The 57671-nt window shown below is 51.0% G+C and carries 46 protein-coding genes and 1 pseudogene (2 of these 47 only partly in view); 24 read left to right on the top strand and 23 right to left on the bottom strand.

Annotated elements, in window-relative coordinates:
- From FH974_RS24930 to FH974_RS24920, 3 genes are all read left to right on the top strand, one after another.
- A protein-coding gene (locus tag FH974_RS24930; RefSeq protein ID WP_242551934.1) for an efflux RND transporter periplasmic adaptor subunit crosses the window boundary here: on the top strand, nucleotides 1-466 show its end. 611 nt of this gene lie to the left of the window's left edge; the window shows 466 of its 1077 coding nt (coding positions 612-1077); its start codon lies beyond the left edge, outside the window; its stop codon occupies nucleotides 464-466.
- On the top strand, nucleotides 466-3585 hold the full coding sequence (locus FH974_RS24925; protein WP_047884989.1) for an efflux RND transporter permease subunit: 3120 nt from the start codon (nucleotides 466-468) through the stop codon (nucleotides 3583-3585). Before FH974_RS24930 ends, FH974_RS24925 begins: the two co-directional genes overlap by 1 nt.
- Nucleotides 3586-4569: 984 nt before the next feature.
- Entirely contained in the window at nucleotides 4570-5577 is a 1008-nt protein-coding gene (locus FH974_RS24920) for a substrate-binding domain-containing protein (protein ID WP_047884990.1), read from the top strand.
- A 200-nt stretch (nucleotides 5578-5777) separates the two neighbouring features.
- Here the strand turns inward: FH974_RS24920 and FH974_RS24915 are convergent, their stop codons facing one another.
- From FH974_RS24915 to FH974_RS24905, 3 genes are read right to left on the bottom strand one after another with little or no spacing between them, the layout of a single operon-like run.
- Complete coding sequence (locus FH974_RS24915; RefSeq protein WP_047884991.1) at nucleotides 5778-6419, bottom strand: bifunctional 4-hydroxy-2-oxoglutarate aldolase/2-dehydro-3-deoxy-phosphogluconate aldolase; 642 nt, start codon at nucleotides 6417-6419, stop codon at nucleotides 5778-5780.
- 12 nt (nucleotides 6420-6431) lie between these two features.
- A complete protein-coding gene (gene edd / locus FH974_RS24910; protein WP_047884992.1) occupies nucleotides 6432-8261 on the bottom strand; it encodes a phosphogluconate dehydratase in 1830 nt (609 codons plus the stop codon).
- Nucleotides 8258-8767, bottom strand: a complete 510-nt coding sequence (locus FH974_RS24905; protein ID WP_047884993.1) for a gluconokinase — start codon at nucleotides 8765-8767, stop codon at nucleotides 8258-8260. The genes edd and FH974_RS24905 overlap by 4 nt, the downstream gene beginning before the upstream one ends.
- A 163-nt stretch (nucleotides 8768-8930) precedes the next feature.
- On the opposite strand from FH974_RS24905, the gene FH974_RS24900 reads away from it, so the two are divergent.
- Entirely contained in the window at nucleotides 8931-10307 is a 1377-nt protein-coding gene (locus FH974_RS24900) for a GntP family permease (RefSeq protein ID WP_047884994.1), read from the top strand.
- A gap of 145 nt (nucleotides 10308-10452) precedes the next feature.
- On the opposite strand, the gene yieH is transcribed toward FH974_RS24900, so the two are convergent.
- Together yieH and FH974_RS24890 are read right to left on the bottom strand one after the other, a co-directional pair.
- On the bottom strand, nucleotides 10453-11118 hold the full coding sequence (gene yieH / locus FH974_RS24895; protein ID WP_047885156.1) for a 6-phosphogluconate phosphatase: 666 nt from the start codon (nucleotides 11116-11118) through the stop codon (nucleotides 10453-10455).
- A gap of 200 nt (nucleotides 11119-11318) precedes the next feature.
- Complete coding sequence (locus tag FH974_RS24890) at nucleotides 11319-11795, bottom strand: hypothetical protein (RefSeq protein ID WP_047884995.1); 477 nt, start codon at nucleotides 11793-11795, stop codon at nucleotides 11319-11321.
- Nucleotides 11796-11861: 66 nt separating this feature from the next.
- Here FH974_RS24890 and FH974_RS24885 point away from each other — a divergent pair, with 66 nt between their 5' ends.
- The gene (locus FH974_RS24885) at nucleotides 11862-12530 is read left to right on the top strand and encodes a CatB-related O-acetyltransferase (RefSeq protein ID WP_047884996.1); all 669 of its coding nucleotides are present in this window, start codon (nucleotides 11862-11864) and stop codon (nucleotides 12528-12530) included.
- A gap of 175 nt (nucleotides 12531-12705) precedes the next feature.
- On the opposite strand, the gene FH974_RS24880 is transcribed toward FH974_RS24885, so the two are convergent.
- Nucleotides 12706-13314: a CatB-related O-acetyltransferase gene (locus tag FH974_RS24880; protein WP_047885157.1), complete on the bottom strand. Its 609-nt coding sequence runs from the start codon at nucleotides 13312-13314 to the stop codon at nucleotides 12706-12708.
- A gap of 581 nt (nucleotides 13315-13895) precedes the next feature.
- Entirely contained in the window at nucleotides 13896-14819 is a 924-nt protein-coding gene (locus FH974_RS24875) for a Rossmann-fold NAD(P)-binding domain-containing protein (protein WP_047884997.1), read from the bottom strand.
- A 103-nt stretch (nucleotides 14820-14922) separates the two neighbouring features.
- Here FH974_RS24875 and FH974_RS24870 point away from each other — a divergent pair, with 103 nt between their 5' ends.
- On the top strand, nucleotides 14923-15825 hold the full coding sequence (locus FH974_RS24870) for a LysR family transcriptional regulator (protein WP_047884998.1): 903 nt from the start codon (nucleotides 14923-14925) through the stop codon (nucleotides 15823-15825).
- Between the two features lie 429 nt (nucleotides 15826-16254).
- Nucleotides 16255-17448, top strand: a complete 1194-nt coding sequence (locus tag FH974_RS24865; protein WP_047884999.1) for an acetate/propionate family kinase — start codon at nucleotides 16255-16257, stop codon at nucleotides 17446-17448.
- Nucleotides 17449-17537: 89 nt separating this feature from the next.
- Here FH974_RS24865 and alr read toward each other — a convergent pair whose 3' ends face one another.
- Complete coding sequence (gene alr, locus FH974_RS24860) at nucleotides 17538-18617, bottom strand: alanine racemase (RefSeq protein ID WP_047885000.1); 1080 nt, start codon at nucleotides 18615-18617, stop codon at nucleotides 17538-17540.
- 879 nt (nucleotides 18618-19496) lie between these two features.
- Nucleotides 19497-20255 (bottom strand): DeoR/GlpR family DNA-binding transcription regulator, encoded by a 759-nt coding sequence (locus tag FH974_RS24855; RefSeq protein ID WP_047885001.1) that lies wholly within the window; start codon nucleotides 20253-20255, stop codon nucleotides 19497-19499.
- 175 nt (nucleotides 20256-20430) lie between these two features.
- Between FH974_RS24855 and ltnD the strand changes: the two genes are divergently transcribed.
- From ltnD to FH974_RS24825, 6 genes are read left to right on the top strand one after another with little or no spacing between them, the layout of a single operon-like run.
- A complete protein-coding gene (ltnD, locus tag FH974_RS24850) occupies nucleotides 20431-21432 on the top strand; it encodes an L-threonate dehydrogenase (protein WP_340643636.1) in 1002 nt (333 codons plus the stop codon).
- Between the two features lie 5 nt (nucleotides 21433-21437).
- Nucleotides 21438-22697 (top strand): 3-oxo-tetronate kinase, encoded by a 1260-nt coding sequence (gene otnK / locus FH974_RS24845; protein WP_207103923.1) that lies wholly within the window; start codon nucleotides 21438-21440, stop codon nucleotides 22695-22697.
- Nucleotides 22690-23322, top strand: coding sequence for a 3-oxo-tetronate 4-phosphate decarboxylase (gene otnC / locus FH974_RS24840; protein WP_047885004.1), 633 nt, complete (start codon nucleotides 22690-22692; stop codon nucleotides 23320-23322). Before otnK ends, otnC begins: the two co-directional genes overlap by 8 nt.
- A complete protein-coding gene (gene otnI / locus FH974_RS24835; protein ID WP_047885005.1) occupies nucleotides 23322-24098 on the top strand; it encodes a 2-oxo-tetronate isomerase in 777 nt (258 codons plus the stop codon). The genes otnC and otnI overlap by 1 nt, the downstream gene beginning before the upstream one ends.
- Nucleotides 24099-24137: 39 nt before the next feature.
- Nucleotides 24138-25106, top strand: a complete 969-nt coding sequence (gene denD, locus FH974_RS24830; protein ID WP_047885006.1) for a D-erythronate dehydrogenase — start codon at nucleotides 24138-24140, stop codon at nucleotides 25104-25106.
- Nucleotides 25106-26599 carry a GntP family permease gene (locus FH974_RS24825; protein WP_047885007.1) on the top strand — a complete coding sequence of 498 codons (1494 nt, stop codon included), beginning with the start codon at nucleotides 25106-25108 and terminating at the stop codon, nucleotides 26597-26599. The genes denD and FH974_RS24825 overlap by 1 nt, the downstream gene beginning before the upstream one ends.
- 81 nt (nucleotides 26600-26680) lie before the next feature.
- Here the strand turns inward: FH974_RS24825 and FH974_RS24820 are convergent, their stop codons facing one another.
- The 3 genes from FH974_RS24820 to FH974_RS24810 form a co-directional block, all read right to left on the bottom strand.
- Nucleotides 26681-27853: a PDDEXK-like family protein gene (locus FH974_RS24820; protein ID WP_047885008.1), complete on the bottom strand. Its 1173-nt coding sequence runs from the start codon at nucleotides 27851-27853 to the stop codon at nucleotides 26681-26683.
- Nucleotides 27854-28100: 247 nt separating this feature from the next.
- Nucleotides 28101-28850: a class II aldolase/adducin family protein gene (locus FH974_RS24815; protein ID WP_047885009.1), complete on the bottom strand. Its 750-nt coding sequence runs from the start codon at nucleotides 28848-28850 to the stop codon at nucleotides 28101-28103.
- A gap of 117 nt (nucleotides 28851-28967) precedes the next feature.
- Nucleotides 28968-29594: an HD domain-containing protein gene (locus FH974_RS24810; RefSeq protein WP_242551932.1), complete on the bottom strand. Its 627-nt coding sequence runs from the start codon at nucleotides 29592-29594 to the stop codon at nucleotides 28968-28970.
- 104 nt (nucleotides 29595-29698) lie between these two features.
- Between FH974_RS24810 and FH974_RS24805 the strand changes: the two genes are divergently transcribed.
- Both FH974_RS24805 and FH974_RS24800 read left to right on the top strand, forming a co-directional pair.
- Nucleotides 29699-30391 carry a Crp/Fnr family transcriptional regulator gene (locus FH974_RS24805; RefSeq protein ID WP_047885011.1) on the top strand — a complete coding sequence of 231 codons (693 nt, stop codon included), beginning with the start codon at nucleotides 29699-29701 and terminating at the stop codon, nucleotides 30389-30391.
- Nucleotides 30392-30464: 73 nt separating this feature from the next.
- Complete coding sequence (locus FH974_RS24800; protein ID WP_047885012.1) at nucleotides 30465-31346, top strand: bile acid:sodium symporter family protein; 882 nt, start codon at nucleotides 30465-30467, stop codon at nucleotides 31344-31346.
- A gap of 869 nt (nucleotides 31347-32215) precedes the next feature.
- On the opposite strand, the gene FH974_RS24795 is transcribed toward FH974_RS24800, so the two are convergent.
- The 6 genes from FH974_RS24795 to FH974_RS24770 form a co-directional block, all read right to left on the bottom strand.
- Complete coding sequence (locus FH974_RS24795; RefSeq protein ID WP_047885013.1) at nucleotides 32216-32521, bottom strand: monooxygenase; 306 nt, start codon at nucleotides 32519-32521, stop codon at nucleotides 32216-32218.
- Between the two features lie 367 nt (nucleotides 32522-32888).
- A complete protein-coding gene (locus FH974_RS24790) occupies nucleotides 32889-33275 on the bottom strand; it encodes a DUF2799 domain-containing protein (protein ID WP_053061803.1) in 387 nt (128 codons plus the stop codon).
- A 137-nt stretch (nucleotides 33276-33412) separates the two neighbouring features.
- Entirely contained in the window at nucleotides 33413-34387 is a 975-nt protein-coding gene (locus tag FH974_RS24785; protein ID WP_207103922.1) for a TDT family transporter, read from the bottom strand.
- A gap of 730 nt (nucleotides 34388-35117) precedes the next feature.
- A complete protein-coding gene (locus tag FH974_RS24780; protein ID WP_047885016.1) occupies nucleotides 35118-35984 on the bottom strand; it encodes an MBL fold metallo-hydrolase in 867 nt (288 codons plus the stop codon).
- A gap of 143 nt (nucleotides 35985-36127) precedes the next feature.
- Nucleotides 36128-37498, bottom strand: coding sequence for a solute carrier family 23 protein (locus FH974_RS24775; RefSeq protein WP_047885017.1), 1371 nt, complete (start codon nucleotides 37496-37498; stop codon nucleotides 36128-36130).
- A 94-nt stretch (nucleotides 37499-37592) separates the two neighbouring features.
- Complete coding sequence (locus tag FH974_RS24770; protein WP_047885018.1) at nucleotides 37593-39212, bottom strand: acyl-CoA synthetase; 1620 nt, start codon at nucleotides 39210-39212, stop codon at nucleotides 37593-37595.
- 231 nt (nucleotides 39213-39443) lie between these two features.
- Here FH974_RS24770 and FH974_RS24765 point away from each other — a divergent pair, with 231 nt between their 5' ends.
- The 5 genes from FH974_RS24765 to FH974_RS24745 all read left to right on the top strand — a co-directional run bounded on the left by FH974_RS24765 (nucleotide 39444) and on the right by FH974_RS24745 (nucleotide 46546).
- On the top strand, nucleotides 39444-41810 hold the full coding sequence (locus tag FH974_RS24765) for a PAS domain-containing sensor histidine kinase (RefSeq protein ID WP_047885019.1): 2367 nt from the start codon (nucleotides 39444-39446) through the stop codon (nucleotides 41808-41810).
- Nucleotides 41811-41928: 118 nt separating this feature from the next.
- Nucleotides 41929-42579, top strand: a complete 651-nt coding sequence (locus FH974_RS24760; protein ID WP_047885020.1) for a response regulator transcription factor — start codon at nucleotides 41929-41931, stop codon at nucleotides 42577-42579.
- 301 nt (nucleotides 42580-42880) lie between these two features.
- On the top strand, nucleotides 42881-43354 hold the full coding sequence (locus FH974_RS24755; RefSeq protein WP_047885021.1) for a GrpB family protein: 474 nt from the start codon (nucleotides 42881-42883) through the stop codon (nucleotides 43352-43354).
- 114 nt (nucleotides 43355-43468) lie between these two features.
- Nucleotides 43469-44026 (top strand): GNAT family N-acetyltransferase, encoded by a 558-nt coding sequence (locus tag FH974_RS24750; protein ID WP_207103921.1) that lies wholly within the window; start codon nucleotides 43469-43471, stop codon nucleotides 44024-44026.
- 501 nt (nucleotides 44027-44527) lie between these two features.
- Nucleotides 44528-46546, top strand: a complete 2019-nt coding sequence (locus FH974_RS24745) for a methyl-accepting chemotaxis protein (protein WP_053061804.1) — start codon at nucleotides 44528-44530, stop codon at nucleotides 46544-46546.
- Between the two features lie 195 nt (nucleotides 46547-46741).
- Here FH974_RS24745 and FH974_RS24740 read toward each other — a convergent pair whose 3' ends face one another.
- Complete coding sequence (locus FH974_RS24740) at nucleotides 46742-47716, bottom strand: glycosyl transferase family protein (RefSeq protein WP_047885023.1); 975 nt, start codon at nucleotides 47714-47716, stop codon at nucleotides 46742-46744.
- A 238-nt stretch (nucleotides 47717-47954) separates the two neighbouring features.
- Here FH974_RS24740 and FH974_RS24735 point away from each other — a divergent pair, with 238 nt between their 5' ends.
- From FH974_RS24735 to FH974_RS24725, 3 genes are all read left to right on the top strand, one after another.
- Nucleotides 47955-48695, top strand: a complete 741-nt coding sequence (locus FH974_RS24735) for a dienelactone hydrolase family protein (protein WP_047885024.1) — start codon at nucleotides 47955-47957, stop codon at nucleotides 48693-48695.
- A gap of 88 nt (nucleotides 48696-48783) precedes the next feature.
- The gene (locus FH974_RS24730; RefSeq protein ID WP_047885025.1) at nucleotides 48784-49098 is read left to right on the top strand and encodes a YbjQ family protein; all 315 of its coding nucleotides are present in this window, start codon (nucleotides 48784-48786) and stop codon (nucleotides 49096-49098) included.
- 520 nt (nucleotides 49099-49618) lie between these two features.
- Complete coding sequence (locus FH974_RS24725; protein WP_047885026.1) at nucleotides 49619-51187, top strand: ABC-F family ATP-binding cassette domain-containing protein; 1569 nt, start codon at nucleotides 49619-49621, stop codon at nucleotides 51185-51187.
- A gap of 200 nt (nucleotides 51188-51387) precedes the next feature.
- On the opposite strand, the gene FH974_RS24720 is transcribed toward FH974_RS24725, so the two are convergent.
- The gene (locus FH974_RS24720) at nucleotides 51388-52272 is read right to left on the bottom strand and encodes a LysR family transcriptional regulator (RefSeq protein ID WP_053061805.1); all 885 of its coding nucleotides are present in this window, start codon (nucleotides 52270-52272) and stop codon (nucleotides 51388-51390) included.
- A 182-nt stretch (nucleotides 52273-52454) separates the two neighbouring features.
- Between FH974_RS24720 and FH974_RS24715 the strand changes: the two are divergent.
- Nucleotides 52455-54433: pseudogene (locus FH974_RS24715) on the top strand (alkyl/aryl-sulfatase).
- A 320-nt stretch (nucleotides 54434-54753) separates the two neighbouring features.
- Here the strand turns inward: FH974_RS24715 and FH974_RS24710 are convergent.
- The 3 genes from FH974_RS24710 to FH974_RS24700 form a co-directional block, all read right to left on the bottom strand.
- Entirely contained in the window at nucleotides 54754-55857 is a 1104-nt protein-coding gene (locus tag FH974_RS24710) for a hypothetical protein (RefSeq protein ID WP_047885028.1), read from the bottom strand.
- Between the two features lie 127 nt (nucleotides 55858-55984).
- Complete coding sequence (locus FH974_RS24705; RefSeq protein ID WP_047885029.1) at nucleotides 55985-56830, bottom strand: ABC transporter permease; 846 nt, start codon at nucleotides 56828-56830, stop codon at nucleotides 55985-55987.
- A 17-nt stretch (nucleotides 56831-56847) separates the two neighbouring features.
- Nucleotides 56848-57671 carry the 3' portion of an ABC transporter permease gene (locus FH974_RS24700; protein WP_207103920.1) on the bottom strand. 10 nt of this gene lie beyond the right edge of the window, so 824 of the gene's 834 nt are visible here — the last part of the coding sequence; the start codon falls outside the window, past its right edge — the gene reads right to left on this strand; it ends in the stop codon at nucleotides 56848-56850.

Here is a 57671-nt window from a genome sequence, read left to right as displayed (position 1 = left end):
TGAAGTGTTTCTCGGCAAGCTGTCGCTCGGCACCCGTATTGAAGGGCAGGCGGCGGCTTTCAGTGAGCAGCTGTTTTCCGGTCTCGTGACCAGCATCGACAGCCGGATTAACCCGCAGACCCGCTCTGTTACTGTCCGGGCTGAGATTGCCAACCCCGGGCTGCGGCTGCGTCCCGGGATGCTGATGACCCTCCAGCTGATTCTGGCTGAACACCAAGGGCTGGTGGTACCCGAAGAAGCGCTGGTGCCTCGTCAGCAGGCTCACTATCTGTTTGTGGTCGAGCCGGATGGCACCGTGTCGCAACGGCTGGTGGAAGTCGGGTTCCGGCGGCGGGGTGAGGTTGAGATTGTCAGTGGCGCTCGGGAAGGGGAGCAGGTAATCACCCGTGGTAGCCAGCGGGTGCGTCCTGGCCAGACGGTTGAGATCCGTCAGCAGGAGCAGTTTACCTATCGGGAGGCAGGCTGATGTGGTTGTCGGATATGGCTGTTCGCCGACCGGTACTGGGGTCGGTGATAAGCCTGTTGCTGATCGTGTTTGGCCTGGTGGCGTTTGAACGTCTGCCACTGCGTGAATACCCGGATATCGACCCACCGGTCGTGACCATCTCCACCAGCTATCGGGGAGCCTCTGCCGCTATAGTCGAAACCAAAATTACCCAGCTGGTTGAAGACCGGGTGTCGGGTATTGCCGGTATCCGGGCGATAGATTCCCAGAGCATGGATGGCCAGTCGACAGTGTCGCTGGAGTTTTCAATCGGGCGGGACATTGATGCGGCAGCCAATGATGTCCGGGACCGGGTGTCTGGGATCCTCAGTGATCTGCCACCGGAAGCAGACCCGCCGGAAGTGGAGAAGGCTGCCGCCAGTTCGGAAGTGATCATGTGGCTAAATGTGGTCTCAGACCGGATGAACACGCTGGAGCTGACGGATTATGCTCAGCGGTATCTGGTTGATCGTTTCTCGGTGATTGACGGGGTCGCCAATATCCGGGTCGGGGGCGGTAAAGCGTATGCACTGAGAATTTGGTTGGATCGCCAGAAGTTGGCAGCGCGCAGCCTGACTGTGTCTGATGTCGAAGATGCGCTGCGTGACGACAATGTCGAGTTACCTGCCGGTGCGCTCGAATCGGAAAACCGCCAGTTTACCGTACGAACCCGGCGGGCCTTTGTTGAACCGTCAGATTTTGCCCGTCTGGTTATCGGTGAGGGGGAAAACGGCTACCTGATCCGACTTGGGGATGTTGCCCGGGTTGAGCTGGCCGCAGAAGAAGAGCGCATCACTTTTCGCGGCAATACCCAGGAGATGATTGGGTTGGGCATTACCCGTCAATCGACGGCGAATACCCTGGAGGTCGCCAATGCCGCCAACGCGCTGGTCGACAAGCTCAACCCGACCCTGCCGGACGGCATGGAAATTAAGCGCTCCTATGACTCCTCCGTGTTTATTCAGGCCTCCATCGATGAAGTGTACAAAACCCTGGTGATCGCCCTGATTCTGGTGATTGCGGTGATTTTCCTGTTCCTTGGCAGCCTGCGTGCCATGCTGATCCCTGCGGTGACGCTGCCGGTCGCGTTGATTGGCGCGTTTATCGTGCTGTATGCGCTGGGGTATACCCTCAACCTTCTGACACTCCTGGCGTTGATTCTGGCAATCGGTATTGTGGTCGATGACGCGATCGTCATGCTAGAGAATATCCACCGTCGTATTGCTACCGGTGAACCGCCCCTCAAAGCGGCGTTTCTGGGCGCGAAGCAGGTCAGCTTCGCCATTATTGCCACCACCGTCGTGCTGGTCGCCGTGTTTCTTCCAATTGGCTTTCTGGAAGGAGATTTGGGCAAGCTGTTCCGCGAGTTCTCGATAGCTATCAGTGCGGCTGTGATTTTGTCATCGCTGGTGGCCCTGACACTGAGCCCGATGATGGCTTCAAAGCTGATGACCCCGATTGCGGACGAACCCTGGCTGGTCAGGGTCACTGGCCAGGCGCTGGCATCCCTGACCGGAGCTTACCGGACTTCGCTGGCGGTCTGGCTGCATCGGCCCGCACTCATTGTGGCTGGCTTGGTGCTGATCATGCTTGCCAGTGGTTGGCTCACCAGCCGTATTCCGTCTGAGTTTGCCCCACGGGAAGATCGCGGGGCCATGTTTATCATTGTGAACGGTCCTCCCGGTGCCAGCTACGCCTATATGCAGCCTTACATGAATGAAGTTGAGCACCGGCTGATGCCGTTGGTGGAAAGCGGAGAGATCAAACGCTTGCTGATCCGTGCGCCAAGGGGATGGGGACGCATTTCAGATTTTTCCAACGGTTTTGCCATTGTGGTACTGGAAGACTGGGGTAAACGTCGTGATGCTGGTGCCATCATTGCCGATATCCGTCAGCGGCTGGGGGATCTTGCCGGTATCACCGCTTTCCCGGTGATGCGCCAGCCTTTTGGGCGCGGGGTGGGAAAACCGGTGCAGTTTGTACTGGGGGGCGGTAGTTACGAAGAGCTGGCGGCGTGGCGGGATCTTATACTGGATGCCGCCGCGGCAAACCCGGGGCTAACCGGCTTGGATCATGACTATAAAGAAACCCAGCCACAGCTCGGGGTGGAGATAGATCAGGATCGGGCCGGTGATCTTGGCGTCTCACTCAGTGAAATCGGTCAGACCCTGGAATCGATGCTCGGATCTCGTCAGGTCACGACCTATACCTGGCAGGGGGAAGAGTATGACGTCGTTATCGAAGGGCAGCGTGAGCGTCAGAATACTGCGGAGGATCTGGCCAATTTGTATGTCCGGTCTCAGCGTACCGATGAGCTCATTCCGCTGTCCAGTTTGATCCGTGTCCGGGAAATGGCCGATGCTCAGCAGCTCAACCGCTTTAACCGGGTTCGCTCGATTACCCTGGAAGCCAATCTGGCGGACGGTTATCCGCTGGGAGAGGCGCTGGATTACTTAAATGGGCTGGTGCGCCAGTATTTGCCGCCTGACGCCGTGGTGAATTACAAGGGCGCATCGAAAGACTATCAGGATTCCAGCACCTCTTCGGTGTTTGTGTTTGCCCTGGCGCTGATCGTGGTGTTTTTAGTTCTGGCTGCTCAGTTCGAAAGTTACGTTCATCCGTTTGTGATTATGCTGACCGTGCCACTGGCGACGTTCGGGGCATTACTCGGCCTCTATTTCACCGGGCAGAGCCTTAACATCTATTCCCAAATTGGGATCATCATGCTCATCGGGCTGGCGGCCAAAAACGGAATTTTGATTGTGGAGTTTGCCAATCAGCTGCGGGATCAGGGCGTGGCTTTTGAAGAAGCGATTTTGGATGCGTCTGCCGAGCGGCTGCGACCCATCCTGATGACGGCGATCACCACAGTAGCCGGTGCCATTCCGCTGATTCTGGCAACCGGTGCTGGTGCGGAAACCCGGATGGTGATTGGCATCGTCGTCCTGTGTGGAATCAGCCTGGCAACCCTGTTTACGCTGGTGGTGATCCCGGTGATGTATAGCCTGCTGGCTCGCGGTACGCAAAGTCCGCAGTACGTCACTCGACAGCTTCAGAAACAGTTGGCGCAGGAAACCTCACCCTCTGATGCATCCCCCTAACGCTGGTGTCACGACTCTGACAGAGGGTTAAGGGGTGTTTTTCTGGCTAACCGGAATCCCTGTCGCGCGCAGCTCTTGCCACATTTTGTCGGCAAGCCGGTTGAACTCAGCAAATCCCATCGGGCGTCCCGTCTGAAGGGATCCTGTCTGAAGGTATCGGGAAACGGAGTGGGAATGACTGGGGGCGCATGACACGCGGTTAACTGGAAATGTGTGTTTCATTACTGCTCACTTGTGACTGCGGCTCATTTGGCGGCCATGGTTTCCGGGAACTGATTATTCGGGGTGACTGTGACTGCTGTGTGGCAGTTCCGTGACACATCTATAGTGCAGCCACCTGTCGTTGGATGAACGCGCTAGGGGCAAGGTTGCGAGTGAGCCTGTTGCATTAAGGTTTAAGGTTAAGGTGTCGCTGTGGCGAGTTACCTTACAACAAGTGACTCTCGGATGGTTTTTAGGAGGGTAATGATGATTCAGGATCTGGAAGCAAGGCCCCTGGAAGAGTGATTAAGGCATGAGGATCCTGGAACAATGATCAAGGTGCAGTGATCAAAATTATGATCAAGACGCCTTGTTCAAGTGCGATGGTTCAAGGAGCTTTGATTTGGAAGCCATGCCAGGATGCCAAGATCAGGGGGCGGTATAGGCGGTGATCGGATTGTTGGTGAGTGGGGTAGGCTGCCCGGTTCATTGTGCTAATCGCGGATCTTATCCTTGATCATCGTTGCGGGAAATGGAGTCTCACTGCCTGCATTTGGACGCTTTTTTCATTCTCTTATGGGAGAGAGGTCGAGTCAGACGCTGATGTAGGTGAGGATGGCTGTCAGTTGCGTGTGCCGGGAGTGCTTTATCTTGGACAGATGTTCGTCAAAGAAGCGGTAAGTCGGTGCGTTCAGGAGAACGCAATCGGTTGGCCGAGGAAAAAAGCTGACATTCCAATAACAAAGCGCTATGTTACACGTAACATTCTGGCTGGAACTAAAGATGACAGAGCAACGAAAACGCCGTCCGACCCTGAAAGATATTGCTGAGCGGGTGGGGGTAACCAAAATGACCGTCAGTCGCTACCTGCGTGACCCGAGTACCGTGGCGGCGGCTACCCGGGAGAAAATAGCGTTGGCTGTCGATGAGATGGGCTACGTGCCAAGCCGGGCCCCGGATATTCTGTCTAATTCCACCAGCAAGGCGATCGGCATCCTGATTCCCTCGTTATCCAACCAGGTGTTTGCTGCACTGGCGCAGGGAATTGAATCGGTTACCCGTCCAGCCGGCTACCAGACTCTGATTGCCCACTACGGCTACTCGCCGGAAGAAGAAGAAAAGAAAGTAGCTTCGCTGCTGTCATACCATGTTGATGGCTTGATTCTGACCGAAGGGCGCCATTCCCCGCAAACACTGAAAATGATCAAGGCGGCCGGTATCCCGGTGGTTGAAACCATGGATATCCCGCAAGAGCCGATCGATATGGTGGTGGGGCTGGATCACCGCGCAGCGGCCAACGCGATGGTTGAAGCCATGCTGGCGCGCGGCAAAAGCCGGATACTGTATGTCGGAGCTCGTCTGGACGTGCGTACCCGCCTACGGATGGAAGGCTATGCTCAGGCAATGGAGGCTCATGGCCTGGAACCTCGCTATGTACTGACGGAAAAGCATTCCAGTTTTACCCAAGGACGCGAGTTATTGGATGAGGCTCTGGTACAGTACCCGGATGCCGATGGCCTGTTTTGCACCAATGACGATGTCGCGGTTGGGGCTTTGCTGCGGTGTCAGCAGCGAGGGATTGCCGTTCCGGCCCAGATCGCTATTGCGGGATATAACGCGTTGGATATTGGGCAGTCGGTTTCACCGGCCCTGGCCAGTGTCGAAACGCCGCGTGAGGTGATGGGGATTAGAGCGGCCGAAATGTTGCTGGCCAGACTGGGGGGGGACGAGGATGCTGCCCGTTTTAACGATGTCGGATTTACAGTGTTAATTGGGGAAAGTATCGGCTGACAAGCAGTCGGTTTTCGATGGCTCTCTGCCAGTAAAAAGATCGTTTTTTCAATGATAAGCCGCCCTGCTGTGATAGGCAGCAGGGCGGCTTATTTTGTTTTTGCGATTGGCAATTAGATACGAGTCATGAGCTACTGGCTGATTGGTTCGCGCAAGTGGTCGATTAGCATCAATTGCTTGAAAGTGAAAGCGCCTGAGGCTTATTTGGTCGTCAACGCCATGGCTTCCTGTGACAGGCGGGTGACTTCATCCCATTGACCATGCTTAATCGCGTCTTTAGGCAGCATCCAGGATCCGCCAACGGTGGCAACACATGTCACCGCCAGGTAGTCAGCAGCATTGCCCGGGCTGATACCGCCGGTCGGACAGAATCGTGCCTGAGGCAGCGGCGCGGCAATGGCGGCCAGTGCTTTGGCACCGCCGTTGGCTTCTGCCGGGAAAAATTTCAGGTGGTCGTAGCCAGCGTCCAGGGCCTGCATGACTTCTGATGGTGTGCTGACCCCTGGGATCAGCGGAGCTGTGCCCAGTTTGGCATGGGCCAGAAGCGCAGGTGTCATTCCCGGAGAAATCACAAATTTCGCACCGGCGGCTACAGCGGCATCGTACTGGGCACAGGTCAGCACGGTGCCAGCGCCGACCATGGCATCTGGCATTGCTGTTGCGATCCGGGCAATGGCCTCCAGTGCGACAGGTGTACGCAGGGTAATTTCAAACACTGTAATGCCACCATCCTGCAGGGCCTTGGCCATTGGCAGTGCATCCTCGAGATTGTCGATCACCATGACCGGTACAACCGGTGAGGCGGAGAAAACGGCTTGAGGGCTGATATTCCAGTTGTTCATGTAATGAGTTCCTTAGTAAAAGATCGTCGCACCGGTTTCGGCACTTGAGACATTGCTGCGCATCAGGGCAAACAGATCACGTCCCCAGGTTTGTTGTTCGGTTTCCGTATCAACATTGGCAGGCTCTCGCCCGCTTAGGTCAACCAGGCATTCCAGCGTGCCGCTGTCCGCATCCAGACGCAGGGGATCGCCATCACGCAGGCGACCGATGGCGCCACCACGAACCGCTTCCGGGGTGACATGGATGGCGGCGGGAATTTTTCCTGATGCGCCGGACAGGCGGCCATCGGTGACCAGCGCAACCTTAAAGCCGGATTTTTGCAGGTTGCCGAGAATCGGCATCAGCTTGTGCAGTTCGGGCATCCCGTTGGCGGCCGGCCCGCTGTGGGTGACCACTACAATCGCATCCTGATTGAGCTCACCCCTGTGATAGGCTCGCTCCACGTCATGCTGGCTGGTAAAGACTTTGGCCGGTGCTTCAATAAGCCGCTGGTTGTCCGCCACAGCAGAAATTTTGATGACTGAACGGCCCAGATTACCGCGCAATACCTTGAGGCCACCAGTGACCTGGAATTGTTCGCCACGGGCGGCAAGCACGGACGGGCGTGAGCTGGCACCGACAGGTTTCCATTTCAGTTGGTCGTCAATCAGCTGTGGTACAGTTAGGTAATCTTGCATGGTACCGAACACCGGAGTCGCATCTAGGTGGATCAACCCGGATTCGGCCAGCCTTGCCATCAGGCCGGGTACGCCACCTGCCTGCTGGAAGGCGTTCACATCTTCTGGGCCGTTAGGGTACATACGTACCAGTAACGGTACCACATCTGACAGATCGCTGAGGTCGTCCCAGGTCAGCACCAATCCCGCCGCGCGCGCCACCGCAACCATATGAATGCTGTGATTGGTGCTGCCGCCAGAGGCCAGCAGGGCCACCAGCCCATTGACCAGGCTTTTGGCATCAACCACTTGGCTGAGTGGACGGTAAGCACCGGAACTCGGTGTCATGGCGGCAATCCGGCGCGCGGCTTCTTCGGTCAGTGCCTGTCGCAGCGGATCGCTCGGATGAATAAATGCGGAACCCGGCAGCATCAGCCCCATAGCTTCAAACACCAGTTGATTGGTGTTGGCTGTACCGTAAAAGGTGCAGGTTCCGGCTGAGTGATAAGCGTTACACTCCATTTCCAGCAGGGCGTCTTTACCGACTTCTCCGGCAGCATATTGCTGGCGGACACTGACTTTTTCTTCGTTGGTGATTCCGCTGCTCATGGGCCCGGCTGGGACGAAGGCGGTAGGCAGGTGGCCATAAGCCAGCGCGCCCATTAACTGCCCCGGGGCAATTTTATCGCAAATGCCCAGTAGCAGGGTGGCATCAAATGCATTGTGGCTGAGTGACAGGGCGGTGGCCTGTGCAATCAGATCCCTCGAAAACAGTGACATATCCATACCTGGCTGGCCCTGGGTAATGCCGTCACACATGGCGGGCACGCAACCGGCGACTTGGGCGGTATGACCATCCCGTCCGACCGCGGCTTTGATTTGCCGAGGGTAATCCTGATAAGGATGATGAGCGCTGAGCATGTCGTTGTAGGCGCTGATGATGCCGATGTTGGCACGGGTCATATCCAGCAGCTGTGCTTTTTCCTGCTGGCAGCTGGCTGCAACAGTGTGCGCCAGGTTGCCACATGACAGTGAGCTGCGACCTTTACCTTCCTGTGCCTGTTGTGCCGTGCGGGCTAGCCACACCGCGCGAGTGGCCTGACTGCGCGCCTCGATCCGCTCAGTGACTTGTTGAACAACGTCGTGAACGGCCGGTTTTTGCTGCGGTGTTGTTGGGGAACTCATGCCAGCGCCTCCAAGGCATGAATAGCCTGCTCAACCACTTCTTCAATGCTGCCGTCGATGGAGACTGTGACCACATCCGGCTCTGCATCGGGACGTTCTAACGTGGCAAACTGGCTGTTGACCATGCTTTCGCGCATGAAGTGGCCTTTACGCGCTTTCATGCGGGCCATGATCATGTCTCTGTCGCCATCAAGGAAAACGAAACGCACTGACTGGTTACCGTCACGGATTTGATCCCGGTACTGGCGTTTCAGCGCAGAACAGACGATCACGCCGGTTTCATTCTTGTTTTCCAGGCTATAAGCCGCGTCACGGATCCGAATCAGCCACGGGGCGCGATCGTCATCGTTCAGCGGGGTACCACTGGCCATTTTTTGGATATTGGCACGAGGATGCAGATCATCACCGTCAATAAATTTGGCGTTGAGGACTTGGGCAATGCGTTCACCAACAGTGGATTTACCGCTGCCGCATACGCCCATCACGATAATGCTCTTACCTGCCATTTTTCTACCTCTATCTCATTTTTGAAGTTTGGCTTGCGTCTTGGCTTGTAACTTAGCATGTTACCGGTAACATGTTACCGGTAACTATGAACTTTGTGAAGTTTCCCACAATAATCAGAGTCGCGGGATAGCGGCGTAACATGAATAAATAAAAGGTACTCCTATGAACTCTATAGCCAATACACCGGATCCGGCATATTTGCTATCAGTGGCTGCTGCAGCCATAGCCTTATTACTGTTATTAATCATGCGGTTAAAAGTTCATGCTTTTATCGCGCTCACCGTGGTCAGTTTGCTGACGGCGATGGCCACCGGGGTGGCTGTCGACAAAGTTGTGCCGACCATGCTGTCTGGCTTTGGTGGCACACTGGCGTCGGTCGCGTTACTGGTCGGCCTGGGCACCATGATTGGCCGTATCCTGGAAATCACCGGAGGTGCTCAGGTGTTGGCCGAAACCCTGATTGGGCGTTTTGGTGCTCATCGGGCCCCACTGGCGCTGGGGATAGCCTCACTGTTGTTCGGTTTTCCGATTTTCTTTGATGCCGGGCTGATTGTGATGATGCCAATCCTGTTCAGCGTCGCGAAACAATTTGGGGGGTCTACCCTGAAATACGCCCTGCCGGCGGCCGGTGCGTTCGCGGTCATGCATGCCTTTTTGCCGCCCCATCCGGGTCCTGTAGCGGCAGGTGAGCTGCTGAATGCCAATATCGGCCTGCTGACGATTGTGGGTCTGCTGGTGGCGATTCCAACCTGGTACCTTGGGGCCTACCTGTATGGGCAATGGGCCGGACAGCGCTTTGTTCTGCCGTTGCCACAGGCTTTCCTGTCGGCACAGGCGCAAATTGATGAGAAGAATAAACCGTCATTCAAAGTTGTTATGGGGATCCTCCTGCTGCCACTGGTGCTGATTTTCATGAACACTGGCCTTAATACCCTGGCCGTCACCGGCACGGTTAACAGCGATGCTGGTTGGGTCAATGTACTGCAGATGCTGGGTAAAACGCCGATTGCGCTGCTGATCACTCTGCTGGTTTGCCTGGCGGTGTTTGCCAAAGACTACGGCATGGCAAGGCTTGAGAAAATGTGCGGCGAATCACTGGCGCCGATTTGTGCGGTGATACTCGTGACCGGTGCCGGCGGCATGTTCGGTGGGGTGCTGCGTGCCAGCGGAATTGGTGATGCTTTGTCACAACTTCTGGCAGATACCGGTATGCCGGTGATTCTGGCGGCCTTCCTGATATCAACGGCACTTCGGGTGGCTCAGGGCTCGGCAACGGTTGCCTTGACGACGACCGCCGGGCTCATTGCACCGACAGTGGCAGCAACCGTGGGACTGACTGAGTTTGACTTGTGTTTTATCGTGATTGCGATCGCCGCAGGGGCGACTGTGCTGTCGCACTTCAATGACTCAGGTTTCTGGTTGGTTGGTCGCCTGCTGGAAATGGATGAGAAAACCACGCTGAAAACCTGGACGGTGATGGAAACATTGCTCGGGACCATCGCGTTTGTAATTGTCGCGACATTGAGTGTGTTCCTCTGACAAGCACTCCTGCGAGTGCAATCCTGTCGACGTGAAAAAGCAGTAAGACTTTTCAGTACAGATAACGCCGGGCATCACAGCCCGGCGTTTTTGTTTGTCTTGTACGCTGCGGTGCGGAACAAAGATGCTTTCAGAACGGCTCTCTTCAGGCCGGCTCAATATGCCTGAGCAGATCCGGCATGGTTGTCAGTGGTGTGACAAGCGGGTGGTCGATGTGCGGCGTATTGGCGCACGCCGTGAAATGAAAGGTCGGAATGTCAGCATTGATACCGGCCTGCACACCCTTGAGAGTATCATCGACAAATACACAATCCTGTAACCGGTAACCCATATTCATAGCGGCAAAGTGGATCAGATCCGGGTCAGGTTTCCAGCTGCAGGCTTCAAAGCCGCTGAACAGCTTGCCTTCAAAGTAGGGAAGTAGGTTAGTCAGGCTCAGGGTATGTTCCATTTTGTGCACCGGGCCATTTGACGCGATACACATATCAATCCCCTGCTTGTGGAGCGTCGCCAGTAATTCGGGGACACCGGGAATGGGCTTGAGATGCTGTTCAAACAGCTGACGGCATTCTTCACGGTACATTGGCTCGAGAACATCAATTGGCGTTCGTACTCCGGTTCGGGACCGGGTTGCCGCTAGAATATCGACAATCTTTCCACCCTGAAAATGCTGCAGGCATTCCTGAAGGGTCAGGTGTCCGCCAAGCCGTGAGAAAATATTAACCAGTGCCTGATTACACAGGATTTCACTGTCCACTAACGTGCCATCGCAGTCAAAAATCACGCAACGTGTTCTGAATTTGCTGTTCATCGTATGTCCCTGCTGCTGCATCCTCCATTCAGAGTGATAATCCAGGGCACTGGAATAGACAATCACCGGACATGGAATCTGTTAGCTGAATCGCTGGGAACTGGCATTCATCAGGTAAATTTGTGCTTCATGACGCAAATTCTGGCTGGGCCTTGTTGGGGTAATCTATCGTTCATCTCGATCATGACACCACTGGTCGGTCAGGATACGACTGCCTGCGGTGCATAGGTTGTCAGAAAGTGTTGCAGGTATGGCAGGCCGGTTCCCGGACGGGCTTTCTCTGCCTGCAGAAAGTTCAGAATGGCATCTTCGTGATCGCGTACCAACGCGTACAAGTCGTGGTGATCTGTGGCGTCATCGGCTTGTCGGCGATAGCGCACGGCGTAAGGTTCCACCCACGGGATCAGGGTATCGAGCAGGGCTGGCCAGCTCAGATGCAACCAGTTTTCAGCGTCCTTGACGCCTTTATTTTCCATTTCCGGATCTGCCTGCGGGCAACCCATTCCCAGTGGTGTTAGCCCGTTTTTTAGCAGTTTGGCGGTAACTTCTTCAACTTGTATCAGAAGTTGCCATTTATTGATATGGGTATCATCACTATACTGTTGAGCAAAAGCAGTAAAAAAGGCGATGCCGTAAAGCTCACCTCGATAGGCAGAAAATAGCGGATTCAGACACATGGCATTACTTGTGTTTCAGTCGGCAGAGCCGGGTGTGAGTTCAGGCAATCATTATAAGGTGTGGCTATGTCAGCATCCATTTTTCCTTCATGGCTGGGTGGTTATGAAGTCAGGGATCATATAAAAAATCCTAATATTTCCGTGGGGGAATATACCTATTACTCCGGGTATTACCACGATAAGCATTTTGAAGATCATTGCGTACGCTACTTACTGGGCGATCATTCCAGCCGGGCTGTCTGGGAATCCGGTATCTTTGGTGAGGTCGATAAACTCATTATTGGCAAGTTCTGTTCAATCGCTTCCGGCGCAACGTTCATGCTGGCGGGCAACCAGGGGCACCGCCATGACTGGATTTCATCCTTTCCTTTTGATGTCGGCAAGTTTGGCGATAAGGTTAAATCGGGCTTTGAACGAGACGGTGATACCGTGATTGGTAACGATGTGTGGCTGGGGACCGAATGTGTGATCATGCCCGGCGTCAACATTGGTGACGGCGCGGTGATTGGTGCGCGAGCGGTGGTCACCAAAGATGTGCCGCCCTACGCGATCGTTGTCGGGAACCCGGGGAAGGTCGTGAAAAAGCGCTTCAGTGACGAACAGATTGCGAAATTACTGGAAATGAAGTGGTGGGACTGGCCACTGGCGCTGCTGAAAAAGCATATGGATGTGATGTGCAGCAGTGATGTCGATGAGTTGTACCAGTATTATCTGGCGTTTAAAGCGAAGCTGTGACCTGTCTGTATGTTCAGGTGCTGTCTGTTCGGGGGGCCTGTTCAGAGGTGGTTTTAGGTTCCGGGGCCATTGATAAGCCGCGAAACAAGCAATCGGTACTGCCGTTGGGTATGTCAGCCGGTTGCCCGGCTGACGATTGGTTACGTTCGGTGGTACTGAATCCGAGGGTGTTGTGTCACGCTTGTACCATGTCGTAATTCTGACTGGCATGCTCCAGCGCCTCAATATCTGAAGCACACAGCAACGGCTTCAGGGCGGTAAACTTTTCTTCTGGCCAGTCGTAGATCCGTAAGGTCAGTAGTTTGTTTGTCACTGCTGCTGAAAAACGGTGGCGAAGAAAGCGGGCCGGTGAACCTCCAACGATCGTGTAGGGGGCGACTGACTGGGTCACAACGCTGTTAGCGGCAACAATTGCGCCTTCACCAATTGTGACACCGGGCATGATCATCGCCCTCATCCCAATCCAGCATCCGTCTGCCAGAATTGTGTCGCCCTTGCCCTGATAACTTTCTTCAATGGTGTCGGCGAATGGATACAATGAAAACCAGTCGTGACGGTGGGTATGATTGCCGCCCATCAGGATAACGGCTTCGGCACCGATACAGACATAATCGCCAATAAAGAGTTTGTCGATTTTCCAGCGTGGCTTCCAGTGACGGCTGACTTCATCGCCCAGCAGATAGCGTACGACAGACTGCTCGAAGCCATCGTCATAGGCATCGCTGTAATAGCTATGGGTACCTTTCAGGATAATGTTCGGGTTGGTGACGGTTTCATGCAACAGCGCTACGGTTGACCAGTGTTTGTCTGATTGGCCGGGCGACTGGCGAGGCGTTTGCCCAGCTTTTTTCCTTGCTAAACGATTCGCTCTGAGATTCTCCCTAAGTGTGTTCCATCCGGCCCAAATTCTTTGGAGCATTTTCGACAGAGCGGTTATCGATAACACCGTTGTCGATAGAACCAACTTCAATAAATCCTTGCTTGATAATGCCATCGTGATCTCCGTGTGGTTTTCACTCGCGTTTGCGCCGTTTTCCGCGCATAGAGGAAGCAAAAACCTGAGTCTGAGTAAAGTGTGATGGCCACGGGGAAAGGGGACAACCGCCTCTCATCATTCAAGCCGATGCTAAGGTCTTCGTTGTGGTCTCTGAATCTTTGTTAATCGTGCGGTGAGTGCGCACCCGGTGGCCGAGAAAACAGGCGTTCCCGGCCAGCGCTAGGCAATCCAGGGTTGCTGGAGGTAAGCAATAGTCGTCACAGCAGCACTTGCGGCAGCTTGTAAAATCAGCATGTTTGCTCCTGTGAGGAAAGTGAAAGTTGGACGAATCATACCCGGAGCCGCAATGAAGTCAATATGAGGTGGCCTCACGCCGGGCGCCGCCTTTTGTTCCAGCAGTGTTGCATGGCCAGTTCCAGCGGCGTGTGTGTCATCGCCGGATGTCCCCGCAACTTCCCTGTGATGGCCAGCTGCCCGCCTTGCTGCCAGAAGCGCCGCATTTTCGTGAATCCCCGAAATAAGGGGGAGAAGAGAGCAAGGAGTCCGAACAGCGGCCAATGCAGCGGCATCACACTGACGGGCTTGCCGCTCGACAGTGCAAGACAGCGGGCAATGTCCTGCATGTTGGCTTTATATCCCCGGTAGAAAAACACATCGAGTCCTGTGGGTTGGCACGGTTGTTCAGTCAGGCGATGGACAAGGTTTTCGGCCAGATCAGGCAGAAATGTCCAGTAATGGCAAAGCTCATAAGGGCTGGGGGATTGCAGGATCAGTTTCTGGCTGGTTTCCTTGATCAGCATTCCGAGAAAGCTACGTTGGAACTGATCATCCAGGCTGTAGCCAAAACACACCACAGAGACACTGGCACCGGTTGCGACCGCCTGCTGGATCCGGGCTGTTAGAGAGGCAGGCAGATGCAGGGGAAGGGGAGCCTTGCGCTGCCACAGCCAGTTGCCCATGGAATGATGAATGTCGTAGTGGTTGGTGGTCAGTACCAGATGGCGTTGATAACGGGCCACAAGTTCGATCAGCGTATCGAGAGAGAAACTGCATAGCGGGCCAGCGCATGGATCCGGGAGATGCAAGAATACGGTTTCCGATTCGCTGACCAGTTGCTCCATCAGCGCATGATCATCCGGGGCCATTTCCGCAATCATCAGGTTGTCAGACAGAAAAACCGGCTGGGTATGATCGGAGATGGCGGCGACCACGTCCCAGTGGTGTTTGTTCAGCGCCTGGCAGAGTAGGTTGCCCATCTGCTGTTCTGCGCCGAGTACTAACGCTTTCTTCATAGTTACCTTCCACCTTGCGATTCATATCAAAGACAATCTCAACAAGTTAAGGACTTTTTGTGGGTATAGTACATAGATAAATCGGCATAGTGGGTATTTGATAATGCATAGCATTGAATGGGATAGCATCCGGATTTTTCTGGCCGTTGTGGAAGAAGGCAGCATGTCGGCCGCGGCGCAAGTGCTGGGGATGTCACAGCCCACCGTCAGCCGACAAATTGTTGCTCTGGAAGAAAAAATGGGGTTTAACCTCTTTGACCGCTCGTCAAACGGTTTATCCCTTACGACGGCAGGTGAGGGGTTATTGGAATCAGCCCGGGCAGCAGAGTTGGGCGTCAAAGGCTTTTTGCGGCAGGTGAATACCTGCATTGATAACCATCAGGGGCCTGTCAGGCTGGCGGCCGGTGAGGTGGCGGGGTTTTACTTTCTGCCGAAGGCACTTGAAGCTTTCGGGCGGGAATACCCGGGTATTGAGGTTGAAATTCTGGTGGAAAATCGTGGTGTGAATCTCAACAAACGGGAAGCGGATATCTGGATTGCCCGAGAGAAACCGTCCCAGCCAGATATGGTGGTCAGTTTATTGCGTCAGGCACCAATCGGTTTTTATGCCCATCGTGACTACCTGCGCCAGCATGGTGTGCCAGACAGCTTGCATGATATGCATACCGGCCATTACCGCTTGATCGGTTACGACAGGCTGGAGGTGTATTCGCAAGCCGCCGCGCGGGTTGGCGGAACGGTGAATAAATCTCACTTTAGCTACCGGACTGACAGTTACAAAATGCAACTGGAACTGGCCCGGGCGAAAGCGGGGATCACGGTCATGTTTGCCAGTGTCGCGGCCCGCTATCCTGAGCTGGTGCCGGTGCTGCCTGGCGCCCCCATTCCTGATGCTCAGTGGTGGCTGGTCTGCCATCACGATGTCCATGTGAACCCCCGGATCCGTTGCCTGATGAACTTTCTGACCCAGTGGTTTCAGAAAGCGCCATTGAGCCTGGTGGGGTAACCGACAGAGTGGCCATTGTGCTGTGTGATCACCGGTCAAAATGAGCCCGTTGTGTAAAGTCCTCATCATCTTAAAGTGTTCAACGCGCTGGCCGGAATATGCGTGTGAGGTCCCAGAAGCAGTTTTGTACTATTGATATTGTTGAACGATACTAAAAAAACTTGAGTGACACAGATCGCACCTGATGAATAAATCATCAAAAGTAAACGTTTTCGTTGCGGTTATTTTGATCTGAACCAGCGATTTTTCAATTTATTTTGCTTTTTCGGAAACAAAAGTTGAGTTATTCAAAAAAAATTGAATAATGTAATCAAAAGATATAATGCTGAGAGAATGCTGCTCCACACGTTCTCCTCAGCCGGTCTGTATGACAGATGTGTCATGGGGCACGCGTTGTCCTTGAGCCCACAATAATCTGATGAGATAACCATGAGCAACTCTCTAGTACTTGTAATCAATTCTGGCAGTTCCTCACTGAAGTTTGCCCTTATCGACACGGTAAGTGGTGAAGCGACACTGAGCGGTCTGGGCGAATGTTTTGGCCTTCCTGAAGCGAACGTCAGCTGGAAGATCAACGGCGAGAAACAGGAATACAAACTGGCTGATACAGGTAATCACCACCAGTTGGCCGTTGACCGAATTGTGACCCTGCTGGAAGAGCTGGGCATGAAGCAAGATATCGTTGCGATTGGCCACCGTGTGGTTCACGGCGGCGAAAAATTCACTAAGACAGTTAAAATCGATGAGGCTGTGCTGCAGGAAATCGAAAACCTGAGTGATCTGGCGCCACTGCACAACCCTGCCCACGTGATTGGTATGCGCGCAGCGATTAAAGCGTTCCCGACGCTGTCACAGTACGCTGTGTTCGACACTGCTTTCCACCAGACAATGCCTGCGAAAGCTTACACCGGTGCTATCTCTCAGAAACTGTACAAAGAATACGGCATCCGTCGTTACGGTTTCCACGGTACCAGCCACTACTTTGTCAGCCGTGAAGCGGCGAAAATGCTGAACAAGTTAGTTGAAAACAGCAACTTCATTTCTGTTCACCTGGGTAACGGCGCATCTGTGTGTGCGGTGAAAGGCGGTCAAAGCGTTGACACCAGTATGGGTTTCACCCCGCTGGCTGGTCTGATGATGGGTACCCGCTGTGGTGACCTTGACCCAAGCATCATTGAGTTCCTGCTGAAAAAAGGCTGGAGCCAGGAAGAAGTCTTCAATGAGCTGAACAAGAACTCAGGTCTGTTGGGTGTTTCCGGCCTGACCAGTGACTGCCGCGGTATTGTTGAGGCGATGGAAAACGGCCACGAAGGGGCAACTCTGGCGTTTGAAATTTTCTGTTACCGTGTTGCTAAATATATCGGCTCATACATGGTTGCTCTGGACGAGCTGGATGCCATTATCTTCACTGCCGGTATTGGTGAGAACTCGCTGCCTGTACGAAGCCAGATCCTGGCTAATCTGAAGATCTTCGGTTACCGCGAAGACGAAGAAGCGAACGCTGCAGCGCGTTTCGGCAACCGCGGTATTATCAGCAAGCCAAACACGCCAGTTGCGATGGTTATCCCGACGAATGAAGAGTGGGTGATCGCGAAAGAAGCGATGGCGCTGCTGCACGCCTAAGTGCGTCGTGAAGGCCACAACAGTTAAAGTTACAACAAAAAAACCGCCAGCAATGCTGGCGGTTTTTTTATGGCAATAACAGAGTCGGTTTAGCCGATATACTTTTTGTGAACACGGCGGGTGATGCCGGTGAACAGGGTGTAAGGCACGGTATCGCAGTAAGGAGCGACTTCGGCAGCCAGCAGGTTGTCACCCCACAGCTCGACTTTCGCGCCCACGCGAGCATCGTCGATATGGGTCAGGTCTACCGTCAGCATGTCCATTGAGACACGGCCAATGATGCGGGTACGCTGGCCGTTGACCAGAACCGGCGTGCCGTCTTTGGCATGGCGCGGATAGCCATCGGCATAACCAATCGCCACGGTGCCGACTTTAGTCGGGCCATCACACACGAATCGGTGTCCATAACCCACACCATCACCCGGCCCCAGTTCGCGCACCGCAATCACTTCCGAAGTCAGTGTCATTACAGGTTGCAGTTGTTCGGCCATTGGCTGAGCAGCTTCAAATGGGCTTGATCCGTACAACATCAGACCCGGACGCTGGAATTCACGGCGGGTGGAGGTATGCTCCATGGTCGCGGCACTGTTGGCAATACTGACCGGCGCGTCAATGTCACGGGAGATCTCTTCAAAACAACTGATTTGCTGGGCGGTGATTGCACTGCCGAAAGCATCGGCGTCAGCAAAATGGCTCATCAGGACAATCTCGTTCACCTGCGGCAGGCTGCGTAATTTATCGTAGGCCAGACGGTAGTCCTGTGGGCTGACGCCCAGACGGTGCATGCCGCTGTCCATTTTCAGCCAGAAATTCACAGGCTGGTTCAGTTGACTGCGAGCAATGATGTCGATTTGCTCCAGGCTGTGAACGGCACACCAGAAGTTGTTGTCGCTGATGACGGGTAGTTCGTCTTCTGTGAAGAAACCCTCCAGCAGCAGAATAGGTTGTTTGATGCCGGCTTCACGCAGTTCAATGGCTTCTTCGATACAGGCGACCCCAAACGCATCGGCCTCGTTTTCCAGCGCGAAGGCCAGTTTCACTGCACCGTGGCCATAAGCGTCGGCTTTAACAATCGCAATAGCTTTTTGTTCTGGTGCGACTGATTTTGCCAGACGATAGTTGTGACGAAATGCATCTAAATTAATAGTGGCGGTGGCTGCTCTACCCATGTTCTTTCCTTGTGCGACTGACTACACTCAAGCGTTTACAGGAACGCCTTATGATTTTCATGTCTAGCTTTTATGTATTGTTACTGGATAAAAATTCACGGGTGGGCGATGGGAAAGGAGGGAAAAAGGTTCACTTTCCGACGGCTGACATCCGTGTTCACCTGACGATTTCCCGTTTGATGGGGAATATATCCATGAAGTAGTGTCCTGAAATTTCATGAAATACTGGTTGGTCTGTTTGCTGTTTGTCTTATTCTTTAATTTTTGTGCTATCAGGTTGAGCCAACTGACGCGGTTTATGAATGAAGACATCTTGACTGCAATGCTGCAGTGTTTTCGACCAACTCGATCTTACGTTTTTCAGGCACCCATTCACGTATTCTACGTTTTGGTGAATAGTTATTTTTGACATAGTCTATACGAAATTTTAAAGAATGGTACTTTGAATTTTTAACAAATGTTAATCGTTAATACCGTTTTTATTTCTTGATGTAGTTAAATGTTCGTTATTTTGTGAATAATTTGAAGTCTCATAATGTTTACAATGCTGCGGTTTTGATTTTTGCTTGGTGAAAATGCTGCGTCTGCTGAAATTTTTAGCATCTTCTAGTAAAGAAGGTCATTATGAGAAAAGGACAGCTCAGTTTTGCAGTATTGATAGAAAGGTCGGTGAAAGAAGGGGTGTTAACATCAGCCCAACATATGGTCCGCCTAAGGGGAAAAGAGAGGAGAAGCCTGCCGGGTGAGCGTGAAATGAAAAGATAAGAGATGTATTGGGTGGGGGGATGTATCGCAGAGCTGCCAAAGAGAATGGCAAGCCCTGCGCCGGGAAGCTTATGCTATCTATCTCGCCGTACAGCGCCTATACCGTACTTTTGCCTAAACCGTAATAACTTCCACGCCTCGCTCGGCAAAGTCCTGGATACAGCTTTGCGGGAAGAATTTGTCGGTGATTACTTTGTCGAAGCCGCTGATATCGACAGCATGGAAGGTCGCTACCCGACCATACTTCGACGAGTCGGTAACCAGATAGTTATTCTGTGCTGCCGCGACAATAGCCTTTTTGACCAGTACTTTATCTTCGCTTGGGGTAGAGATCCCTCGCAGGTTCCAGGATGACGTGGACACAAACGCCTGATCAATATTCATCTCACGCAGCAGGTTTGCCGCCTTTTCGCCGACGCAGGACTGATTGTGCCGGTCGACTTTTCCGCCCGTGTGGTAAAGCACACATTCCGAATTCGCCATCAGGTACGCCGCAATCGCAAAGTCATTGGTGATGATGGTTAAATCTGCTCGCTGAGTCAGCTGATGAGCGATTTCAAGGGTGGTGGTTCCGGCATCTAAATAGATGGTGGAGTGCGGGCGAATCAACTCTGCAGCGTGCAAACCAATCTTTACCTTCTCTTCCCGCTGCTGAGTGATCTTATCGTCATGCGGCAATTCAAGATGGATGGACTCGGTCAGCTGGACCCCGCCGGATACCGACATGACCCGGCCGTCAGCTTCCAGTTTGGCAATATCACGGCGGATGGTCATGTGTGACACATCCAGCTGCTGGGTCAGCTCATTGATACTGATGACTTGCTGGTTACTCAATAACGCCAAAATGGCTCGTTGACGCTCGGCAGGAATCATATTTCTCACTCATCTTTATTTATCAAACCCGAAAAAATCATAACACGATATCACGCAGTGATGTGAATATTTGTTAAGTGAAAGTGTGATGGTGTCAGTAACCTATTGTTATTGCATTTTTTAACATTCGTGTCGTTCTTTTTTTCACACACATTCACAAATAACAAATCACTCAATGTTAATTTTTGTGATGAGTATTGCAGTAATGTTTCGATTAGCAGCTAGAATCACAAACATGAACATTAATTCACAAAATATAACAACCAATGAGGGTAGTTCGATGAGCAAAATGCAATCGGTCGCGGTGATTGGACTCGGTTCGATGGGCATGGGGGTGGCGAAATCCTGCCTGCGTGCCGACTTTGACGTGTATGGCGTTGATGTGAATCCCGCCGCGTTAGAAGAGTTGGCGTCTTGTGGTGCCAAAGCGACTTCAACCAGTGCTGTTGCTTTTGCTCAGGAACTGGATGCGGTTGTCGTGCTGGTGGTCAATGCCCAACAAGTGCGTACCGTCCTTTTTGATTCTGGCCTGGTTGCGGCATTAAAGCCTCAGACCCCGGTGATGGTGTGCGCCACGATTTCTGCGGAAGATGCCAAAGCGATTGCGGCTGATCTGGCGACTTACTCATTGCCGATGCTGGATGCGCCAATTTCCGGCGGCGCTGTTAAAGCGGCGGCGGGTGAGCTGACCGTTATGGCGTCTGGTTCGCAAGCTGTCTTTGCCCAGTTGGAGCCGGTGCTATCGGCGGTAGCCAGTCAGGTCTATACCGTTGGGGAAGAGATCGGCATGGGGTCTACGGTAAAGATCATTCACCAACTGCTGGCCGGCGTTCACATTGCAGCGGGAGCGGAAGCCATGGCAATGGCGGCGCGCGCCAATATCCCGTTGGATTTGATGTACGACGTAGTAACCCATGCTGCCGGCAATTCATGGATGTTTGAAAACCGAATGAAGCATGTGGTGGACGGTGATTACAGCCCGAAATCCATGGTGGATATTTTTGTGAAGGATCTGGGGCTGGTGGCCGACACTGCCAAATCACTCCACTTCCCGCTGCCTCTGGCCAGTACGGCTCTCAACATGTTTACCACTGCCAGCAATGCCGGTTATGGGAAAGAAGATGACAGTGCCGTCATCAAAATTTTCCCGGGCATTACGCTGCCGAACAAGGAGTAAGGACGATGTTATTAGGTGTTATCGCCGATGACTTCACCGGTGCGACGGATATCGCTGGGTTTCTGGTCGCCAACGGGATGAAAACCATTCAGCTAAACGGCGTCCCGCAGGAAGCCGTGCCAGTAGAAGCGGATGCGGTTGTGATCAGCCTGAAAAGCCGCTCTTGCCCAGTCGATGAGGCTGTGGCGCAGTCGGTCAGCGCGCTGAAGTGGTTACAGGCTAAGGGTTGCCAGCAATTCTATTTTAAATATTGCTCGACGTTCGACAGTACACCGGAAGGCAACATCGGTCCGGTGACAGATGCGCTGCTGGACGCGCTGGACGAGGCTTTTACCATTATCTGTCCATCATTGCCGGTCAACGGCCGTACCGTGTACCAGGGGCATCTGTTTGTGCAGGGCGATCTGCTCAGTGAATCTGGGATGCGAAATCATCCGGTTACGCCAATGAAAGATGCCAACCTGATGCGCCTGATGGATGCCCAGGCAACCGGAAAAACCGGTCTGGTGAGCTACCGGGAAATTGAGCTGGGGGCTGACAATGTCGCGGCGCGTTTTGCGGAACTCAAACAGCAGGGCTGTCGCTATGCCGTGGTCGACACGCTTAACGATCAACATCTGGCTGCGATTGGTGAGGCTTGCCGCCATCTGACACTGATCACCGGCGGCTCCGGACTGGCTGCCGGGATTGCGCAAAACTGGTCTGAGTCCCTGTCCGATCAGTCTGACGCGATGCAAGCTGGCCAGCCGGTTTCTGGCCACACCGTGATTTTATCCGGCTCCTGCTCGGTCATGACGAACCGTCAAGTAGCGGCCTACCAGCCGCAAGCACCGCACTTTGCGCTGGATGTGAAACGGTGCCTGAGTGAATCCAACTATGTTGACGTTGTGTTTGACTGGGTGGCCTCTCATCTGGGCGGCAAGCTGGTGCCGATGGTGTACGCCACCGCTGAGCCGGAAATGCTCCATGCAATTCAGGCGGAATTTGGTGCGCAGGCATCCAGTCAGGCGGTTGAACAGTTTTTCCATCAGCTGGTTCAGCGTTTGCAACAGCACGGCGTGACCAACTTTATTGTCGCAGGTGGTGAAACCTCCGGCGTGGTGACGCAAAGCCTGAAGGTAAAAGGTTTCCACATCGGACCGCAAATTGCACCGGGTGTACCGTGGGTTAAAGCCATCGACCAGCCACTTTCGCTGGCGTTGAAATCCGGCAACTTTGGTGACGAACAGTTCTTTACGACAGCACAAGGGTATATCCATGACTGAGCAACAATTAAGAGAGCAGATGGTGAGCCTGGCGCGTTCCATGTTTGAACGGGGTTATGCCACTGGCGGCGCGGGAAACCTCTCGCTGAAACTGCCTGACGGTCACTTTCTGGCAACACCAACGGGTTCGTCGTTTGGTCGTCTGGACGCTGAGAGATTGTCGGTGGTAGACATCGACGGTCAGCATCTCTCCGGTGACAAGCCGTCGAAAGAAGTCGCGTTCCATCTGGCGATTTATCGTAATAACCCGGCGTGCAATGCCATCGTCCACTTGCACTCAACTTATCTGACCGCGTTGTCGTGTCTGGAAGGTCTGGATCCGGACAATGCGATTCGTCCTTTTACACCGTACTACGTGATGCGGGTTGGACAACTGCCGGTGATCCCGTACCTGCGTCCGGGCGACCCACAGATTGCCACTGAGCTGGCAAACCGCGCGGCGGATTACCGGGCGTTTCTGCTGGCCAATCATGGCCCGGTGGTAACCGGCACGGATTTGTGTGACGCCGTGGATAACGCCGAGGAATTGGAAGAAACCGCCAAGCTGGCGCTGATGCTTGACGGCAAGGCAATCCGTTATCTGACTGACGGTGAAGTAATTGACCTGAAAGGGAGAGGGAAATAATGGCCCGTTTTGCTGCAAATCTTACCATGCTGTTCACCGAGCAGCCGTTTCTGGAGCGCTTTGCGCTGGCCCGTGAGGCTGGGTTTAAGGCGGTGGAATTTCTGTTTCCGTACGCATTCGAAGCCGATGAATTGGCTGCACTGTTACAGGAAAATCAGCTGGAACAAGCGTTGTTTAACATGCCGCCGGGCAACTGGGACAGCGGTGAACGAGGCATGGCCGCTTTGCCGGGGCGTGAAGCAGAATTTCGTGACAGTGTGGACACCGCACTGCATTACGCCAGGGTGTTAGGGTGCCCGAAAGTGCATGCCATGGCCGGGATCATTGATCCTCGCTACAGCGACGAGCAGCACCTAGAAACGTTTGTCGCCAATATTCGCTACGCCGCCGACCAGTTCGCGCAGCATGGCATTACGCTGCTGATTGAGCCGTTAAATAGCCGGGACGTACCGAACTATTTCATTGCCCATCAGCGGGATGCGGCGAAGATTATCGAGCGTATAGATCGCCCGAACGTGAAACTGCAGTTTGACGTGTATCACGCCCAGATCATGGACGGTGATCTGACGACCATGCTCGGGGATCTGGCGCAGACCATTGGTCACGTCCAAATTGCTTCTGTACCGGCTCGTCATGAACCGTCAGAGGGCGAAGTGAATTACCCCCATATTTTTGCCGCGCTGGATCAGGCGGGCTACAGCGGCTGGATTGGCTGCGAATACAACCCGAAAACAGGCACAAAAGAAGGCCTGAACTGGGTAACACCGTACCTGTAACAGGAAGTACAAATTAGATATCACGACAAGGACAATCCTATGAACATCGTAATTACTGGTGGCGCCGGGTTTTTAGGCGCCATGCTGACCCGTACCCTACTTAACCGCTACCCTGATATTGCCTCACTGAAAGTGGTGGATCGGGTGCCACTACCGGAAACGGCGATCACTGACGCGCGCATTTCTTCTGTGGTTGCAGATATCACCAATGCGGCTGATGTCGACATGATTGTCGACCAGGAAACCACCCATGTTTTCCACCTTGCGGCCATTGTGTCGAGCCACGCGGAAGAAGATTTCGACCTGGGGGTTAAGGTTAATCTGGTCGCTACTCAACTGTTGCTGGAAAAATGCCGTCAGGTCAATCCGGCCATCCGCTTTGTGTTCTCCAGTTCGCTGGCGGTCTTCGGTGGCGAGCTACCGGCGGTGATTGAACCGATGACGGCCACTCAGCCAAGTTCCTCCTATGGCACCCAGAAAGCCATGTGTGAGCTGCTGGTAAACGACTACGGCCGTCGCGGTCTGGTCGATGCCATCACCGTGCGCCTGCCGACTATCTGTATCCGTCCGGGCACGCCAAACAAAGCCGCGTCCTCGTTTGTCAGCGGGATCATCCGCGAGCCGCTTAAAGGCGAGCGTTCCAACTGCCCGGTTGCACAGGATCTGCCGCTGTGGATCTCCAGTCCTGAAACGGTGATTGACAACATTATTCACGCCAGCCAGTTATCGGCGGATGCCATTCAGGGCTTCCGTACCTTTAACCTGCCAGGGATTCAGGTTACCCCGGCCACTATGCTGGCGGCGATGGCCGAAGCCGTCAATCCTGCGCGGGTCGAGCTGGTCAGCAATGAGCCGGATCCGGCGATTGAACGCATTGTGGCGAGCTGGCCGCAAGCGTTCAACAATGAAAAAGAACGGGCGCTGGGCTTTAAGGCCGATCGTGATTTTCAATCGGTGTTGGCTGCGTACCTGAGTCAGTATCCGGTCTCGGAAGAGGAGGCGGTGTAATGTTACCTATTTCAGTTATCGGTTTGATTATTGCTGTATTTGTTCTGATTTTTCTGGTTCTGCGTACCCGTGTCCACGTCCTGATTGCCATGTTGGCGGCAGCTTGTATCGCCGGTTTGATTGGCGGCCTGAGTGTTGACGATACCATGGCCGCAATCAGCAAAGGCTTTGGCGGCACACTGGGCGGTATCGGGATTGTCATCGGCCTTGGGGTTATGATGGGCGCCATTCTGGAAACGTCCGGCGCCGGCGAATCTATCGCCTACCATTTCATCAAGTGGCTGGGGAAAAAGCGTGAGGAAATGGCGCTGGCCATTACCGGTTACATTGTCAGTATCCCTGTGTTTGTCGACAGCGCACTCATTATTCTGTACCCGATTGCTAAGTCGCTGGCGAAAACGTCACAGCGTTCTATTCTGACGCTGACGGTGGCACTGGCCGGTGGTCTGGTCGTGGCGCACCACTGTATTCCGCCGACACCGGGACCGCTGGGTGTGGCCAGCATTTTCGGGGTTGATATCGCCTCTATGCTGGGTCTGGGTCTGTTGATTGCTCTGCCATGTATCTACGGCATCGTTATGTACGCTCGCTGGCTGGAGAACCACTTCCCTGAGTACATGGCACCACCAACGCTGGCACACGAATCCGGTGATCTGAAGAAAGTTCATGACGACTACATGGCGTCGAAGGCGTCGAAAACCCTGCCGTCATTGACCAAGTCTATTATGCCGATTGTGGTACCGATTCTGCTGATTCTGGTGAAATCGCTGATGTCTCTGGCTGAAAAACAGCTGGGTATGGAAGGGCTGTCGGTCAGTGCCTTGGGCGCGACCATTAACTTCCTGGGTCACCCGGTAATTGCTCTGTCAATCAGTACACTACTGGCGGTTTACACCCTGACACCGTACCTGGACAAAGCAACGACGACACACAAGCTGGAAGAAGGGATCTCAACTTCAGGGATTATCCTGCTGGTGACCGGTGCCGGTGGTGCGCTGGGGAGTGTGCTGCGTGAGTCAGGTGCCGGGGCTGAAATTGCCAACCAGATTGCTGCGCTGTCAATTTCACCTATCATGATTCCGTTTATTATCGCCACTCTGGTTCGTGTTATTCAGGGCAGCGGTACGGTTTCTATGATTACTGCGGCATCCATTTCTGCACCTGTACTGGCTGAAATGGAAGGAATCAACATGCTGTTTGCTGCCTCTGCGGCAACCATGGGCAGCCTGTTTGCCGGTTACTTCAATGACAGCTTGTTCCACATCGTGAACCGTCTGATGGGCGTAACCGAAGTACGTAAGCAACTGGTGATCTGGACGGTTCCAACGACAATTGCCTGGGCAATTGGCGGTGCGCTGGTGATGATTCTGAACCTGCTGTTTGGCACTCACGGTAGCTGGTTTGACCCTGTTGTTCCTCTGCTGGTACTGGCTGGCTGCATTTACTTCGTAAAGTCGCAAAGTAAGCCGATGGTGCAAAATATTGCTTCATAATAATTGAAGCAAGAAAGACTGTGTATCGATTAAAAAAGCCTCAACCGAAGACTGGTGGAGGCTTTTTTGTTTTAAATTAGTTTACTTAGACAAAGTAGTGGCAATATCTTTAAGCATGTTAACGATATTATCAGCGAAAATCTGGCGATTTTTTTCTTTTGATAAATACTTTAGGTCTTCAGGTGTTAAATTTTTGAAGTTAATTTGTGGTTCCGCGTATAATCCAATTGGCATTGAACCCCAACGATATGCATTTTTAAAGTATTTTGTTTTGTTTTCTATATCAATATATTCTTGAGATTTATTTCCTTTATCGCAATAAACACCAAAGTAAATATGGTTTTCTTGCTCTACATGTAGATATATATTGTCATACCCAGTTATTTCTGAACTAATAGATAGGTATTTTGAATTTCTTTTATTTTCAACATACTTTTTTACTTGTTCGCGTGGGTTGTCGTGCTTTGTAACAGAGTCTGAATGAATTTCACCAAACTCCTCTTCAATACCTAGAGCAATCTTATTCCATAAATCTAATTGTAAGTCAGTGATTACTTCATTGTAAGCATCAAACAATACAGGTAGACTTGAAAGATTGTTGTCAATGAGTAATAGTTCCTTTAAATCATCCATGTGATCTTGATCCTCAACCTTGTTAGTAAGTTTATTAATGATATCTAAATATTGAATGCAAGCTTCTCTTAGTGGTGCATTTCGTGCTGATATTTCTATACATTTTGAAATCCAGCTATAAATATCACTTTCATAACTTGCTAAAATTAAATCATTATCTTTCACTTTATGAGGAAGTTCCTCAATACTTTGTTCTTCTGGGCTGTAGCCTGTGAGTGTTAAATAAATCAACTTAATATCTTGATAACCTTCATCTACCATCTTTTTGTAGTAGTTTGAAAGTTGTTTTTCTTGATCTGTAGCGTAAATTTTATTTTCAATGACAATGGCTGTTTTACCATTTCTAATCAATATATCAATGTTTTGATATTCTCTATCAACCATTATGTTTTCATTGAAATCAAAATCAATATAATCTGAAAACTGTTTTAAAAATTGTTTAATGAATTTTTCTTTAAAATTGTGGTCTCCAAGAGGGTCTAGGAGGTCAGAAATAAATTTCGAATGTAATCTGACTTCATCTGATTCAGAGCGAAGGACTCTAAATAGATTATAATCTGGTTTTTTTGTATACTTTTCATTTAATAAATGGAGGTATCTGAAAAATTGCTTGTTAAGCATGTTTTAATTCCCATTTCAAAACTTAGCGAATCGTTTTTTAATTCAATAAAAACATTGTATGCATTTTGTGGTGTATGGAAAAGTGATTTAATTTGTGGTGATGAGTGAGTCACAGAATAGATGGACAGGAAAACGAGGAATGTTATATGAAGAATGGTGAAGGTTCAAAGGCTAGATAGCGTTCGTTTTCTATCTAACCTTTTTCAGATGCTAGAGAGTTAGTGTGAGCTCCCTAGTATAAATCTATTCATTCTTTATAACTCGGATCCAGGCGATCCAGTTTACGCATCAGTGCCGGCCAGATGAATTCACCGTCGAGCCCCTGTACTTTCAGGGCTTCGGTAATGGAGCTGACGACTGTCGGCTCAATATGAATGAGTTCGTTTCCGCCGGACTGGGCGGCCAGCTGTATCTGACAGGTGGTTTCGAAGGCATACATCGCCAGGAAGGCATCGGCGATGGTGTTGCCCACCGTCAATAAACCGTGGTTGCGCAGCATAAAGAAAGTGGCATCTCCCAGGTCACGTTGCAGGCGCGGTTTTTCATCTTCCCGAACGGCGACTCCTTCATAGTCATGGTAGGCCAGTGACGACAAAACAAAGGTAGACTGCTGGCTGATCGGCAAAATGCCGTCTTTCTGAGCACTCACGGCGACGCCGGCTTTAGTGTGGGTATGCAGCACACAACCAACGTCGTGGCGGGCATCGTGAATACAGCTGTGGATGGTAAACCCGGCTGGATTGACCGGATGAGGACTGTCGCTGAGCTTGCGGCACTGCTGATCCACTTTGATGAGGTTGGAGGCGGTGATTTCATCAAACATCAACCCATACGGATTGATCAAAAAGTGGTGCTCTGGCCCTGGAATGCGGGCACTGATATGGGTGAATACCAAATCGGTCCAGCCGAACAGGGCGACCAGACGGTAACAGGCGGCCAGTTCGACCCGTAGTTTCCATTCTTCTTCAGAGACCTGATGTTTCAACGAATTGCTCATACTCACCTCCTGTGGGCGATGTTCCATATGATGTTTTATACGATGTGGTGTAGCCCCAAATGGGCACTGTCCACTAAGTCTGATTGTACTGTCACTTGCTGGTGGGCTAGGTAAGGCTTAGTTCTGAACGGCGTCCACCGTAGCCCGATGCATTTTTTCCTGCGCCGGCTTATAGAGCGAGCGCACCGGTTTGGCAAACACCTTACGAATCATAGGTTCAAAAAAGGTAAGAGGCAGGGTGTCACCTTTCGGGTCGAAGGCCGGGGAGTCGTATTTGGTCACAAACTCCAGGGTGCGTTCAAAATAGGGATGATCCTGATAAGCATCTCGCATATGCCTGTCCATATTCAGGTAATGGAAGAAGTAGTACCCCTGGAAAATGGCGTGATGCTTAATCATCCAGTGATTTTCTTCACTGACAAATGGTTCGATCAGAACCGCTGCCACGTCGGCATGGTTGTATGAGCCCAGTGTATCGCCGATATCATGAAGCAGCGCACACACCACGTATTCTTCATCCTTACCGTCGCGATAGGCGAACGTGGCGGTTTGCAGACAGTGAGTCAGTCGATCAACCGGAAACCCGCCGAAATCGCCACTCAGTAAATTCAGGTGAGTCATGATTCTGTCCGGTAACTCGGCGGCGAACTCGCCAAATTCTTTCGCAATAATTTGCCAGTCTTCAGCCGTGCCGTTCGCCATGTCGGTAAAAGCGGCTTTTGGGGAATCATAAAGTGCCATCATCTTTTTCCTTTTGTTAACGATTTGTTTAATGAGAGCACAGAAAAGCCCGGCAAAATGTTAAATCATTGACATTGTACTGAGTAATTATGACGTAGGCTGAGTCCATGATAGATGTTAACAAGGTGTTACAAGAGTGTCCGATACTGTCCGGATTGCCGGAGCAAGGGATTGCTGAAGCCGTTGCCATCGCAAAAGTGCGGCATTTTGAAGAGAAAGCGCTGATTTATGACAAAGGTGATCGGCATTCTGCGTTATCGGTGATTGCTGAAGGTGCGGTACGGATTAATTCTGTCAGCGCAACCGGACAGGAAGCCACGTTGATGATTTTTGAGGCTGGCACCTGGTTTGGCGATAACGTGTTTTCGCCGGGTATGGCAAGAGTCTACGGAGCAACGGCACACAGTAACGTCACCCTGATTGAATTGCTGGGTGATAAGTTCCGCCAGTTGTTAAGCAAATACCCTGAAAATTACGCCGTCGCACTGGATCTGCTGAGTCGGCGTTTATGGTCGGCGATCTCGGTGATTGAAGATGATGCGCTCCGAGGTATGGAGGCGCGTATTGGCCGTCGATTGTTGTTGTTGGCGGAATATCAGCGCGGCCAGTCTCTGGGCGATCTGCCATTCAGTGTGCGGGTGACCCGTGAACATATTGCCAACATGATGGGGATGACCCGGCAGGGCGTGCATAAAGTGCTGAAGCAGTTTGAACAGGCAGGCTTACTGAAACTGGAATACGGTCGGGTCACCGTGCTGAACCCTGAAGTGATGGACCACTACGTACGAAAACTGGAATAGTTCAGTGAACCAGCCCCTGAGGCTGCTTTGCTGAAAGCATCGATGTGTGATTATTGAAGCAAGGAGGCTCAGAATGGAATCAACCCCACTTATATCCATCGGATTACCGGTATCGCTGTTTATTATCATGACCGGTATCGGCATGACACTCACCAGTGCTGACTTCCGCCGGATTGCCCTGCAACCACGAGGTCTGGTCATCGGAACATTCGCCCAGATCGTGATTATGCCTATCCTGGCATTCGGGCTGGCCTGGGGGTTGAATTTATCCCCGGCGATGGCTGTCGGGCTGGTCGTCATTGCGGCCTGTCCGGGAGGAACAACGTCAAACCTGTTTGTTTTGCTGGCTCGCGGTAATGTGGCACTGTCAATCTTACTGACCGTTTCCGCCAGTCTGCTGACGATTCTGTCACTGCCGGTAGTGACCGGCTATGCCCTGGAGCTGTTCAGTGGCACGGCGATGACCTTCACTTTACCGGTCGGTAAAACGGTCGCCATGATGGCTGGGGTGGTGCTGCTGCCTGTCATGATCGGTATGGCGATTCGTTACCACTGGTCTGCTTGGGCGCTACGGGCTGAAAGCTGGGTCAATAAGTTAGGCGCACTGACCCTGTTTTTGCTGGTGATCAATATTGTTCTGAATATTGGCGCACAATTACCGGCGCTGTTGGTTCAGGCTGGCCCGGCGGCGCTTCTTCTCAACGGGTTAGGTGTCTGTGCCGGGGTTATATCCGGAAGGCTGGCCAGACTCCCGACATCGGACTCGCTGGCTTTAGGGGTTGAGTTGGGAGTGAAAAACAGCACTCTGGCGTTGATGGTTACACTGACGTTACTGGGTTCCAGTGAAATGTCATTGCCGATTGTGGTGTATAGCCTGAGTATGTTCCTGCTGGGCGCGTTGCTGGTGGTCGGTGGCCGACAAGTGCAGAGGTCATCTCTGGCAAGCAAAGCGTGAAGTGTATCCTGTGGCTTGGAAACCTTTGTTACTGGGGTTCTGAGGGATGTGAGAGTCAAAATTGTTGAATACCATCCAATAAACTAAAAAATAATTGATTTTTTGTGTTTGTAGTTGAGTGTGGCAGCAGTAGGTTGCCTTGTTTATTGGTTTGAGGTGATGGTTTATCAAGGCACCATTCAACTTTTTCTGTAAGTCTTGTTTTGCTGCACGACTATACGTATTGCCGACTGTCTGGCAAGGATGGTGTTTTTTGATCATTATTACGGGTTTTTGTATGAATTTTCATCTGTTTTCTGGGGCGAGGATGGGGCATGCGATGGTTTAGCTATGTATCCCGCCCCAGTTACCTATTCTCACATGGTAAGGTGAAATTCAAAAAATCAGTTAATGATTAAAATAATTTTTGCATTAATAAAATTATGTGATAAATTGGCTCCAGATTTGAGACATTCAAATCGAAAGCATTTTCACTACTTCCCTCTCAGGGAGGTGGTATAAGGCTCAATAGCATTGAAAGATGGTGTTGGCCTGATACTGGGGGCACCCAGACTATCCTGCTTGGAACACAGGATTTTTACGGAACGGGAAACGGCCCTGAGCGCAAGCTCAGGGCCGTTTTTTCATGTATCCGTAAATTTTTGTACCAGAAAAGGCTGTCGTATTCCGGGTGGGTGACGTGATACCAACCTCCTGGTTACCAGCGTTGGATGAGTCCTGAAAATCTCGACGAGGCTGAAGTTGCAAGCCTTGTCATGGAAAATATTGTCCACAAAAACCGGCGTGGCCAATATTGATGTCACAGGGCTTTACGCTACGGAGCTTTTCGCTGTGGAACATTACGCCACAGGACGTTACGCGACATTACTCTATGCCACAGGGCCTTGGTTAACCGCGGTCAGCGGCTGATTGACATCAAAAATGTAGCCCCGGATATCCCGAATGCCCATTTGTGTCAGTCGAGCTGAGTGCATGTCCAGATACGCTTTAGCGCTTTCTTCATCCTCAAACAGGTAGACACCGCCTGCGCGTTTCTCGGCCTGGTTTTCTGTCCAGATTTTCCAGATTATACCCGGTTCCTGATTGATCGATTCTGCCAGTTCGGTCAGTGCCCTCGCCATTTCTTCACCAAAAGGGCCATTAAATTCAAAATCGACCTGTAGTAATTTTGCCATGTTTCACTCCTTGTTAATTGAGCCGACGAGTCTGTAGAACCAGCTGGTTATCTACTGGCTCAGTAGCAGCTTGTTTCGGCATTATTATGAAGGAGTGAGTGGTTTTTTAATTGGAACCGGTGCTCAGAAAAGCAGACTCAGACTGAATAGATCAAGCTGAATAAGCCAGATTCATCTGCAGGCCGCATGGCAGTACCAACATGACAATACATCCAAGAGAGGATAAAGGGGCTTCATTACTCGATGATGCCCCTTTATAGAAGCTATGCCCGGCCTGAAATTCATTTATTGGGTCGCTATTTTCTATTGGGGTCTATCCGATGACTTTGGATCGCAGGCCAAGAGGTTAGCGGGATAACAACGTTCCTTAATCCCTGTTCAGCCATTGATTGTCCTGATCAGCCACATACTCCTTGTAGCCGGCTTCCCATCCTTCAATGGCCAGGCGCTCATGAGACGTATTCAGGCACTGGCCGGTATACTGCGCTCCTTTTTTCCCTTGTTTATAAGTTTTGTAAGGCAGGCAGTAGTCTTCAATCCCTTCCCTGTATCCCAGCTGATAGAGTTCATACGCGTCTTCTTTCAGCGGGGTTAGCTGATTGAGTTCATCTTTGGTTCTGACCAGGCGCCCGTTTTCACCGTCCTTAATGCCCAGCGCTTTCCATCGGCTTTCCTTTGCCAGCTCGGTATCGTAAGACTGTCCGGAACAAGCTGCCAGAACGAAGGCTGCCACAAGTAACATCAGGTATTTCATTCTCTACCTCCACAGCGTTTCACAGGTAAGCCAGGTTTATTATCGATTGTGTTTCGTGCCGCCTGGTCCGGCACTTTCTCCCTAAGTATAAGGCCACATATAAAAAAGGGCTTTCTATCGAAAACCCTTTATTGAGACTAACTGCTTTGATTTGATTGCATAATTTTGCTTAGTGCGGCGTGCGGCCAGTACATACCGATGTAATTCCAGCCGACCCAGAACACCAGTCCGGTCGCCACCATGATTTCAAAAATGCCCAGGTTTTCAAGCCAGGCCCAGTGTGGAAAATCCTGGCTTAGCCACTGGGTCAGACGTTCCAGGGCCACTGCACTGATCACCGAGGGGAAGGTGAGAGCAGCCAGAGATGGCTGAAAACGCTGGCGCAGCAAATCGAAATAGCACAAATAAACCAGAATCGTCATGGTAATCCCAACACCTGCCAGAGCTCCGGTCAGCACCGGATCAGGATGCTTGACGTTCAGCAGGTATGCCGTGAGTGACAGGTTAACCGGCGCAGCCATGATAGCCAGCGTAGGTCGGGCAGGGCGGGGCATTCGTCCGGCAAAACACAGGCGATAAAGCACGACCGGCAGCATCAGAAAGTAAATGGTGATGCACAGGTTGGTCATGGTCAGTGCGAACTGGTGGTGGCCCAGTAGTGGACCGGCCAGCGTTCCGCTGATAGCGCCCACCGGGTAAAGGAACCAGCTTGGATAGAGATGGGTCAGACGGAATTTTCTTAACTGGTTGAAAAAGAAAAACACCATCATAGAAAAATGGAGCGTAAGTGCGGGATACCAGAGTAACCGCGCACATTCGATATGAATGGTAGCCAAATAATCGGCCAGAACCATCAACGACATTGAGATAGGAGCCATAAGGCTGCCGTATAGCGGATGACGCAGATCCTGAATGAACCGATCCCGGTTGAGCAGGTACTTCAGAATAACCGGCAGCAGCAGCCCTGCGCCGGCTAACGCAAAGAGACCGCGGATCCAGCTGGCCTGAGCCGGAAAAAACAACGCCCATGCCAGCCCTGTTCCGGTCGTAGCCAGAGCCAGTGCCGCTTGTGCGGTAGGAACGCGTAGTAATGTCGTGGCAAGTGCCGTCATTGTAATTAATGCGCCTTTGACAAATAAGGAACAAAGAAAACGATATTTTACACAGTTATTTAACGAAAATCGGCACTTGATGGCCGGTGAATTACACGATGGGATCACAATTTGAGCAGCGAGGATCGAAACTCAGTTTGCCAAAAATAGAATTTCGTACCATATTTAATTTGTGACCTGTCATTGAGCTGTTCGATTCAAGCCTGCGGATGTATGGGCTGTGTTCTGGAGAGGCTCAGGGCGACAGGAAGCGGGTTGATGTGAATCAACCTTACCGGGAGAGGCATGAAAAACCAAACCTGGATGACAATTTGGAAAGTGACAAAACAAAACGTTTATACTTCTTCGCCAAAGACGCAATTGTCCGATTTAAAGAATTGACTGCATCGGACCCGGCATACTCAACGTAATGAGTGGCGAAGCCTCAAGTTGTTATTATCAACGTCCTTGATGTGCTGTTGTTCGGGTACATGAGGCACAACAGAATAGAGATAGAGAGTAATTCTTAATCCAAGCCGCACTGCAATGGTGCGGCTTTTCATTTTTTAGCGCTCTCGAGATTGCTGTGTGGCTGTTGTGATTGCCGTGTCTGCCTTCGTCGGTTTGATGACTGGCGTTCTATGTGAAACCACTGATGGTACCTATTTATTGGTTTTTATGGATGTTTTTAAGTTTATAACGCCAAAGCCTTGGACGCAGATGGTCCAGGGCTTTGTTGACGTGGTTTTGGCTACGCAGTCAGGTCATTGACTTCCGCCACCGCTTCACTCAGCGTGAATTTCCCTTTTTCATCTTTAACTACTCGCCCCATGGCAACATCCGGATCGTGAGTCAGGACGATGCGGCCATTACGGGAGAGCAAATCGCTCAACAGGGCTTCTTTTTCTTCAATCAACCCTTCCGGGAAACGGTCGTACCCCATCGTAATAGGTAAATGGACCCATGGCGCGCCGGGAATGAGATCGCCGGTGAAGACGACAGGGCCGTCAGGCATCATGATCTCCGGCAGGATTTGCCCCGGGGTATGGCCATCACTGAAATGGAAGCGCCAGTCAGGCCCCAGTTCCGGCACGTAGCCATCGTCGTTGACCAGAATAACCCGTTCGCTTAGTGCGAGTGGCTCCATGATATCGCTCAGGTAAGAGGCTCTGTCACGTGAATGTGGCTCCAGTGCTCGGGTCCATTGTCGGGCACCGGTGATGAACTGGGCATTAGGGAACAGCAGCTCACTGGGTGAGTCCGATTGCCAGGCGGAAAGCAGTCCGCCGGCATGGTCAAAATGGAGGTGGGTAAGTATCACGATATCGATATCTTCATGGCTCAGGCCATGGGCCGCCAGGCTTTCCAGTAACACGTGGTGATTTTCCTGAACACCAAAGCGGGCTTTCAGGTCAGGGGAGAAGAATGCACCGATACCGGTTTCAACCAGAATATTGCGGTTCGCTTCTTGTACCAGCAGGGCACGGCAGCCTAAACGAATACGGTTCTGTTCATCGGCTTCCATCCAGCGGCTCCACAGGGCTTTGGGCGCATTGCCAAACATGGCACCACCGTCCAGTTTCTGGCTGTTGCCGGTCAGGGTAGAGAGAATACGCATACTGTCTTCCTTGAAAGTGTGGTTATTGAAATCGTTATTATTGATAGTTTAAATAGTCATCATACGGTAAACGCAACTGGGACAGGTTGTGCCTGTCCCAGTCGTTTGTTTTGCCAAATCTGGCGTTATCCTGTTTTCGGCACTCAGCCGTTATTCAGGGCCTCACTGTCTTTTTCTTTGACCCGAAAGCGCAGGAGATGCGTGCGTTCGATGAGTATATAAAGAATGACGCCGGTCGCCAGACCCCAGCTGGCACCATACACAGCAAGTACGACACCCATGGTTCCTGCGATGCCGCGTTCGGTGTTGTTGTTCAGCTGTTCCAATCCTACCATCAGGCAGATATAGCCCGTCAACAGCAGTGTCAGAGACAGGGCTATCGGCAGTACCGGCTGGAAGAAGCTGACCAGCGGCAGCGCGAACAGGGCAATAAAACCGGTGATCCAGAAAGTACCTGAGCCACTGTAAATAGAGTCCATTGCTTCGCGTCCATGCTTGTAGCGCTCGGCCATTGTTGCCGCAACGGCGGTCCAGAGTGGCCCGGCCAAACCCGGGTAAGGTGCGAAAAATGCGTGTAGGGCATTACGAATCGCTGTGACCAGGTGTACCCGATCGATATTGTTTTCAATCACTTCGTCGGTGCGTAGCTCATCGGCACGTTGCATCAGTGATTGGCCCACAATGATGTCACCAAACGCAATGATGTAAGCAATCACTGCGGTTGGAACGGCCATCAGGAAGACATCCAGCCCCGGGAATCCGACACTGAACGGCAGATACTGCCACATGCCGGCAAAATCTGGCTGAGTAATGCCCCAGCGGATATCGGGCATTGGGTATTCGCCCACCGCGATGCCCACCAGAATCGCGATAATCATGCCCGGTACCATGCCGTAATTCACAATTTTCTTCGCCATCGGAACCCGTTCCAGCAGCCCTTTGAACGAGACTGAGAACATCAGGTAAAGACAGATCAGGCTGCCGATAACCAGTGAGATCGGCGTGGCGGCCAGGCGGCCTCCGCTGGAAATCTCTCCCATCAGAGCTGCGATACCCGCGCCGATGATGATCCCACCCTTGAGTGAATTCGGTACCAGTTTGACCATGACGGAGCCTAAACGGGTCAGGCCAAGCACCAGGAAAATGATAAACACCAACAGTTGCAGGGCAAACAGGGCCTGTATCGCTTCCGGCCCTGGCTTAAAGTCACCCAGGAACAACAGAACGACCGGAATGCCGGGAGTAATCCAGCCCGGAACAAACGGAACGCCAAGCAGTGCCGGCAGCATGAAGCCGATGCCACAGACCACAACGTAGGCCAGTGCGATGTCGTAGGGCAGACCGAGGTATTTCTCTAAAAGGGGGATCATCGCCAGACTGACCACAAACATGATCAGCGCCTGAAGCATTTCCGCAAACTCCCAGCGGTAATGGATGAAAGGCAGGCGAACCTTAAAAGGACCCAGTAGCCAGAACGGCTGCTCGGACCCCTGCTGTCGTTTATAAACTTGCATGGTGTCTTCCTTGTTCACGTGTTGGATTATGATTGTTATGCGTTGCGTTTCCGCAAAGAGCGGGGAGCGGGTGCTCCCCGTTTTGCGTTGTGGTTCAGAGCTTTTTCGCCCAGTCGCGCAGGACGTACTTCTGCACTTTTCCGGTAGAGGTTTTTGGTAGGTTGGTGAAAATAATGGTCTTCGGAATCTTAAAGCCAGCCAGATGTTCGCGGCAGTACTCGACAATTTCCTGCTCGGTGGCATATTCGCTTTGCTTGAGCGTGATGAAAGCACAAGGTGATTCGCCCCAGCGCTCATCCGGTTTAGCAACGACGGACACTTCCAGAATGGCCGGGTGTTTGTAGAGCACGTCTTCCAGTTCGATGGTCGAAATGTTCTCGCCGCCGGAAATGATAATGTCCTTCAGGCGATCCTTGATCTCGATATAGCCGTTCGGGTGGCACACGCCCAGGTCGCCGGTATGAAACCAGCCGCTTTCAAAGGCTTCTGCGGTGGCTTCCGGATTTTTCAGGTAGCCTTTCATCACAGTGTTACCGCGCATGAAAATCTCACCGATGGTTTTGCCGTCTTTGGCTACCGGCTTGAGGGTCTGAATATCGGCCACCATTACGCCTTCAAGGGTCGGGTAACGAACCCCCTGACGGGACTTCAGGGTGGCTCGTTCTTCCAGGGTAAGCGCATCCCACTCTTCATGCCATGCACAGACGGTGACAGGCCCGTAGACTTCGGTTAAGCCATAAACGTGGGTAACCTTGATGCCCATTTTTTCCACATCGCCGATGACTTTGGCGGGTGGTGCCGCCCCGGCGACCATAGCGTTGACCGGGTGATCAATTGCTGCTTTGGCTTCATCGGGCATATTGATCAGAGCGTTCAGGACAATCGGTGCGCCACACAGGTGGCTGACCTGATGTTCACGGATCAAGGTCAGGATTTTTTGCGGGTCAACCCGACGCAGGAACACGTGGACGCCAGCCAGAGCAGTTACGGTCCATGGGTAGCACCAGCCGTTACAGTGGAACATTGGCAGGGTCCAGAGATAGACCGGGTGCTGTCCCATTGACCAGGTCATCTGGTTACCCAGCGAGTTCAGGTAAGCTCCGCGGTGGTGGTAGACCACGCCTTTCGGATTGCCGGTGGTACCAGAGGTATAGTTGAGAGAAATGGCCTGCCATTCGTCTTCCGGCCACAGCCATTCAAAGTTCGGATTGCCTTCAGCCAGAAAAGCTTCATAGTCCAGTTCGCTGGTTGCTTCACCTTCACCATATTCCGGATCGTCAACGTCAATAACCAGAGGCGGATTGTCCAGCAGAGCCAGCGCGTCGCGGATTACTTCATGGAATTCGCGGTCACAGATCAGTACCTTGGCTTCGCCGTGGCCCAGCATAAACGCGATGGCTTCCGCGTCCAGGCGCACATTCAGCGTGTTCAGAACCGCCCCGATCATCGGCACGCCGAAATGGGCTTCCAACATAGCCGGAATGTTCGGCAGCATGACTGCGACGGTATCCCCTTTGCCAATGCCACGGCCGGAAAGAGCCGAGGCGAGTTGACGGCAGCGTTGATAGGTTTCTGACCAGTTGCGGCGAATGGAACCGTGAATGACGGCTGGGTACTCAGGGTAGACGGCAGCGGTGCGCTCCAGAAAACTCAACGGGGTGAGTGCGATGTGGTTAACTGCGCAAGGTGTCAGACCCATATCATACATTGACATGTAATATCCCTCTTACTTACTGGTTATTCCGTTATCAGATAAAGTTTGTTATCAAACTGGCTTCGTAAATTTAATGTTTTTTTAACATGTGGTAATTTATAGCAAGTCTGTAAGGATTATGGAAATAGCCTATAGTCTTATAGTGTTTTTACTATATCTCGGCTCCGAATACAGAAGTCCTCGGAAGTTTTAGACAGAATGTTATTGATAACAGCGGCTTAGGAAGGTGGCATGGAAAGCGAGCAGGCACGGCTTTATCTCGATTTATGGTTGCGTTTATTGCAGCAAGGGTCGGCAGCGGAACAGGCTGCCGCCTTGTGTCGCTATGCCTCTTACTGGCCCGGTGTACAACAGGCATACTGGTTAAGCTGGCAGCCGAATGAGCAGATCTATGCCCATGATGGTGGCGGTCCAGCCTTACCTCCGGGACAGGGCGATCCGCTTCAAGCCAGCGACGCGACTCTGCATGAGCAGCTACTGAGACAGGTTTGTGTGCCACTGCCTGATATCCGTCAGGGCGAGACCTGGCTGGCGGGGCGTTTGCGTCGTGCCGGAATAACCCAAGGGGGAGCGATTGCCCTGATGCCGGGCGGACAAACGGCAGATGGACATGGTGTACTGGTTGTCGCCACTGAACAGTCTTGCCATGCCGAGCCGCTGGGCGCGATGGGAACCATGCTCAAAGCGTTATTGGCCAATCGCCCGGAGCAACCACCTGCAGTGATGCTGCTGCAAAGTGATCCGTTGCCCGGCGTGCGTTTTGACCGGCAAGCCACTCCGAAAGCCATGAATGCCGCCATGCAGAATCTGCTGGCCCACCGGCCAGAATCGTCGCTGCAGAGCCTCTTACCGGTTAATTACGTACAGCTGATCACGTCTTGTCTCCACCAGAAGAGGGCGATAGGGGAAGTGGAATCGGAATGGGAAGGTAAGTACTTACTCTGGCAGTTTCTTCCCGAACCGTCGCTGGCATCGGTACTGGTGCGTTGTCGCGATGCGACCGAGGAAATTCGCAGTAAACGCGAAGCCGCTGTTGCCTCGCGGCTCTATCGTCTGATCACCGAAAATACCACCGATCTGATCTCTCGCCATACTCCCGATGGCCGTTTTCTGGATGCCTCGCCGGCATCGTGGACATTGCTGGGCTACTGGCCAGAAGCATTACGTGGATTATCGGTCAGAAAATTATTGCACCCGCGTGATAGGGGGCACTCACTTTCGCTGGCTGCCGACGCACTGGAACGCGACGGCTATTTGACTCTGACTTACCGCATTCGCCATCACGATGGGCACTACCTGTGGTTTGAAACCGCATGTCGCGGCATTCGGGAAACTTACACCGGTGACGTGGTGGAAATCGTCTGCATTTCAAGGGATATCACGGCCAGAGTGCGGGCCGAAGAGAAAAACCGACGACTGGCGGAAGTCGTCAGGGCCAATACTGATTTGGTGTTGTTTACTGATTCACAGTGGCAGCTGACCATGGTGAATCCTTCTGCTCGTCAGGCGCTGGGTATTTGCGAGCAGAGCCCTCTGCCAAATCTCGCGCAATTACTGACCCCACAGGATTTTGCAAGGCTGCGTCAGGAAGGTTGGCCGGGGGCTATCCGGCTGGGGGCGTGGACTTCCGAAGTGAAACTGCTACCGCTCAACCAGCAAACCGGTTTCGTGGCCTCACTGGTGTTACTGGCTCACAAAGGTGCCGGGGGGCAATATTACTTTTCGCTGGTGGCACGGGACATGACAGAGCGGGAATTACGCGAGGCTGAGCAACGACGCCATCAGGACGAACTGGCACACACGGCACGACTAGTGACGATGGGGGAACTGGCATCCGGGATTGCCCATGAGTTAAACCAGCCACTAGCCGCAGTAATGAATTATGCCAGCGCCAGTCAGCGATACTTGAAAACCCTCCCGCAGACTCCCGACAATACCGTGCGAGTGGCTGAGGGACTTCGGTTAATCAGTGATCAGGCCAGCCACGCGGCGGCAGTCATTAGTCGACTGCGGAGTTTTCTGCGCAAAGGGTCTCGCAATATTCAATTGCTGGATATCGATACGGTTATCCGGGAAGCCATGGATCTCTGTGCCTGGGAGGCCAGTCGGCACAAAGTGACTATTCAGTATCGTGCCATCGATAGTGAAAAGGGTGAAGACGGTGACATGCAAAAAAAGACCTTGCACGCCAAGACCATTTTGAGTGCCATGAAAACTGGAGAGGGGGAAACGCTGCCACCAGTTTATGGTGATGCTGTTTTGCTGGAGCAAGTACTGATTAACCTGCTGCGCAACGCCATTGAAGCTAATTGGGAGCATCGCCCGCAGCAGGAATCGCAGGTTGATATTACAGTCAGTACCTGTGCCGACTGGTTGTATATTCGGGTTTCCGATCAAGGCCCCGGACTCCGGTCGGATCAACATGACCTGTTGTTCACCCCGTTTTATACCAGTAAGCCGGATGGATTGGGGCTGGGGCTGTCAATGAGCCGCACCATTGTGGAAGGTTTTGGCGGTGGTCTCGATGTTGAATCCTCAAATGGGGTAGGATTAACGTTTTGTTGCTGGTTGCCGCTGCGCAGCAACACAGAGAAGTGATGCCAGAAAATGGAAGTCGCTGGCTTTGCATAAAAAGCCGGTGTCAGGATGAAGAGGCCAGACAAGGATAAGCCGCGGGGTATCAGGAACCCCTCGCCTTTGATGTTAGGAGCATGACATGCCGAGTGAGCAGATTGTATATGTGGTTGATGATGATCAGGGAATGCGTGATTCAACCCTTTGGTTGTTTGAGTCGGTGGGGCTAAAAGCCGTGCCGTTTGCCAGCGGTCAGGATTTTCTGACGGCGTGTGATCCCAAGGCTAATGCCTGCGTATTGCTGGATATTCGCATGCCGGGCATGGGTGGGCTGCATGTGCAGGAAGAGATGCATCGTAGGGGTATCCACCTGCCAGTTATTTTCGTTAGTGGCCATGCTGATGTACCCATTGTGGTGCGGGCGTTTAAAGCCGGCGCGGTCGATTTCATTGAAAAACCCTACAATGAGCAACTGCTGCTCGACAGTGTTCAGCAGGCACTCAATCATAAACCCACCGTTACAGGTAACGGTACTCAGCAGGCGATACAGGAAAAGTTGTCTGCCCTCACACCTCGCGAGCAAGATATTTTTCTGCCGCTGGTCAAAGGGTATACCAATAGAGAAATCGCCGAACAGCTGGGAATCAGTGTCAAAACCGTCGATTTATACCGCTCGCGAGTCATGAAACGTCTTGAAGCCGATCACCTGCCAGCTCTGGTCGGTATCGCTATTGCCGCCGGGATGGTTGATCCGCTCGACTTGCGGGCAAGTCAGCAAGTATCGCACGTTTAAGCATCGACGCATAAGCCATAAACATGTCGGCAGCAAACATGTAAGAAGAAAACATGAAGGCGATGAAGCAACCTGTTTTAAGTCTGCTCCCTAAAGCTTCATTGCGTTCGGTAATGAGGCATTATTCATTAAGAATCAAACACTCGATATAAATATGAAAGCCTGATTGAGTGAAAAGCGCAGGCTATTGAAGAGCATGTTCATGTTAAGGATTGAATGGGGACTACACGACAGCACCCAATCAATCAGACTCACAGGTACGGGGCCGAATATCTAGAGTGTTTTGCCCTTCCGAGGAAATATGAAATTTTACAGAGCGGACCAATATCAAGCCTCTTGTGAGGCGTTGTTTTTTCGATACAAGCGCGAAATACAACAGTTACTTTCTGATGCAATTATTGAGCATATAGGTGCATATTCAATACCGAAGGCGGTGTCGAAAGGTGATCTGGATATTTTTGTCGGCGTAGAGGCCAACGAGTTAGAACTTGCCGTCCAAATACTTACGACTTTAGGGTTTCAAGAGAAAGTGGACACACTCAGAACTTCCGAACTTTGTATGTTGGAATCAACCGCAGATGAGGAGGTTGCATGTCAGGTTGTTTCCAATGGCTCTGAATTTGAATGTTTTTTGGTGTTTCGCGATACATTGCGTGCAAATTCTTCGTTAATTCAAGAGTACAATGAACTCAAAATGTCTTGTGAAGGTTGGCCTCAGGAAGAATATCGTCGAAAAAAATCGGCTTTTGTTAAGCAAGTTCTAGCTCAGATATAGCGGGATGTTCAGGATTTTATTACGAACTGCAGCATTATACATAACCTTGTATATTGCGTGGTCGCGTCAATGAATGTGTATATTCAAATTTAACGTCCACCTTGAAATATAAGAATGATAATGGAAACAAACAGACTTATTTTACGTCAGTGGAAGAGTGAAGACTATCAGCCTTATGCTGAATTATGTTCCGATCCTCATGTGATGAGATATTTCCTTACCACTCTTTCTCGTGAAGAAAGTGATGAGCAAGCCAATAAATTTCGGCGTCTCATTACAGAACGAGGATGGGGTTTTTGGGCCGTTGAATTGAAATCGACAGGACAATTTATCGGTTTTGTCGGGCTACATTACCAGGATGAGAACAGTGGATTTCCCAATGTCCCGTTTATTGAAATCGGCTGGCGGTTGTCATCGGCCTTTTGGGGACAAGGTTATGCGCCAGAAGCCGCGCAAAAAGCGTTAGAGTTTGCTTTCGAAGAGATAGCTGCACCCGCCGTTTATGCTTTTACCACGTTGCAAAATACACCTTCGCAACGAGTAATGCTGAAGTTGGGCATGGTTAATACACATCAAGATTTTAGTCACCCATTGGTGGCGAAAGGACACCTTTTAGAGCGGCACTGCTTATATCAGATAACGAAAGAGCAGTGGCTGAAAAAATCGACTTAACAAACAGCCCTGCAAGGAATGCCACTGTGGGGTATATTCATGCCGCCGAGCCGAAGCGGCTACAGTTACACAATACTTACAACACTTATTTGCCCCTCAGTTTGTCAAAATCCTTTTGTCAATTTTATGCAAATAAAACGGTTTTGTGCTGTTGCATTTTATAAGATGTTGATTATAAAGATATAAATAACTTTATCCACAAAAACGGTGGGTAACTTTATGGTAAATTTCACAGCGCGCTGTTTGTTTTGTGACCACTTCAGAGTGGTGGCGATTAAGTGCTTTCAGTTGTGTCTGTATGTCTGTGGGATTTTCTTTCTCTTTTCATTTGCTTTTTAAGTGATGAAAGCTGTGTGCGAGAACCTGCACTCTGACGGCTTTGCCGGCGGGTGAGCATGATCATGAATTGATGAAATAGTGAGCGCAAAAAAGACCCTACCCGCGTCAGGTTTGCTACATTGGATGTGTCAATGGATTGCCTTTAATTAGAAGAGGTTACTTATGAATAACCTGCTCCGAAACCTGACGATTCAACGCACGTTGTTGATCGTCTTCCTGATCCCGACAGTGTTGTTATTGTCAGTAACGGGAATACATATCCGAACCTTGCTCAACGAGCTTGATGCATCTGAACGAGCCGAAGAAACGGTCCGGCTGTTTAACCTTTATGATGAGGTTGCCCACCAGTTTGCGGTGGAACGAGGGTTAACCGCCGGGGTCGTGGGTGCCAAAGGGCAGGGACCGCAGGTTGAACAACTGAAACAGCAACGGGTTAAAGCGGATCAAGCCTATCAAGCGCTGTTGGACTTCTCACCGGCGTACCTCGAACCGCAAATGACTCAAACCCTGCAGGCCGCGGTAAAGCAGGAGCTGGATCGCCGTCAGTCGATTCGGCGTCAGGTCGATAGCCTGCAATTGGTGGATTCCCCATTTGCTTATTACTCCAATCTGAATCATCTGGTGCTGGATAATCTGTCAGTGATGTTATCGCTTGTTACGGATCCTGAGCTGAAACAGCAGATGCAGGGGCTGTTACAGTTGCTGGTGATTAAAGAGCAAGCCGGGATGGCACGAGGAGCGTTGAATGGTGCGTTTGCTGCCGGGCAAAGCTCGTTGGATCGCTATGCGCAAATCGCGGAATTTATTCAGGCTGAGCAGTATGCTTTGCGTCAGGCTAAGTTGCTGCTGACCGGTGAATGGCTGTCGCGCCTTGACAGTGCTGAGCGGCATTCAACCTGGCAACAGGTGGCGTCTATTCAGCAGTCTTTCCTGTCTCAGAAAGCCAATCTTAGCGCATTGAAAGGGCCGACGGCTCCGGACTGGTTTCGTCTGGCTACTGAACGTATCGGGTTGGTGAAAGCGATGCGTGATGAGTTGTCGGCCGAATTAATCCATCACGTTCAGGCTGATAAATCGCAAAATCAGTGGGCTTTGATGGGATACGGCGGGATGATCGCCTTGATCATTGTTCCGTTGATCTGCCTTACTATCATTGCGCTACGCGCTTTGAGTCGCCGAGTCGACAACTTTGTTGATAAGCTCTCTGAGATGGCCAAACACAAGGATCTGTCGCAACGTCTGGCCGAAGGCCGAAACGATGAATTTGAACGCATCGCCTGTCAGCTGGACCGCCTGTCCGGTAGCATGACCGACACCTTGCAGAAAGCGCATGATGTTGCCAGTCGAACCCGGGACGAAATGACTAAGATGGTCGCACTTATTGCGCAGGCGCGGGAGGACAGTGAGCTGACGCATACTCGCTGCGACAGTATCGCGACGGCGATGACGGAAATGGCCCAAACCAGTGAGCAGGTGGCGGAAATCACCAGTGAGGCGCAGCACAGTACCGATCAGGTGCGTAGCCGGGCTGAATCCTGTTATACCCACAGTGAGGAGTCGATGGAGTCTACTTCGCACCTGTTGGAAAACGTGAATAACACTTACACCTGCATTGAGGGGCTGGAGCAGCAAATGGGCAGCGTCTCGGCCATTCTGGATACCATCAATGCTATTTCTGAGCAGACCAACCTGCTGGCGTTGAATGCGGCGATTGAGGCTGCTCGCGCGGGTGATCAGGGACGGGGCTTTGCTGTCGTGGCAGATGAAGTGCGGGTGCTGGCACAGCGCAGTAAGCAGTCCACGGAAGATATACGTCAGCTGCTGGAGGGGATCTCACAGAATGCCAAAATCTCGTATGACAACATGCAGCAGAGCCGGGAAGCCAGTTATCAGACGCAGGATGTCGTGTCAGAGACTAAAGGGCTGGTGGAAGGGCTGATTAGCCATGTCAATGAGATCGCGGAGTTCAATACCAGCATTGCTGCTGCCTCTGAGCAACAATCGCAAACCGCCCGCAGCGTGGACAGTGATGTAGACGGCCTGCTGGAACTGGCAGGTAATACGAAACAGGCCATTGCCGATATTCATGCCGAAATGTCGTTGATTGAACAGCGAATGGCAGAGCTGTCCGCGGAAGTGGATCAGTTCAAAATTGGCACGTACGGCAATATCCGAGACTGACAAGTTACACCCCAGAACTTAAAACCAAAAGCTCTGAACCACAAATGTGAAAAGGGGCGGCTCTGATTGGTCAGCCCCTTTTAATTTGTGTTGAATCGGTAGATTAAAGCTAAATCTAGCTACTAGTTGCGCGTAAGTATTGTTCCCCGTTTTCTGGTTACTGGCACTGAACATTGTGATCGCTACATACGACCGCTAAACCTGATGACGCTGATGCCACCAAGTACTGGCTTGCTCAAGTGCACTGTCTTGATCCGGACATACACCCATCATTTTCAGAATAATCGCTGCGGTACTGATGACTGCGTGATCACCATAGTGATTGACAGCTTCGCCCTGCCACACTTGGTTGAGGTAGTCGCCACTGATCTCGCCATGTTTCCCCGATGCGCCTTCCAGATAGGTCGGCCATTCTTCCTGGTAGACCTCTCCGTTTCTGACCCCGGCCACTCGGCATGCCGTGCGTGGGCTGCGCTCGCTTTCCCCGCCTTCACCTTTGAATGCGACCATGTTCAAATCACCGACCAGCTGGGCGGCTTCAGCATGCAGTTGCTCGTACCCCTGATGGAAAATGCCGTGAATCCCGAATTGGGCCGCGGTTGGATTGAGTGAGCGGGCAACCGTGTTGAGTGGGGTTCGCAGGCCCACCTGGTTACGCAGTGCCAGCAAATCAACCAGAGGCTCGCAGTAACTGGAAAGTGGGATATAGCAAATGTTGTCTGTCGCCAGCACTTGCCGCGCCTCATCCGGGGTACTGGCCTGACGGATACCCAATGACGGACATGCGCTTTCGACCTGATATTTGACAGCATCGACGGCTTTATGGCCGCTCAGCATGATGCGGATCCCATTCTGAGCCAGCAGTTTGGCAGCGAGCAGCAACCAAGGTGGTTGACGGCGCTTACCGGCAAAGCAGGGCCAGTCGACGTCAACATCCAGAGCCTGCCACGCAGGATCAATCCGGCTGCGCAGGGCCTGAATATATCCGGCTGCTTCTTCGCTGGTTTCGCAACGAACCCGTTGTAGCATTAACAGGGTGGCCAGTTGCAACAGCTCGGCTTTGCCGTCGAGATACAGCGTTAGGGCGTCACGGGCTTCGTCCTGGGTCAGTGGGCGGCGCCCTTTCTCACCCCGGCCAACGAGTTTGATGTAGTCTGAGAACGCAGTCATAGTAATTCCGTGTTATCGCTGGCATCAGGCCAGTCTGTGTGGAGTGTTGAGTTTCGAGACAGCTTGGTAAATGGCAACGTTATACGTTTTAGCTGTCTTCGTCGCGACGCGATAGGACGGCTATGCTACCACCTCACAATTCAGCCACTTAATAAATAACCTTTATAGCTTATACCTTCACAGGTGCCGTTTTTTTCTACACTTAATTGCAGTGACGACCACAGACAGGAGAGGCATCATGAAAAAAGCAACAGCGTGTTTAGTGGCAATATGCGGGTTGTATGCAGCCAGCGGATGGGCCGTTGAAGGCAAAGAAGTGGCCTATGAAGTTAACGGCCAGCCTTATCAGGGCTATTACATATCACCGGGAAAAGACGCGCCGTTGGTGTTGCTGATGCATGACTGGGACGGACTGACTGATTACGAAGTGAAGCGGGCGCAGATGTTGGCCGACAAAGGATATGCGGTGTTTGCTGCAGACCTGTTTGGGGCCGGTGTGCGGCCGACCGAGGTCGAAGATCGTCGTCAGCATACCGGTGAGTTGTATAAAGACCGTGAGAAAATGCGCGCCCTGATGCGAGGGGCATTGGCTGCTGCAAAAAATCTGGGCGGCAATACCAATGATGCCGTTGCAATGGGATATTGCTTTGGTGGTGCAGCGGTACTGGAGCTGGCTCGCTCCGGCGCAGACATGAAAGGTTTTGTGACCTTCCACGGCGGTCTGGCAACCCCTGAAGGGCAGGATTACAGCCAGACCAAAGGGGATATTTTGGTGTTCCACGGGGCGGCCGATACCGCCATTCCCATGACAGATCTGGTGGCGTTGTCGGAATCGCTCGAAAAAGCCGGGGTGGACAATGAACTGATCGTTTACAGTGGCGCGCCTCATGCATTCACGGTATTCGGGTCTGATCGCTATCGGGAAGAGGCTGACCGAAAGTCATGGGCGCGATTTCTGACGTATCTGGCGGAAAAATAAAATCGGCCCGTGAAGCGATAGCCTGAACCTTAAGTGGCATCAACGGTCAAATTCCGCATCATAACAATTGATTAGCGAGGCTTCAGATATGTTGTATGTGACAACTCCGGATATTCCGGGGCGAGAAATTGCCGAAACTCTGGGTACGGTTACCGGTAATGTGGTGCAGTCGAAGCATGTCGGCCGCGACATTATGGCCGGTTTGAAGAACATCTTCGGTGGTGAAATCCGTGGCTATACGGAAATGCTGAATGAAGCCCGTGCAACCGCAACCCAGCGAGCCATTGATGAAGCCGTGGCTCTGGGGGCTGATGCTATCGTGAATGTCCGTTTCACGACCAGCGCTATCATGGAAGGCGCCTCTGAAATTATGGTGTATGGCACCGCTGTAAAACTAAAGTAATGAATGCTTTTGGTTTTGCACTTCTATCTGCCCTACAGGCTGTTACAGCGCAAAAGTGTACGAATCAAAGCCTCCGCTAATCGGGGGCTTTATTTTGAGCATGTTCTGAGCTTAGCCAGGCATGGGGAAATTAAAAATCTCACTTAATCAAAGACTAGTTATGAGGCGGTTTTAATATACTTAATACAATTTATGAGTGACTTATCTAGGGAATGGCTAACTTGGATATGTACAGAAAGGTGTTATGGTTGCTAGCCTTGACTTGCTATTCCCAAATACATACTCTACATCCAACATTTCTTTAGGAGATTACGCCAACATGAATAACTAAACCTGTCATCCATTTTTCATTTTATTTTTGGATTTACAGGGTTAGTAGGCGTAGCTCACTTTCCGATATTTCTGTGCAATCATATTTTTGGGTATTTGCATCGCTTGAATAAGCGCGTGTGTTTGCATAGAACTCATCTCTAAAACTGTCTAGCTGCGGCTGTTGTCCCTGTCATACGGGAGGCAAATTATGCCAGTCTTACAGGCGTACAATATCAGTCATCAATTTGATAACGGTGATACGTTGTTTCAACAATTGTCATGCTCCATGACAAAGAACCGAGTGGGGTTGGTCGGTCGCAATGGTGTTGGTAAATCGGTATTCGCTGCGATATTGAGTGGTGAATATATACCTTCAAGTGGCACGGTCACGTTACCAAAGTCCTTCGCGGTGTATCGCCAGCAACCATCGCATTTATTATCTGATGGGCTGTCTATTGCGCAGTTTTTAGGTAAAGCCGACGTGATTGAAGCGTTAAAACAGATTGAATCAGGTGATTGCGCAGAGCAATGGTTCGACGTGATTGGTGAGCAATGGGATTTATCCTTGCGACTGACTCAGCAACTTATAGACATGGGCTTACCACCAGAACCCAATTTTTTATGCTCTCATCTGAGCGGTGGCCAACTAGCTCGATTACAGCTTTGGCAGTTGTTTGAAAGCGACGTTGAGTTGCTGATTCTTGATGAGCCTTCTAACCATCTTGATACTCATGCAAAGCAGTGGTTAATTGAATCGATACGAGTTTTTGAGGGGGCGATTTTACTTATCAGCCATGATCGCGGGTTATTACGTGAAATGGACGAAATCTGGGAACTTTCTGGGCTTGGCGTGCAGGTGTTTGGCGGAAATTACGATGTTTACGCCGAACAGAAACGTATCGAGTTACAAGCCGTAGAGCGACAACTCGCCAGCATTGATAAGCAGAAAAAAAAGTTGGAAGAGCAGGCGCAGCGAAATCGAGAAAAGTCTGAGCAAAGAGCAGCCCAAGGTAACAAGTTACGTAAAGAGGGCAGCCAGGCGACGATTTTACTTGATGGAAAGAAAGACAAAGCAACGGCACGTGCGGCGAATCGCAAAAAAAACGAGCAACGTCGTCAAGCTCACTTACAAGAAAAAGAGCAGACGTTGCAAGCGAGAAAAGAGCAAATGAAAAGCCAAAAGCTGTATCTGGCAGACAGTCAAAGTCGCTTGCGTAAAGTGGTCTCGATACTTGAAGGCGTATTACCTTTTGGTCGCGTTCGACCTATAACGCTGCAAGTCTATGCCAGTGATAAGATACATCTGATGGGTAAAAATGGTTGTGGCAAATCAACGTTGTTGAAAACGCTAATAGGTGAGTTCTCGCTGCAACAAGGGGAACTGCAGTTGAATACGCCATTGTATTATCTCGACCAACATTTCGGGACAATTAGTCGCGAGCTATCGTTGCTGGATAACTTGATACAACATTGCGACGGAATGAAAGAGAGCGATGCCAGAACATTGCTGGCAGGTATTGGATTTCGTGGTGACAGTGTATTTCGTCTTGGTTACATGCTTAGTGGCGGCGAGAAGATGAAGTTAGCGATGTTGATTGTTAGTCATCAACCATCCCAACCTTTGTTGTTGCTTGATGAGCCGGATAACCACCTCGACATCGAGTCGAAAATCATGTTGGCACAGGCTTTACTGACGTATCGTGGCGGCTTCATTCTCATTAGTCATGATCATGACTTTATTCGTGAATCTGGGGCCAGTCGACAAGTGACTTTGTAAATTCTTTAAATGCAAAGTCAGGGCACACATCTAGTCTTAGGGGGGTATGAAACGGCCCCTCTCAGACTGAAGCTAATCGCTACACCCCAAAACCGTAATTACTGTTAGAAACTCCCCATAGTGAATTTCTATTAAGTTGTTGAATATTAAAAATACACTGCGATAGGCGTGTGTTTTTGATTTGGAATGGTTTTGCTGCGCTACTCTGCTGCCGTAAAAATTTCTACCAGCTTCTGGTGCAGAAACAGGTGTAACGGGTTAGACCGATTGACAAGTTGGGTGTAGCTGGACAGCGTGCCCTGAAAACGTGATGCGTCCGGTGTCGGGATACGCTTAAAACCTGCCGGAATATTTTTTAGCGTGGTGAGAATCGCGACGCGTTCATTGTTCATAAACTGATAAGCCAATTGCGGGCTGTCTAATTGATATTCAAAATCAAAGGTATATCCCAAAGTTACGAACTTTTCATAATACGGCGATTTGTAATCATTCCAACCGCTGCTGCGCAGCATAATAAACGGCCAGTTTCTGACGACATCAAAATTGGCCGTTGTATGACATTGTGCGATCGCAACGATAAACTCATCATCGGTAATTTTTCTCTGATAAATCTCACCAGAAATATCAGCATTCCAGTAATGGACGCCCAATGTAATTTCACCCTGGGCCATGGCTGTGAGGGTGGTTGGATTCCAGCTCGAGAGCACGATCTTACTTTTGGGTAAAGCGTGTTTGAGGCTTTGATAGATTTGCTGACCAAATTTATCCAGCGTGATCAGCGGCAAGGCGATGGTCAGGGTATCGTGACATTGGGCTGGATCAAACGACTTCTTCCGGAGCGTTGTCTGAATGGCAGACAGTGAGGACTGAAGCTGAGGTAAAATGTGTTGCGTATAGGGTGTTGGCTCCAGTCCACTCGGGGTTCGTTCAAACAGAACTTCGTCCAATTGTTCACTCAGGCGGGAAAGTTGTTTGCTGACGGCGCTTTCAGAAATCCCCAGCCTGACAGATGCAAGCTTCAGGCTTTTCACTTTACAGACCAGGATTAAGGTCCGTAACAAGTTTAAATCAACATGACTTTCCATTCAGTCAAATACGCCTTTCCAACAGTTCAATTGAGAGTCGATAGACTAAACAGACATTTTAAGAGCGTCAACTGAGCCTCGGCTGAATCTGTGACGTCCTGACCTGTGTTGATCCGGGGTATACGGGTATCGACATATTTAAGTGATGAATACAAAAGCGCTGCTGGAAATAAGGATAGAAAATGAAGTTGAAAAAGTCTGTTGTTTATCTGTCGATTGCATTGATTTCGCAATCGGTAATGGCCTCAATGGAGATTACACCTGACAGCAAGCCTGCCAGTATTTATACCATTGAGAAAAATGAAGCGGTCAGAAGCTCTTTGAATTTCGATAATCGCGATGACTTTAGTGCTGCAAGCCGAGGCTTTATTGCGACCTGGCCAGAAAAACGATACGTGACAAAGCCGGTAATGTGGTCTGGGATTTCGATGCTTATCAGTTTGTGGATGCGCAGCAGAAGATCGACACAATCAATCCGTCATTGCATCGCATGGCTCAGCTGAATAACAAGGCGGGCCTATTTAAGGTGACGGACGGCGTGTATCAGGTGCGCGGCTTTGATTTGTCGGTCATGTCTTTCATTCGGGGTGAAAGAGGCTGGATTGTGATCGACCCGCTTATCTCCGAAGAAACGGCCAGAGCCGGTCTGGCGTTATTGAATCAGCATGTTGAGAAATTGCCAGTGACGGCGGTGGTGATCACCCACTCACACATCGACCACTTCGGCGGCATTTGGGGGGTGACCACCAAGGAAGCGTACGATGCCGGTCAAGTCGCCGTCGTCGCACCAGAAGGTTTCTATGAGCATGCCATTTCTGAAAACGTGCTGGCCGGGAACCTGATGTCACGCCGTGCAAGTTTCATGTACGGAAACCTTGCAGAGCCTGGGCCAAGAGGCCTGGTCGATGCGGGTTTAGGCAAAACGACATCGACCGGTGTACCGGGAATTGTTGAGCCAACATTGCTGATTCACAAAACCGGTGAAAAACACAAGATTGATGGGATCGAGTTTGATTTCCAGATGGCGAATGGCTCGGAAGCGCCGGCAGAATTCATGGCTTTTATGCCGAAATATAACACTCTGCTGGCTTCAGAAGTCATGACGCATACCATTCATAATATTTCGACCCTACGTGGCGCGCAGACCCGTGATGCCAGCAAGTGGGCGGACTATATTGATGAGACCATTCAGCAGTATGGTGACAAAGCCGACACCATGATTGCATCGCATCACTGGCCAACCTGGGGGAAAGCGAAGATCAAAGATCAGTTGGAGAAGACCCGCGACATGTATCAGTATGTCCATGACCAAACGTTGCGTCTGGCCAACATGGGCTACACCCCGAATGAGATTTCAGCCAGTATCCAATTGCCGACATCCCTGGATAAAGAATGGTACAACCGTGGTTATTACGGCACGGTTTCGCATAATGCCCGCGCAACCTACGACTTCTATTTTGGTGCCTGGTGGGATGGCAACCCAGCCAATTTGAACCCGCTGCCGCCTGAAGAAGCCGGGGCGAAATATGTGGAAGCCATGGGCGGGGCTGATCAGGTAGTCCAGATTGCTCAAAGAGCGGTTGAACGGGGCGAATACCGCTGGGCGGTGACTTTGCTAAATCACGTTGTTTTTGCTGATCCGTCGAATGCCCAGGCCCGGTATTTAGAAGCCGATGCCATGGAGCAACTGGGCTATCAGTCTGAGTCTGGTCCGTGGCGGAATAACTACCTGATAGGTGCGAAAGAATTGCGGGAAGGATTTAAACCTGCGCCTACGCCAGACACCACTGCCATCGCGAAAAATATGCCAGTGCGCTCTGTTCTGGAGTCGCTGACTGTTCGGGTGAACCCTGAAAAAGCGGCAGGTAAAACCATGGCCGTGAATCTGAAGGTTTCGGGAGATCAGAATTCTGAATCGGGTGAGTATGCCATGTTGTTGTCGAACTCAGTGCTGAAAACGTATCAGGATCGCCAACTGGATCATGCCGATTTAACGCTGACGTTCAGTCAATCGGATCTGGCGGACTTACTTGCTCGGAAAGCGTCGTTTGAAGAGCTGATCAAAGCCGGAAAATTCAAGGTTTCAGACAGCCAGAAGCTGGACGAACTGATGAGTATTTTTGATACCTTCGCGAATGATTTCGGGATTGTCACGCCGTAATCTGACGCCCAGCTTGATTCAAAGCGATGAACTTCTTGATAGCGGGATTAAACAGAAAACTGTGTGCGTGAATACGATTGCTATTGTTCCTTTGATTTACTGATTCCATGGGAGTATCTGGCAGTGTTTTTTGTGAATGGAAACGCTAATTCTCCGCTTAGCTAATTAGGGATAGTTTTCATTCGCTTTTTAGTTACTTGGTTATTATGCAATAACGCTATATTTGAAGGTGTTAATAAGAATAGACGTTCAAAACATGTGAGCGTCTATTCTATTTTTAAGCAGTTAAGCAGTTAAGCAGTTAAGCAGTTAAGGAGTGGTCAATATTTTGATGAACGGCATTCTTTCAAATACGTTTTATAGTCAAACCCGTCTAAAGATGCATATTGTCCCCCCAAATAGACCACGAGTCGTCCGTCGTTCGTGACTCTAAATCCAGTCGCGCCATCGGCTCCTTCGTCGGTAACACTGATGGAATAGCCCACGCTGGTTGAAGCTGCCGGGGTAGGACTGGTTGCGACGCTAAATGTGCCGTCATCGTTAAAGTAAGCAGGGTAAGCTTTGACTTGGTTTGTCCCCATATTTGCGCCACATGTGGTGTCTGTATAGGCGTGAACGATATACCAGTTCCCCGTACTATCTTCGACTAATTGAGCATTTTGACCGAGGCTTTTGTTACAGCCTGTATTGGATGGTGAGGTATAGCTGTTGACATAGGAGAAAGCGCGAATGTTAATTTCACCCTCGTTATCGGTGCCATATTGAAATAAATCTGCCACCGATGCCTTGTACGCCGCACCTTGTGCATTGTCCATGTCGTGTAAAATTAACCAATAGTCATCTTCATGGCGGTTAATCCAAACATCTGTGATTTCTTCTATTTTATGATCCGTTTGAGTCAATGTCGCCACCTGTCCTTTGTCGCCGTCGATGGTGAATTTACGAAAGCGAACCGTTTTTTCATATTGAGAGGCGACAAGTAAATAACCCTGATCCTTTGCGCTGTTCGTGGGCGCAGGTAACCAGGCAATACCGGATGGGTGTTGCTCACTAATATAAATTTTATCTTCAAGAGGCATGGTTTCGTGGCCGGAAATGAGGTCTTGGTTTGGATCAAACATACTTTCTGTGACCTGAAATGCGAGAATTTGTCCCTCATCATCTGAGCCTGTTTCGGAGTGGGAAATAAACGCGGTATGGGTACCATTGCTCCACTGGTGTGACAGTGCAAAAGATTGATGGTGGTCACTAATCTCAAAGCTGTGATCAACTTCAGTATCAGCGACAAACGCTTGGCAGCTATTTGCCAGGCTGGACAACACTTGAACCATGGAAAGATTTAACCGAGGCTGTTGATAAGCATCAGAGGTTGCATAGACTGAGCTACTTAAACCCAAGATAACAGTTGGTATTATATGTTTCATTTTTAAAGTTCCATCTTTAATATTCAGATTAATTACAGATATTTAAATGGTGAGACGTTGAATTCTAACCGGGAAAATAATGGTTAAATTTAATGTTTAGATCTTTATCATGCTGTTTTATTTATTATTACCGCCCAATTTTTGACAACATCTCTGGTGATATAAATCGGCTGATAATAAACATGAACAGAATCGATGGGACGAGTAGTATCAGCGCCGTAATCGATGCGATTTGATAATTGCCTTCCATGCTTGCCGTATATAACAGGAGCGGTAAGGTGCTTATCTCTGGCGCACCGACAAAGAATGTTCCGGTGAACTCATCAAGTGATTCAAGGAACACGAAGATACCACTGGCCACAATACCCGGTGTCGCTTGAGGCAAAGTGATATGGAAGAAGGTATAGACAGGGCCTGCGCCCAAGTTTCTGGATGCCCGGACCATCAAAGGGTCTATGCCGGAAAAAGCGGCGACGCTAATCCAAACCGAAAACATCAGACCATGGACACTGTGTACCAAGACGACCCCGAGAAAAGTCCCGTTGAGTCCGAAGTCGTAGAATATTCTTGCTATGTTCATGTACACCGTCAGGTTAGGAAACGCCTGAGGGATCAGAAACAAAAGCATCCAGAATATTCTGAAAGGCATCTGTTGCTTAGAAAGCGCATAACCCGCAGGTATTGAGACGGAGAGACAGACCGCAACCGTGGTCAAAGCAATCAAGATACTGGTTGTTAGTGAGCCGGAAACATCACTATAAGGGCTGAACACCTGATCCCAGTATTTAAGTCCCCATTGGGAGGGTAATGTGTAAGGAAAATACCAAACCTCGGCCACAGTCCAGATAAGCAAATTGATGATCGGGCCGAACATGATCAATGCCAGACATATCACAAAGACAAGCTGTGGAAAGGCATCCAGACGTATTAAGTTTGAAAATCGGAATGTATTTGCTCTGGTCAAAGAGCGCATTGTTAGTTCTCTACTCACTATACACCAGCCTTATCTTTAAGATTCTGACGAAGATAGAACCAGGCAAACGCAGCACAAATGCAGTAAGAAATAAGGCCCAGTGCATTTGCGGTATGGTAATCACCGTAAGAATTGATTCGAAATGCCATGTCGGCGGTCATCATGGTGGGTGTGCCTGTGCCTATCATCAGCGGTACAGATAATGCTGACATCATCGTCACGACAGACAGGACCATGGCGACACCAATTGTTGGGACAATCTGAGGCAGGAGAATCTGAAACAGGATCCGAGTTCTTGAGCCCCCTAAGTTTCTCGCAGCACGGACCTGGGATTCATCGATGGCTGACATCGCCCCGGAAATAAGCAGCGTCGAAAAAGCGAGTTGTTTCCAGACAAAAGTAATGATGATTCCACTCCAGCCCAGAAATGAAATGGTTTCGAGAGGTGTAAATAGCCCGGCCTCAATGAGAACGTTATTCATCAACCCATTTTTAGCTAAAAAGGTTCTCATCATCTGAGCTGTCACGATGAGTGGGATGAACAAAGGCAGTCGATAAAGTACACCTAAAACCCGAACGAGCGATGTAAAGGGAGAGAGGCGTAATATTGCTGCAATGAATATCGACAGCACACATAAAATGACCATTGAACTCAGCACGATAATCATCGTAAACAGAATATCGTTAGAGTACAGTTCGACCGCATTCTCCAGATGCGTTTTCGTCAATGCACCTTCATCGGTGAATAGCGCGGAAAAAAGAGAAAAGACTAATGGATAGAGGAAAAACAGCCCCACCATTAATGCCGCCGGCAGAACCATCCAGATGTTTTTTATTGGGT

Source organism: Photobacterium ganghwense (genome assembly GCF_017329545.1).
GTDB classification, from domain to species: Bacteria; Pseudomonadota; Gammaproteobacteria; order Enterobacterales; family Vibrionaceae; genus Photobacterium; species Photobacterium ganghwense.
The sequence above is the reverse complement of the archived record's forward strand: the minus strand, read 5'-3'. Positions and strand labels throughout refer to the sequence as shown.

Coding starts and splice junctions, on each gene's coding strand:
- edd (WP_047884992.1), bottom strand. CDS start 8,261: ATGAGTTCCCCAACAACACCGCAGCAAAAACCGGCCGTTCACGACGTT.
- FH974_RS24725 (WP_047885026.1), top strand. CDS start 49,619: ATGCCAGTCTTACAGGCGTACAATATCAGTCATCAATTTGATAACGGT.
- FH974_RS24730 (WP_047885025.1), top strand. CDS start 48,784: ATGTTGTATGTGACAACTCCGGATATTCCGGGGCGAGAAATTGCCGAA.
- alr (WP_047885000.1), bottom strand. CDS start 18,617: ATGGGTAGAGCAGCCACCGCCACTATTAATTTAGATGCATTTCGTCAC.
- yieH (WP_047885156.1), bottom strand. CDS start 11,118: ATGAACAGCAAATTCAGAACACGTTGCGTGATTTTTGACTGCGATGGC.
- FH974_RS24800 (WP_047885012.1), top strand. CDS start 30,465: ATGGAATCAACCCCACTTATATCCATCGGATTACCGGTATCGCTGTTT.
- FH974_RS24875 (WP_047884997.1), bottom strand. CDS start 14,819: ATGAAGAAAGCGTTAGTACTCGGCGCAGAACAGCAGATGGGCAACCTA.
- FH974_RS24720 (WP_053061805.1), bottom strand. CDS start 52,272: ATGGAAAGTCATGTTGATTTAAACTTGTTACGGACCTTAATCCTGGTC.
- FH974_RS24740 (WP_047885023.1), bottom strand. CDS start 47,716: ATGACTGCGTTCTCAGACTACATCAAACTCGTTGGCCGGGGTGAGAAA.
- FH974_RS24750 (WP_207103921.1), top strand. CDS start 43,469: ATGATAATGGAAACAAACAGACTTATTTTACGTCAGTGGAAGAGTGAA.
- FH974_RS24785 (WP_207103922.1), bottom strand. CDS start 34,387: ATGACGGCACTTGCCACGACATTACTACGCGTTCCTACCGCACAAGCG.
- FH974_RS24710 (WP_047885028.1), bottom strand. CDS start 55,857: ATGAAACATATAATACCAACTGTTATCTTGGGTTTAAGTAGCTCAGTC.
- FH974_RS24870 (WP_047884998.1), top strand. CDS start 14,923: ATGCATAGCATTGAATGGGATAGCATCCGGATTTTTCTGGCCGTTGTG.
- denD (WP_047885006.1), top strand. CDS start 24,138: ATGAACATCGTAATTACTGGTGGCGCCGGGTTTTTAGGCGCCATGCTG.
- otnI (WP_047885005.1), top strand. CDS start 23,322: ATGGCCCGTTTTGCTGCAAATCTTACCATGCTGTTCACCGAGCAGCCG.
- FH974_RS24820 (WP_047885008.1), bottom strand. CDS start 27,853: ATGCTTAACAAGCAATTTTTCAGATACCTCCATTTATTAAATGAAAAG.
- FH974_RS24885 (WP_047884996.1), top strand. CDS start 11,862: ATGTCAGCATCCATTTTTCCTTCATGGCTGGGTGGTTATGAAGTCAGG.
- FH974_RS24900 (WP_047884994.1), top strand. CDS start 8,931: ATGAACTCTATAGCCAATACACCGGATCCGGCATATTTGCTATCAGTG.
- FH974_RS24920 (WP_047884990.1), top strand. CDS start 4,570: ATGACAGAGCAACGAAAACGCCGTCCGACCCTGAAAGATATTGCTGAG.
- FH974_RS24865 (WP_047884999.1), top strand. CDS start 16,255: ATGAGCAACTCTCTAGTACTTGTAATCAATTCTGGCAGTTCCTCACTG.
- FH974_RS24825 (WP_047885007.1), top strand. CDS start 25,106: ATGTTACCTATTTCAGTTATCGGTTTGATTATTGCTGTATTTGTTCTG.
- FH974_RS24810 (WP_242551932.1), bottom strand. CDS start 29,594: ATGATGGCACTTTATGATTCCCCAAAAGCCGCTTTTACCGACATGGCG.
- otnK (WP_207103923.1), top strand. CDS start 21,438: ATGTTATTAGGTGTTATCGCCGATGACTTCACCGGTGCGACGGATATC.
- FH974_RS24745 (WP_053061804.1), top strand. CDS start 44,528: ATGAATAACCTGCTCCGAAACCTGACGATTCAACGCACGTTGTTGATC.
- FH974_RS24765 (WP_047885019.1), top strand. CDS start 39,444: ATGGAAAGCGAGCAGGCACGGCTTTATCTCGATTTATGGTTGCGTTTA.
- otnC (WP_047885004.1), top strand. CDS start 22,690: ATGACTGAGCAACAATTAAGAGAGCAGATGGTGAGCCTGGCGCGTTCC.
- FH974_RS24925 (WP_047884989.1), top strand. CDS start 466: ATGTGGTTGTCGGATATGGCTGTTCGCCGACCGGTACTGGGGTCGGTG.
- FH974_RS24855 (WP_047885001.1), bottom strand. CDS start 20,255: ATGATTCCTGCCGAGCGTCAACGAGCCATTTTGGCGTTATTGAGTAAC.
- FH974_RS24795 (WP_047885013.1), bottom strand. CDS start 32,521: ATGGCAAAATTACTACAGGTCGATTTTGAATTTAATGGCCCTTTTGGT.
- FH974_RS24905 (WP_047884993.1), bottom strand. CDS start 8,767: ATGGCAGGTAAGAGCATTATCGTGATGGGCGTATGCGGCAGCGGTAAA.
- FH974_RS24735 (WP_047885024.1), top strand. CDS start 47,955: ATGAAAAAAGCAACAGCGTGTTTAGTGGCAATATGCGGGTTGTATGCA.
- FH974_RS24760 (WP_047885020.1), top strand. CDS start 41,929: ATGCCGAGTGAGCAGATTGTATATGTGGTTGATGATGATCAGGGAATG.
- FH974_RS24780 (WP_047885016.1), bottom strand. CDS start 35,984: ATGCGTATTCTCTCTACCCTGACCGGCAACAGCCAGAAACTGGACGGT.
- ltnD (WP_340643636.1), top strand. CDS start 20,431: ATGTTAATTTTTGTGATGAGTATTGCAGTAATGTTTCGATTAGCAGCT.
- FH974_RS24805 (WP_047885011.1), top strand. CDS start 29,699: ATGATAGATGTTAACAAGGTGTTACAAGAGTGTCCGATACTGTCCGGA.
- FH974_RS24890 (WP_047884995.1), bottom strand. CDS start 11,795: ATGTGTCTGAATCCGCTATTTTCTGCCTATCGAGGTGAGCTTTACGGC.
- FH974_RS24815 (WP_047885009.1), bottom strand. CDS start 28,850: ATGAGCAATTCGTTGAAACATCAGGTCTCTGAAGAAGAATGGAAACTA.
- FH974_RS24705 (WP_047885029.1), bottom strand. CDS start 56,830: ATGCGCTCTTTGACCAGAGCAAATACATTCCGATTTTCAAACTTAATA.
- FH974_RS24775 (WP_047885017.1), bottom strand. CDS start 37,498: ATGCAAGTTTATAAACGACAGCAGGGGTCCGAGCAGCCGTTCTGGCTA.
- FH974_RS24790 (WP_053061803.1), bottom strand. CDS start 33,275: ATGAAATACCTGATGTTACTTGTGGCAGCCTTCGTTCTGGCAGCTTGT.
- FH974_RS24755 (WP_047885021.1), top strand. CDS start 42,881: ATGAAATTTTACAGAGCGGACCAATATCAAGCCTCTTGTGAGGCGTTG.
- FH974_RS24915 (WP_047884991.1), bottom strand. CDS start 6,419: ATGAACAACTGGAATATCAGCCCTCAAGCCGTTTTCTCCGCCTCACCG.
- FH974_RS24770 (WP_047885018.1), bottom strand. CDS start 39,212: ATGTCAATGTATGATATGGGTCTGACACCTTGCGCAGTTAACCACATC.